Annotated in this window: 55 protein-coding genes and 2 pseudogenes (1 of these 57 cut by a window edge); 41 read left to right on the top strand and 16 right to left on the bottom strand. The window is 44.9% G+C overall.

What is annotated here, in order from left to right; genetic code table 11:
* Positions 1 to 672, top strand: partial view of a histidinol-phosphate transaminase gene (hisC, locus tag FTU90_RS04020; RefSeq protein WP_159138545.1) — the 3' portion only. Its footprint begins 420 nt before the window's first position; the window shows 672 of its 1,092 coding nt (coding positions 421-1,092); the start codon falls outside the window, past its left edge; it ends in the stop codon at positions 670 to 672.
* A 119-nt stretch (positions 673 to 791) separates the two neighbouring features.
* On the opposite strand, the gene FTU90_RS04015 is transcribed toward hisC, so the two are convergent.
* Positions 792 to 2,123 (bottom strand): anthranilate synthase component I family protein, encoded by a 1,332-nt coding sequence (locus FTU90_RS04015; RefSeq protein WP_159138546.1) that lies wholly within the window; start codon positions 2,121 to 2,123, stop codon positions 792 to 794.
* 259 nt (positions 2,124 to 2,382) lie between these two features.
* Here FTU90_RS04015 and FTU90_RS04010 point away from each other — a divergent pair, with 259 nt between their 5' ends.
* The 6 genes from FTU90_RS04010 (at position 2,383) to FTU90_RS03985 (ending at position 10,474) form a co-directional block, all read left to right on the top strand.
* Positions 2,383 to 3,423: a DUF6160 family protein gene (locus FTU90_RS04010; RefSeq protein ID WP_159138547.1), complete on the top strand. Its 1,041-nt coding sequence runs from the start codon at positions 2,383 to 2,385 to the stop codon at positions 3,421 to 3,423.
* 188 nt (positions 3,424 to 3,611) lie between these two features.
* On the top strand, positions 3,612 to 4,445 hold the full coding sequence (locus FTU90_RS04005; RefSeq protein WP_005095859.1) for a C39 family peptidase: 834 nt from the start codon (positions 3,612 to 3,614) through the stop codon (positions 4,443 to 4,445).
* Positions 4,446 to 4,479: 34 nt separating this feature from the next.
* Positions 4,480 to 5,685, top strand: coding sequence for a hypothetical protein (locus FTU90_RS04000; protein ID WP_159138548.1), 1,206 nt, complete (start codon positions 4,480 to 4,482; stop codon positions 5,683 to 5,685).
* Positions 5,686 to 5,697: 12 nt separating this feature from the next.
* Positions 5,698 to 7,362, top strand: a complete 1,665-nt coding sequence (locus FTU90_RS03995) for an OmpP1/FadL family transporter (protein ID WP_005095864.1) — start codon at positions 5,698 to 5,700, stop codon at positions 7,360 to 7,362.
* A gap of 7 nt (positions 7,363 to 7,369) precedes the next feature.
* A complete protein-coding gene (gene filE, locus FTU90_RS03990; RefSeq protein ID WP_180071964.1) occupies positions 7,370 to 8,521 on the top strand; it encodes a putative pilus assembly protein FilE in 1,152 nt (383 codons plus the stop codon).
* Between the two features lie 21 nt (positions 8,522 to 8,542).
* Positions 8,543 to 10,474 (top strand): hypothetical protein, encoded by a 1,932-nt coding sequence (locus FTU90_RS03985; RefSeq protein ID WP_159138550.1) that lies wholly within the window; start codon positions 8,543 to 8,545, stop codon positions 10,472 to 10,474.
* Between the two features lie 66 nt (positions 10,475 to 10,540).
* Here the strand turns inward: FTU90_RS03985 and FTU90_RS03980 are convergent, their stop codons facing one another.
* Positions 10,541 to 11,089, bottom strand: coding sequence for an NUDIX hydrolase (locus FTU90_RS03980; protein ID WP_167381261.1), 549 nt, complete (start codon positions 11,087 to 11,089; stop codon positions 10,541 to 10,543).
* A gap of 123 nt (positions 11,090 to 11,212) precedes the next feature.
* Between FTU90_RS03980 and FTU90_RS03975 the strand changes: the two genes are divergently transcribed.
* The 7 genes from FTU90_RS03975 to fghA all read left to right on the top strand — a co-directional run bounded on the left by FTU90_RS03975 (position 11,213) and on the right by fghA (position 17,216).
* Positions 11,213 to 11,821, top strand: a complete 609-nt coding sequence (locus FTU90_RS03975; RefSeq protein ID WP_005095870.1) for a CoA pyrophosphatase — start codon at positions 11,213 to 11,215, stop codon at positions 11,819 to 11,821.
* A 24-nt stretch (positions 11,822 to 11,845) separates the two neighbouring features.
* Positions 11,846 to 12,373, top strand: coding sequence for a gamma carbonic anhydrase family protein (locus tag FTU90_RS03970; protein WP_373683528.1), 528 nt, complete (start codon positions 11,846 to 11,848; stop codon positions 12,371 to 12,373).
* A 136-nt stretch (positions 12,374 to 12,509) separates the two neighbouring features.
* Complete coding sequence (gene tsaB, locus FTU90_RS03965; protein WP_005095873.1) at positions 12,510 to 13,175, top strand: tRNA (adenosine(37)-N6)-threonylcarbamoyltransferase complex dimerization subunit type 1 TsaB; 666 nt, start codon at positions 12,510 to 12,512, stop codon at positions 13,173 to 13,175.
* A 16-nt stretch (positions 13,176 to 13,191) separates the two neighbouring features.
* Positions 13,192 to 14,016 (top strand): undecaprenyl-diphosphate phosphatase, encoded by an 825-nt coding sequence (locus tag FTU90_RS03960; RefSeq protein ID WP_005095875.1) that lies wholly within the window; start codon positions 13,192 to 13,194, stop codon positions 14,014 to 14,016.
* Positions 14,010 to 14,831, top strand: a complete 822-nt coding sequence (locus tag FTU90_RS03955; protein ID WP_100328964.1) for a class I SAM-dependent methyltransferase — start codon at positions 14,010 to 14,012, stop codon at positions 14,829 to 14,831. Before FTU90_RS03960 ends, FTU90_RS03955 begins: the two co-directional genes overlap by 7 nt.
* 121 nt (positions 14,832 to 14,952) lie before the next feature.
* Entirely contained in the window at positions 14,953 to 16,335 is a 1,383-nt protein-coding gene (locus tag FTU90_RS03950) for a C13 family peptidase (RefSeq protein WP_159138551.1), read from the top strand.
* 44 nt (positions 16,336 to 16,379) lie between these two features.
* Entirely contained in the window at positions 16,380 to 17,216 is an 837-nt protein-coding gene (gene fghA, locus FTU90_RS03945; RefSeq protein ID WP_074384094.1) for an S-formylglutathione hydrolase, read from the top strand.
* Positions 17,217 to 17,278: 62 nt separating this feature from the next.
* Here fghA and FTU90_RS03940 read toward each other — a convergent pair whose 3' ends face one another.
* On the bottom strand, positions 17,279 to 17,557 hold the full coding sequence (locus tag FTU90_RS03940; protein ID WP_005095882.1) for a DUF2218 domain-containing protein: 279 nt from the start codon (positions 17,555 to 17,557) through the stop codon (positions 17,279 to 17,281).
* Between the two features lie 171 nt (positions 17,558 to 17,728).
* Between FTU90_RS03940 and rpe the strand changes: the two genes are divergently transcribed.
* From rpe to FTU90_RS03920, 4 genes are all read left to right on the top strand, one after another.
* Positions 17,729 to 18,415: a ribulose-phosphate 3-epimerase gene (gene rpe / locus FTU90_RS03935; RefSeq protein ID WP_005172476.1), complete on the top strand. Its 687-nt coding sequence runs from the start codon at positions 17,729 to 17,731 to the stop codon at positions 18,413 to 18,415.
* A gap of 629 nt (positions 18,416 to 19,044) precedes the next feature.
* The gene (gene sugE / locus FTU90_RS03930) at positions 19,045 to 19,362 is read left to right on the top strand and encodes a quaternary ammonium compound efflux SMR transporter SugE (protein ID WP_005095886.1); all 318 of its coding nucleotides are present in this window, start codon (positions 19,045 to 19,047) and stop codon (positions 19,360 to 19,362) included.
* 74 nt (positions 19,363 to 19,436) lie between these two features.
* Positions 19,437 to 19,919 carry a methylated-DNA--[protein]-cysteine S-methyltransferase gene (locus FTU90_RS03925; protein WP_005095887.1) on the top strand — a complete coding sequence of 161 codons (483 nt, stop codon included), beginning with the start codon at positions 19,437 to 19,439 and terminating at the stop codon, positions 19,917 to 19,919.
* 33 nt (positions 19,920 to 19,952) lie between these two features.
* Positions 19,953 to 20,615 carry a nuclease-related domain-containing protein gene (locus tag FTU90_RS03920; RefSeq protein ID WP_159138583.1) on the top strand — a complete coding sequence of 221 codons (663 nt, stop codon included), beginning with the start codon at positions 19,953 to 19,955 and terminating at the stop codon, positions 20,613 to 20,615.
* Positions 20,616 to 20,667: 52 nt separating this feature from the next.
* Here the strand turns inward: FTU90_RS03920 and FTU90_RS03915 are convergent, their stop codons facing one another.
* The 3 genes from FTU90_RS03915 to paaZ form a co-directional block, all read right to left on the bottom strand.
* Positions 20,668 to 21,603 (bottom strand): tRNA-dihydrouridine synthase, encoded by a 936-nt coding sequence (locus FTU90_RS03915; protein WP_005095890.1) that lies wholly within the window; start codon positions 21,601 to 21,603, stop codon positions 20,668 to 20,670.
* 185 nt (positions 21,604 to 21,788) lie between these two features.
* A complete protein-coding gene (locus FTU90_RS03910; RefSeq protein ID WP_180071963.1) occupies positions 21,789 to 23,228 on the bottom strand; it encodes an MFS transporter in 1,440 nt (479 codons plus the stop codon).
* A 194-nt stretch (positions 23,229 to 23,422) separates the two neighbouring features.
* Entirely contained in the window at positions 23,423 to 25,534 is a 2,112-nt protein-coding gene (gene paaZ / locus FTU90_RS03905) for a phenylacetic acid degradation bifunctional protein PaaZ (RefSeq protein WP_180071962.1), read from the bottom strand.
* A 262-nt stretch (positions 25,535 to 25,796) separates the two neighbouring features.
* On the opposite strand from paaZ, the gene paaA reads away from it, so the two are divergent.
* The 12 genes from paaA (at position 25,797) to FTU90_RS03845 (ending at position 36,867) form a co-directional block, all read left to right on the top strand.
* Positions 25,797 to 26,741 (top strand): 1,2-phenylacetyl-CoA epoxidase subunit PaaA, encoded by a 945-nt coding sequence (paaA, locus tag FTU90_RS03900; RefSeq protein WP_005095897.1) that lies wholly within the window; start codon positions 25,797 to 25,799, stop codon positions 26,739 to 26,741.
* Between the two features lie 31 nt (positions 26,742 to 26,772).
* Positions 26,773 to 27,063, top strand: a complete 291-nt coding sequence (paaB, locus tag FTU90_RS03895) for a 1,2-phenylacetyl-CoA epoxidase subunit PaaB (protein ID WP_004279183.1) — start codon at positions 26,773 to 26,775, stop codon at positions 27,061 to 27,063.
* Between the two features lie 17 nt (positions 27,064 to 27,080).
* Positions 27,081 to 27,836, top strand: coding sequence for a 1,2-phenylacetyl-CoA epoxidase subunit PaaC (gene paaC / locus FTU90_RS03890; protein WP_159138554.1), 756 nt, complete (start codon positions 27,081 to 27,083; stop codon positions 27,834 to 27,836).
* Positions 27,837 to 27,864: 28 nt separating this feature from the next.
* Complete coding sequence (gene paaD / locus FTU90_RS03885) at positions 27,865 to 28,365, top strand: 1,2-phenylacetyl-CoA epoxidase subunit PaaD (RefSeq protein WP_005172460.1); 501 nt, start codon at positions 27,865 to 27,867, stop codon at positions 28,363 to 28,365.
* A gap of 75 nt (positions 28,366 to 28,440) precedes the next feature.
* The gene (locus FTU90_RS03880) at positions 28,441 to 29,499 is read left to right on the top strand and encodes a 2Fe-2S iron-sulfur cluster-binding protein (RefSeq protein WP_159138555.1); all 1,059 of its coding nucleotides are present in this window, start codon (positions 28,441 to 28,443) and stop codon (positions 29,497 to 29,499) included.
* Positions 29,500 to 29,539: 40 nt separating this feature from the next.
* Positions 29,540 to 30,310 carry an enoyl-CoA hydratase-related protein gene (locus tag FTU90_RS03875; RefSeq protein WP_100355538.1) on the top strand — a complete coding sequence of 257 codons (771 nt, stop codon included), beginning with the start codon at positions 29,540 to 29,542 and terminating at the stop codon, positions 30,308 to 30,310.
* Positions 30,310 to 31,101, top strand: coding sequence for a 2-(1,2-epoxy-1,2-dihydrophenyl)acetyl-CoA isomerase PaaG (gene paaG / locus FTU90_RS03870; RefSeq protein ID WP_159138556.1), 792 nt, complete (start codon positions 30,310 to 30,312; stop codon positions 31,099 to 31,101). The genes FTU90_RS03875 and paaG overlap by 1 nt, the downstream gene beginning before the upstream one ends.
* A gap of 3 nt (positions 31,102 to 31,104) precedes the next feature.
* Positions 31,105 to 32,658 carry a 3-hydroxyacyl-CoA dehydrogenase gene (locus tag FTU90_RS03865; protein WP_159138557.1) on the top strand — a complete coding sequence of 518 codons (1,554 nt, stop codon included), beginning with the start codon at positions 31,105 to 31,107 and terminating at the stop codon, positions 32,656 to 32,658.
* Between the two features lie 11 nt (positions 32,659 to 32,669).
* Entirely contained in the window at positions 32,670 to 33,881 is a 1,212-nt protein-coding gene (gene pcaF / locus FTU90_RS03860; RefSeq protein WP_180071961.1) for a 3-oxoadipyl-CoA thiolase, read from the top strand.
* A gap of 60 nt (positions 33,882 to 33,941) precedes the next feature.
* Positions 33,942 to 35,234: a phenylacetate--CoA ligase PaaK gene (gene paaK / locus FTU90_RS03855; RefSeq protein ID WP_180071960.1), complete on the top strand. Its 1,293-nt coding sequence runs from the start codon at positions 33,942 to 33,944 to the stop codon at positions 35,232 to 35,234.
* Between the two features lie 63 nt (positions 35,235 to 35,297).
* Positions 35,298 to 36,236 carry a PaaX family transcriptional regulator C-terminal domain-containing protein gene (locus tag FTU90_RS03850; RefSeq protein ID WP_159138560.1) on the top strand — a complete coding sequence of 313 codons (939 nt, stop codon included), beginning with the start codon at positions 35,298 to 35,300 and terminating at the stop codon, positions 36,234 to 36,236.
* A gap of 31 nt (positions 36,237 to 36,267) precedes the next feature.
* Positions 36,268 to 36,867: a DapH/DapD/GlmU-related protein gene (locus FTU90_RS03845; RefSeq protein ID WP_159138561.1), complete on the top strand. Its 600-nt coding sequence runs from the start codon at positions 36,268 to 36,270 to the stop codon at positions 36,865 to 36,867.
* Positions 36,868 to 36,922: 55 nt separating this feature from the next.
* Here FTU90_RS03845 and FTU90_RS03840 read toward each other — a convergent pair whose 3' ends face one another.
* Complete coding sequence (locus FTU90_RS03840) at positions 36,923 to 37,399, bottom strand: hypothetical protein (RefSeq protein ID WP_005095921.1); 477 nt, start codon at positions 37,397 to 37,399, stop codon at positions 36,923 to 36,925.
* A 102-nt stretch (positions 37,400 to 37,501) separates the two neighbouring features.
* Positions 37,502 to 37,894, bottom strand: a pseudogene (locus FTU90_RS03835) (inner membrane protein YpjD); the annotation flags it as partial.
* On the opposite strand from FTU90_RS03835, the pseudogene FTU90_RS03830 reads away from it, so the two are divergent.
* Positions 37,883 to 38,149, top strand: a pseudogene (locus FTU90_RS03830) (class I SAM-dependent methyltransferase); the annotation flags it as partial. The pseudogenes FTU90_RS03835 and FTU90_RS03830 overlap by 12 nt on opposite strands.
* Positions 38,150 to 38,209: 60 nt before the next feature.
* On the opposite strand, the gene FTU90_RS03825 reads toward FTU90_RS03830, so the two are convergent.
* Positions 38,210 to 39,019, bottom strand: a complete 810-nt coding sequence (locus FTU90_RS03825) for an inner membrane protein YpjD (RefSeq protein WP_005095927.1) — start codon at positions 39,017 to 39,019, stop codon at positions 38,210 to 38,212.
* Positions 39,020 to 39,157: 138 nt separating this feature from the next.
* On the opposite strand from FTU90_RS03825, the gene ffh reads away from it, so the two are divergent.
* The 3 genes from ffh (at position 39,158) to FTU90_RS03810 (ending at position 42,030) form a co-directional block, all read left to right on the top strand.
* Complete coding sequence (gene ffh / locus FTU90_RS03820) at positions 39,158 to 40,564, top strand: signal recognition particle protein (protein ID WP_005095929.1); 1,407 nt, start codon at positions 39,158 to 39,160, stop codon at positions 40,562 to 40,564.
* 150 nt (positions 40,565 to 40,714) lie between these two features.
* On the top strand, positions 40,715 to 41,287 hold the full coding sequence (locus tag FTU90_RS03815) for an alpha/beta hydrolase (RefSeq protein WP_005095930.1): 573 nt from the start codon (positions 40,715 to 40,717) through the stop codon (positions 41,285 to 41,287).
* A gap of 137 nt (positions 41,288 to 41,424) precedes the next feature.
* Positions 41,425 to 42,030, top strand: coding sequence for an alpha/beta hydrolase (locus FTU90_RS03810; RefSeq protein ID WP_180071959.1), 606 nt, complete (start codon positions 41,425 to 41,427; stop codon positions 42,028 to 42,030).
* On the opposite strand, the gene FTU90_RS03805 is transcribed toward FTU90_RS03810, so the two are convergent.
* On the bottom strand, positions 41,981 to 42,724 hold the full coding sequence (locus tag FTU90_RS03805) for a type III pantothenate kinase (RefSeq protein ID WP_180040317.1): 744 nt from the start codon (positions 42,722 to 42,724) through the stop codon (positions 41,981 to 41,983). The two genes, FTU90_RS03810 and FTU90_RS03805, sit on opposite strands and share 50 nt — an antisense overlap.
* A 13-nt stretch (positions 42,725 to 42,737) precedes the next feature.
* A complete protein-coding gene (locus tag FTU90_RS03800) occupies positions 42,738 to 43,493 on the bottom strand; it encodes a biotin--[acetyl-CoA-carboxylase] ligase (protein WP_180050602.1) in 756 nt (251 codons plus the stop codon).
* A gap of 27 nt (positions 43,494 to 43,520) precedes the next feature.
* Here FTU90_RS03800 and FTU90_RS03795 point away from each other — a divergent pair, with 27 nt between their 5' ends.
* From FTU90_RS03795 to rlmF, 6 genes are all read left to right on the top strand, one after another.
* A complete protein-coding gene (locus FTU90_RS03795) occupies positions 43,521 to 44,324 on the top strand; it encodes a sulfite exporter TauE/SafE family protein (RefSeq protein ID WP_005172427.1) in 804 nt (267 codons plus the stop codon).
* Positions 44,325 to 44,523: 199 nt separating this feature from the next.
* Complete coding sequence (locus FTU90_RS03790) at positions 44,524 to 45,219, top strand: GntR family transcriptional regulator (RefSeq protein WP_005095938.1); 696 nt, start codon at positions 44,524 to 44,526, stop codon at positions 45,217 to 45,219.
* An 11-nt stretch (positions 45,220 to 45,230) separates the two neighbouring features.
* On the top strand, positions 45,231 to 48,683 hold the full coding sequence (gene smc / locus FTU90_RS03785; protein WP_180071965.1) for a chromosome segregation protein SMC: 3,453 nt from the start codon (positions 45,231 to 45,233) through the stop codon (positions 48,681 to 48,683).
* Position 48,684: 1 nt separating this feature from the next.
* The gene (locus FTU90_RS03780; protein WP_005172421.1) at positions 48,685 to 49,677 is read left to right on the top strand and encodes a cell division protein ZipA C-terminal FtsZ-binding domain-containing protein; all 993 of its coding nucleotides are present in this window, start codon (positions 48,685 to 48,687) and stop codon (positions 49,675 to 49,677) included.
* A 108-nt stretch (positions 49,678 to 49,785) separates the two neighbouring features.
* Positions 49,786 to 51,825 (top strand): NAD-dependent DNA ligase LigA, encoded by a 2,040-nt coding sequence (gene ligA / locus FTU90_RS03775; protein WP_180071958.1) that lies wholly within the window; start codon positions 49,786 to 49,788, stop codon positions 51,823 to 51,825.
* Positions 51,826 to 52,051: 226 nt separating this feature from the next.
* On the top strand, positions 52,052 to 53,026 hold the full coding sequence (gene rlmF / locus FTU90_RS03770) for a 23S rRNA (adenine(1618)-N(6))-methyltransferase RlmF (RefSeq protein ID WP_100357348.1): 975 nt from the start codon (positions 52,052 to 52,054) through the stop codon (positions 53,024 to 53,026).
* Between the two features lie 121 nt (positions 53,027 to 53,147).
* Here the strand turns inward: rlmF and FTU90_RS03765 are convergent, their stop codons facing one another.
* Positions 53,148 to 54,215, bottom strand: coding sequence for an aldehyde reductase (locus FTU90_RS03765; RefSeq protein ID WP_100355521.1), 1,068 nt, complete (start codon positions 54,213 to 54,215; stop codon positions 53,148 to 53,150).
* A 342-nt stretch (positions 54,216 to 54,557) separates the two neighbouring features.
* On the opposite strand from FTU90_RS03765, the gene bfr reads away from it, so the two are divergent.
* Positions 54,558 to 55,022, top strand: a complete 465-nt coding sequence (gene bfr / locus FTU90_RS03760) for a bacterioferritin (RefSeq protein WP_100328939.1) — start codon at positions 54,558 to 54,560, stop codon at positions 55,020 to 55,022.
* A gap of 55 nt (positions 55,023 to 55,077) precedes the next feature.
* Here the strand turns inward: bfr and FTU90_RS03755 are convergent, their stop codons facing one another.
* The 4 genes from FTU90_RS03755 to FTU90_RS03740 are packed head-to-tail and all read right to left on the bottom strand — an operon-like array spanning position 55,078 to position 57,592.
* Positions 55,078 to 55,497, bottom strand: coding sequence for a biopolymer transporter ExbD (locus FTU90_RS03755; protein ID WP_100328938.1), 420 nt, complete (start codon positions 55,495 to 55,497; stop codon positions 55,078 to 55,080).
* Between the two features lie 21 nt (positions 55,498 to 55,518).
* Complete coding sequence (locus tag FTU90_RS03750; RefSeq protein ID WP_180071957.1) at positions 55,519 to 55,947, bottom strand: biopolymer transporter ExbD; 429 nt, start codon at positions 55,945 to 55,947, stop codon at positions 55,519 to 55,521.
* A gap of 16 nt (positions 55,948 to 55,963) precedes the next feature.
* Positions 55,964 to 56,863, bottom strand: coding sequence for a MotA/TolQ/ExbB proton channel family protein (locus tag FTU90_RS03745; protein ID WP_180000445.1), 900 nt, complete (start codon positions 56,861 to 56,863; stop codon positions 55,964 to 55,966).
* Between the two features lie 36 nt (positions 56,864 to 56,899).
* Positions 56,900 to 57,592: an energy transducer TonB gene (locus FTU90_RS03740; protein WP_100328935.1), complete on the bottom strand. Its 693-nt coding sequence runs from the start codon at positions 57,590 to 57,592 to the stop codon at positions 56,900 to 56,902.
* Positions 57,593 to 57,671 lie beyond the last annotated feature (79 nt).

Genomic DNA, 57,671 nt, shown 5'->3' with positions numbered 1-57,671 from the left:
GATGACTTTGAAATTGTGGTAGATGATTATAAACAAGCCAATGGCGGCATTATCATCACTAATCCGAATGCGCCAACCAGTATTGATCTTGGTTTGGTTGCGATTGAAGAAATTCTGCAAGCCAATCCAGATTCAGTGGTGGTGATTGATGAAGCCTATGTCGACTTTGGCGCTGAATCGGCAGTCAAGCTGATTGAGAAATACGAAAACCTAGTGGTATGTCAAACTGCATCGAAGTCGCGTTCTCTTGCAGGATTACGTGTGGGTTTTGCCATTGCTCAGCCACATTTAATTGCAGCACTTGAAGCAGTCAAAAACAGTTTCAACTCTTATCCGATGGATCGTTTTGCGATTGCGGCAGCGGTGGCTTCTTTTGAAGATCAGGAATACTTTGAGGCACAAAATCAGAAAGTCATTGCCAGTCGTGAAAAGTTGGTAGCTCAGCTGAATGAGCTTGGTTTTAAGGTATTACCTTCGAGTGCAAACTTTATTTTTGCCACATTCGTATCTAAAGATGCAGGTGAACTCGCGAGTGAGTTACGTGAGCGTGGTATTATTGTGCGTTATTTCAACAAACCTCGTATTAATCAATTCTTGCGTATTACGATTGGTACAGATGAGCAAAATCAGCGTTTAGTAGATACGCTAAAAAATGAGATTTTGTGTAATTAAAATCCTTTCTAGCCTCCCGTTTTAAAGGGAGGCATTCTCATCTTTATTAAAGGTGAGAAGCATTGCTGCGCAAGGGGGAGATTTGTAGTAAAAAGCGCATCTTAAAATTCACTTTTTATTTATTCAAGCTGATACCAGGTATTTAACAGATCAAGCATCGCTGAAACCTTATCAAAGCATTCTTGATATTCCGCATCACAATCTGAAGAAATGGTAATACCACCACCGGCCCATAAAGAAATATCTTCCTGATACTTTTGAATCGAGCGAATCAGAATATTCCAGGAGCCAGTGCCATCGAAATTGAAATAGCCCATAGAACCACAGTAAGCACCACGTGGTGCACCCTCAAGTTCTTCAATAATCTGCATGGCCCGAATTTTGGGTGCGCCTGTAATCGAGCCACCTGGAAGAGCAGACATGAGTACTTCAAAAGGATTGATATCTGCTTTTAAAGTCGCTTCAACTTCACTGACCATATGATGAACTTGATTGAAACTTTCAATACTAAATAATTTCGGTGTTTTGACTGAGCCTGTTTCGGCATAAACACTTAAATCATTACGTAATAAATCCACAATCATGACATTTTCTGCCTGATCTTTTTCTGAGGCTTTTAGGGTCTGCCTGGATTGTTCATCGAGCACTGGATCAGTAAAACGGGGCATTGTGCCTTTAATCGGTTTGGTAATAATTTTTCGCTTCGTTTCAAAATCAATGAACAACTCGGGTGAGCAGCTTAATAATTCAAAATCACCAATACGCAAATAACCCGCATAAGGCGCTTCGGTTAATGTCCAGAAGGCTTGGGCGGTTGCTAAGAGGGAACCTTGGGCGCGACCATTAAATTCTTGTGTCAGATTAATCTGATAGCAGTCACCTGTAATAATATAATCCTGAATTTTCTGAAATGCCTTGCTGTAGACCGTTTTGGTCCAGCGTGAAGTACAAGGGCTTATTAACTGAAACGTCGGACGAATTTTATTTTGATTAAGTAAGTTCTGAATATAATCGAAGATCTGCTCTGCCTCTGGATCATCACTATAGAACATCCATCCCTCAGAGCTTGGTTTAATATAGGAAGAAAATTGACCAATAAATAAACCAGGTTGAGAGCGGTCCGGATACTGAATATATTGCTGAGCCGCATAATCATAGCCAACAAAACCGACATAACCTCCATGAAATCCAGTCTTGTGAGGATTTCTTAATGCATCAATTTCTAAACTAAACTCAGATGATCTGAGTTGATATTGTTCAATTTCCACTCTTTGAAACGACTGAATATGTGATTGCTGCACAATAAAATATTCTTGAGCACAGCAGGCAATAAAAGGCTGACCATTATTATTTAAATACACCAGATGCCCCAATGTCTTTAATGCGGATAATACATCTGCAACCAGAGGTGATTTAAATTTTAAGGGGCGATGATAGAGAGCTTCGGTCATTCAGTTAAGCAGAGTTCAATATGACTCGCTATTTTATATCAAGAAGACAGGAAAATATTTTTAAATCATCAAATACCGTTTATCGGTAAGCATTGGATTGCGACCAACAACAGTTGATCAAATGATTGCTCGGAGATAACTTAGTTCTGCAAGCAAATTACTCAAGGAAAGATGCTTTGCGTTGTCAGAAAATAAAAAATACAGCGTGAACATTGAGTGATTCACAACCAAAAAAATACTACTCTTGGGAGAGTAAACAATGAAAAAATTCACAAAATTAGTTCTGGCGACTTCAGTTGCATTTAGTGCCAATGCGATGGCGATGCAAGCTATGGATGATGCATCTCTAAGCGAAACAACGGGTCAAGACGGTATTAGTATTGGTATCGGTATTTCAAAAATTGAAATTGAAAAGTTATTCATTCATGATACAGATGGTTATACTTCGCCATCAACTGCAACAGGTCCGGTACCACCTTCAGCACAAAACCCATTAGGTACGCCAGCATCTGCAGGTTGGGGGGGTACAACAACTGCAGGTTCTATTGTTATTTATGGTAATGGTATAGCGGGTGACAAGAATGAAAACCATGGTGTTGTCATTGGGGCAAACTATGATGACAATGGGGCTTACTTACTAACTACTCGTAACCTAGCAGATTTAACGATTGATTCAGATGCGGGCGGTGGCGATCCGTTCATTAACATTGCAGCTGAAGTTTCGGGCTTAGACATCAATATCGGTAAAATTGGTGTGCAAGCCACTGGTGATGAACCCGCTGCTAATGCAAATACTATTCGCCGTGGTGGTCAAGGCAAAGTTAATGACATTTTGTCGGGCTTAACTCTTAAAACAGGTCCTATGTCTGCAAATATTCAATTGGGTGCAGCACCTCAAGGTGCGATGATCAAGTTGAATGCGACTATGATTGGTGGTTTGACAATCAATAACTTGGGTATTCTTGATAATTCAACAGCTGGTGGAACAGTTGCTGCAGGTGTAACAACGTCTGGTCCGGGTGAAATCTTTATCGAGAGTATCAAGCTTACAGATGCTAATTCTAAAGATTTAACTTTAAATCAAAGTATTAGTGTATTTGGTGAGTCAGCTGCAAATGATGGCTTCATTCGTATTGTCAGCACAAGTGGTGCGCATGATAACTATGTACAAGGTATTCACTTAGGTAGTCGTAACGCAGCATCAATTGGTGATATGGAAGTTCAAGGAATGCAGACTTATTATAGTCCAGCGCCACAAGTATATGTACCAGGTGCAATTATTACGATTTCTGGTCACTAGTCTTCATAAAAAAAAGCGCGTGTTTACACGCGCTTTTTTTTATGACTGAATCATTTATCCAAAAAATAAAAAAAATGCTGTATTTTTTTGAAAAAGAAGGTATCTTTCTAGTTACAAGGAAGTAGAGTGAATGCTCTATAAAAAGAAAAATAGGCACATCATGCCCATTATAAGAAAAGTTAATAATTATGTTAGAGATCGCGTTGGGCTCGGCATTGATGTATTATGCTGCCAAAGAAGCTCTGGATATCAAAAAACAGCCAAATGGCGCTGTTCACTATACTGAAGTTCTTGATTCAAGAAATGACTCTTTTGTGCGTATGCACCGTGAAGCTGTACAAGTAAAGCCTGCACTTCTGGATCAATTTCAGGGCATTGTACGTCAAGCCTATGACTATAGTTGTGGTTCAGCCGCCCTTACCACCCTACTTAATGGTTATATCGGTACACAGCTAGATGAACAGCAAGTCATGAATGGACTGATGAAATTCGGCGAAACCGATAAAATTATTGAACGCCGCAGTTTCTCTTTACTTGATATGAAGCGCTTTGTCTCGGCTTTAGGGCTAGAAAGCGGAGGCTATCGAGGAGAGTTCAAAGATTTAGTTAATCAAGATCAGCCTGCTATTGTTCCAATTTCTTATGCCGGATTCAAACATTTCGTAGTTTATAAAGGCTATAAAAATGGCCGGGTGTATGTTGCAGATCCAGCACTCGGTAATATCAGTTTTGACGAGCGGCGTTTTCAGGATGTTTGGGAAAATAATACATTATTCCTGATTAATGTCCCTGAACAATATCGTAAAAACTTTCTGGCATTGAAAGAAGCCGACATGCGCCATGTGGAAGATGCCACGATTAATCGTTATGCCTTGGTCGACATGCAGTATCCACAGTTCTATATGGATAAAATTGCCGATAAAGCCTCGACGATCCGTATGGACCGTAATCGTAATATAGAATCAGAAAAATTTGGAGAATATCAATATAATTTCCTGAGATTGTATTACAAGAATAAATAAAACGAAAAATAGTAATAAAAATTAAAATGGTGAAATGGATATGAACAGTAAATGGATGAACAAGACGTTCTTGGCACTGAGCATTCAAATGGTAATGGGCGTTGCATTTGCTGCAGAAGAGCCGACACTGGGTGAATACGAAACGGTTGATGAGGAAGTTATTGTTGAAACTGCTGTACCTGTACAGGCCCAGACTGAGCAAGTGGAAACACAGGCTGCACAAGAGCCGGAACTCGGTGGATATGAAACAGCTGAAGAAGCAGTGAGTGAAACTGCCGCACCGGTAGAGGCTCAGACTAAACAAGTAGCAGATGCATCCCAAGCTTTACAGAAACAGGAAGGTGATGCTACCCAGGCAGCTAATCTGGAAGAAGTATTTACTTCAAATGAACGTCAGTACTCACTCATTAAAAAAGGTGATATTTCATCATATTACGATATCGATTATACCTACTATCGTGACACTCAACTTGATATTGAAATGGCTCAGGGTCAACTATATCAACTTCGTGTACAAGAGAATGCCACGCATAGTTTGACCAATACTTTCACATTCCAATATGGGGTGAAAGATAACCTGACCTTAACTGCATCCTTGCCTTTAGTGGCCAAGACCGACTTGTTAAAAGACACTTCGACTGCCGGACTAGGTGATATTAGTGTTGGGGCACGCTGGGAACCATTTCCATTAAAAGCTGGCCGTTTACCTTTAATTTTATTTGGTAATTTATCAACAAAAACGGGCGACAGTCCTTATGAAATCAATGCAGCGACAGATCTGGCAGCAGGGAAGGGCTATTACTCAGCAGGAGTGGGTGCCAGTACACGTAAATACATCGATCCGGTCGTGCTGTTTGCCTCCGTTTCTGCAAACTATGGTTTTAAAGAATCAGGCCTGAACCAGCGTCGCGGTTATCGCATTATTGAAGAGTTTGAACCGGGGATTAGTGGGGGGGTTGCATTCGGTTTCGCATACTCATTTAACTATGACGTTTCGATGACCATGTCCTATCAGCAAAGCTTTAATACGGGAGCTGAGTTTAGCTATAACACAGGAGAAAGCTACTCTGCCGCGGATCAGACCAGTTCCACCTTGGCAATTTCATTAGGGGTGCGAGTCTCTCCAGAAACGATTGTAAATGGTACCGTCGGCTTAGGGCTGACCGAAGATGCGCCTGATGTTTCGTTGGGGTTGTCATTCCCGCTTGATATTTTAGGTTTTGGTAAAAAAATCAGTTAATAGGGGTGTCGTATGAAAAACATTCGACTTAGCCCGTTATTAACAGGAATTATTCTTGCGGGCTGTTCAAGTTATACCTTTGCACAATTGGGAACCAACCTTTCGGTTGATTTACGTGCATTGTCCATGGGGAATGCAGTTACGGCGGATCCCCCGGGAGTCAATGCCATTCACTTTAACCCGGCTGCTCTAACTAAAATTGATGGTTTGCAAACCGAACAGCAGATTATTGTGGCGAATTTTGATATCCAGCGGGAGTTTACAGTGCCGGCTGGATATAACGTATTTGGCTATTCTGATGACCCTATCGTCTGTAATGATGGACCGGAAGTTTCATCTGATTTATGTACTGATTTTAAAGGGCCGGTCAGTGGTGATGTGGAATATGTCAGCCTGTATGTCCCTTTTCTGAAAAAGATGGTGGATTTAGGCGAAGGTCTCCCTTTGGCTGCGCCCACCATGGGGATTGCTTATAACCCGCCTGGTTCTAAAGCGACCTATGCAACAGCGGTATATGCGCCTTTAGTCGCTGGTTTCGGTCATGAAGATGGTAATCCGGCAAACTTTATGGGCCAGCAAGTTGCTTTGGAGCGGATTACTTACCTGTCTCCATCGATTGGTTATGAGGTCAATGACCAACTGTCCATTGGTGCTTCTGTCGGAATGTCCTATCAAGCCATTGGGATGAAAACAGATTTACGTTTCCCGAATGAGCTGATCGGGATGTTGCGTATGATCGATGAAGTTGTCTGTACACCATTTAAAGAAAACTCCGACATTATTACCGATATTCTGTTGCTGGGGATCTGTAATGCGGATGAGGGAATGAACCCATTTGGCAAGTTTGGTCAGATGCAACTGGAGCTTGAGCAAAACTTAAGCCCAAGCTATAACCTCGGGATATTGTGGGAGCCACGCGAAGATTTCAGTTTTGGTATGGTCTACCAAAGTGCGGCAAAAATGCGCTTAAAAGGTAAATATCATATTGATAATGCTAAAGCACCACAGGAAATGATCAAGGGTTTAATGACTTCACCGACGGGTCAGATTCTGGCAGCAATTCTTGGGTTTCCTAATTATATTCCATCCAGTGAGTCTGGTTTGGTGTCGATGGATTTTGAATATCCGGCGCATTTTCAGGCAGGTATCAAATATAAAGTCATGCCAGATTTGCAGGTAAATTTTGATATTGGCTGGACAGACTACAAGGTTTGGGATGAGTTTAAGTTCGAGTTTGACCGTACCATTTCAGCCTTAAAAATTGCCAAAATCTTGTCTGCTAATGTCACTGATTCCACGTTGGCTTTGCCGATGGGATTCGAATCGCCGTGGAATTTCGGAATCGGGATGGAGTATTCCGCCACCGACCGTTTAAAACTTCGCGCAGGTTATGAGCCACGAACCAGCGCTATTCCAAAAAATAAGCGCAATACGATGGTTCCTATTAATGGTGCACAGCTATTTGGATTAGGTGTGGGTTATCGTTTTGATGCAGATACTGATTTGGATCTCTCGATTGGTTTCTTGCGCAGTAAAGATCAAATTCCAGCAAATACCAGTAGTTTAGCCAACCAGACCGGCGTGAATAACCTGTTATTAAACCCATATGCAGGTTTAAACGTGAAAACAGATACCAAGATTACCATTTTAGGTTTGAACTATCGCACTCGTTGGTAAGGAAGAAATGATCAAGACAGAAAAAATTGGATTGAAAGTGGTACTGGCATTAAGTCTGGTACCCTTATCTTTTTATACAAGCGCCAGAGAATTTATTACCATTATTGGTCCAGATGGGCGACCATTAGTCGTGCCACGTAATCATAACCCACAGAAAAAAACAGAAGAAAAATCTCTAGCATCGAAAAAAATAGCAGTTGCAGTGGTTCAGTCACCTCCTGTAAAGCAAAACTTAGAAACAGTATCAGCCCTAGAAAATAGACCAGCAGAACTTAAGTCAGACCATAATCTGGTTGTACAACCAGTACAACCAGTACAACCAGTACAACCAGTACAACCAGTACAACCGCAGATTGTGAAAGAACTGACAGAATCTAAGCCATTAATAAGATCTGAAACCCAATTGACTCAAATGCCTAAGGCCATGACACCCGCTTCAAGCCCGATGCTACAGAAAACCGGATTCAGTCAGATTGAAGGCGTGGACTATGTGGACAGTGAATATCTTGAGAATAAAGAATTTAATCTAGAAGGCAGGAAACGTTTCTACAGTATGCCCGAGGGCGTGGTAGATAAAAATATCGGCTCTACCCGAATCCAGACCATTGAGCGTGAAAAAGGGCTTGGCCAATCAGTATTAAAATCCTTATTTAAAACGCCTACACTGGATACAGGTCCAGTGGTGCTGGCACAAAGTTATTACCGTATTTCACAAGCTGAAACTAGAGAGAGTTTGGGAAAACAGTGCTTTAATGACAAAAAAATCAAAAAAGCCAAACAGATCAGCCTTAAAAAAGAAGTCAATTTATGGCCTCGTGCGCCTTTGAAAGCAGATGAGTTTGATTTTGAAGTCGTGCAATTACAGTCTGATATCAAGAATATTCAGATTAACTCTTATGCTTCACGCCAAAAAAATCCTACTTATTATTGGCCTTTTGTGGTCTTTTTAGACAATAGAGGCTGTGTTCTGGAAGGAGCGGGTGGTTTTAAAAACCAGGAAGGACAAGCAAATATTATTCAACATGAGCGTATTGAAGGCATTATTCAGATCCCTGCGCAAAGTGAGTATGTGTTATTGACGCCTTTAGCCTCAGCAATCGATGTTGAAGACAAGATGCTCACTAATTATGGACAACTAAAATTAGTCGCCATTCGATAAGGACTATTCGAGTATAACAAGATGAAAAATAAAATATTATATCCATTTGCTTTAACTACACTTTTGGCTGCACTCGCAGGATGTGGTGGGGAGAGTGCCAATGTGATTCCAGAAAAAAATAATGAAGCCACGACCAATGGAACCTGTACAGCAGGGACAGATAATTGTGTGGAATGGGGGCTTGAATATCCGCTGGATGGCTTGAATTTTAATTGTAGTGGCGATAAAGAAAATACCTTCATTACTCTATTTGATAGTAATGCTGGCGTGGCATCCGGAACCTGTCAAAAGACGGATGAGGTTGAATTTTATATTCAGAGTTTTAGTTCAAGCAAAATTACTCTCGGCAAACTTAAGCTGAGCGATTATGCCACCTTTAGTACCCAGACTCAGCTCCCACGTTTAAGTGTGGTCGATATTGCAAAAGGAATTACTGGACGTCAGGTAAATAACTTAGATCAGAATGATCCTACAGTTCAGGTTGCCATGCGTCTGGTGAAAATTCTGCAAGCTCTGGCGATACAAGAAGGCCGTATTGTGAATCCAACGGATGTGCAGCCTTTGTATATTACCGAAGAAATGCGTAAAGACTTGGCTAAAGTGAGTGGAAATATCAGTCTGACGGATGCTAACTTCGCCACAAAAATTAAGGATTTTATCGATGTTGACCAGATTTCTGATGAAGCTGCTTTTGCTACAGTGAAAAAACTGGTAACCATTGCCAATGCCGCGGTTTATCAGCCGGAATTTTCACTATTTTCAACCTCCGGTGTGATTGGTAGCATCCAGTCGGGTTCAGATGGACTGGTGGGATGCAATAAAACACCTTGTGATATTAAAGATCAGAATACCAAACATCTATTTGGTCATTTTATGCTAATCACAGACCGTCAGGGTTATACCTTTGGCAGTGGCCTGCAATGGCGTGATAGCCAGTTAAAACTGCCCGCAAAAAATCTATCTTCACTGGGTGGAATTAATGCTGAACTCATTCGTAATGTGAAACCTGCACAAATGACGGCCGATCCGCAAAGTTCATGGATTCATCCTACCAGCAAAACGATTACTGCACCTTATCGTTTAAATGTCGCAAATAACGCTACGCCACTTGAACTGTATCGGGGCAGTTTGCTGAATGATTATGTGATTGCGGGTAAAGAAGCTTTTTATAAGATGGTCACTGGGAAAACACAGCTGGATGCATCTGATCAAGCCAGTTTAGGGGCATGGCGTCTGGATGCGGATGGTGATCAATATAATGGAAGTGTTGATTTATATAAAATTTTTCCAATCAGCTATCTGGATCGTGCGGTATTTAAAACAGAGCAGAATGTAGCCAGTGGGGAGAAGTATATCTTCCCGATGTATGCCAATCTGGAGTTTAAGTTTAGTGATACGACGGTCAGTCCAGTCACTTTGGGGATTGTGATTGATAGTAATGGTGATGTGCGAACCAATATGCAATCTGAGAATAATCTTGCGACCGACCCAATAACAGGCTGTGAGGGCGATGTGCTTGATAACAATTTATTATTGAATGGCGTACAGCAATACCGGCTTGGAACTTTAGGCCGTGCATTTGTTCGTGATAAATCGGTTTCGATGCGTCTGATTTTGGCCAATGTAAAATTAGGGGATTTGAATGGTGCATTGGTTGGGGTCGATTCACGCATCCAGTCTTCACCAAATTCAAATGATTCGATTGTGATTGGCGGTGCTCTGCTGAATTTGTCCAATGTACTGGATACTGCTGCCGGTCAGAATGGGCGGGTCACCTTCCTGAATTCGGTCGGAGACGGCGTGCAATGGGCCAATACCTATGCCAGTTTCCAGAAAATTTATAACAATAATAATGAGGATGAAACGCCTGACGATATTGGTCTGGCCAAACGAAGCGGTGGGTCTGTTGAGTTTAAACTTGCAGATTGTTATCGCGTCAAAGCTAAAGCGTAATGTCCCATAAATAAAAAAATCCCATCTGCGTATGGGATTTTTTTATGCGCGCTCAATCTATTGGATTTAACCGGTATGATCCAGACGCGAACCTAAGGTTTCTAAATGCATCGGGAAAATATTATTTTTACGGTCTGCAAAATAATGTCTTAGTGTATGTTCTACACTTGGGAAAGCCAGCTCGGTCCACGGAATATCTGCTTCATCGAATAAACGTGCTTCGATGGTTTCCTCACCAGCACCAAATTTTCCATCAATCAGATTGGCTTTGAACAGCACATAAATCTGGCCAATACGCGGAATGTTATACATACAGTACAACTGCTCAATCTCCACTTCGGCTTCAGCTTCTTCACGGGTTTCCCGTGCAGCACCTTGCTCCATGGTTTCAAACAGTTCCATATAGCCGGCAGGTAAAGTCCATAAACCGTAACGCGGTTCAATGGCGCGGCGGCACAGCAGGACTTTATTGTCCCAGAGTACCAGCGCGCCACAAATGACTTTTGGATTAATATAATGAATAGAGCCACATGAATTACACACGCTGCGGATTTGTTGGTCGCCCAAAGGAATTTTTTCGGTCGTTTTATGTCCACAATTCACACAGAAGTTCATATTCATCATCAATGATAAAAGTAAGCTCAGGATAACTGAAAAATCAAAATTTGGCATCATTTCTATCCCGCTGAATCAAAAATCAGCTATGATGAAATTATGATCATGGCTAGGGCTGAAAGAATGGATGCGCGTGAGTTGACACAAAAGTTGCAGCAACGATTACGCTTTTCCAGGCGTATTCGATCTGCGCATGCTGCCGTGTTGATTGCGATCACCGATGAAGCTGATCCCAAAGTATTGCTGACCCGCCGTTCGGCCTATTTGAATAATCATGCCGGAGAGGTTTCGTTTCCGGGTGGCAAGCGCGATCCACAAGATACCAGCAATATTGTCGTGGCTTTAAGAGAAGCCTATGAGGAAACGGCATTAAATCCCTTTGATGTGCAGCTGATGGGGGACTTGCCCATGCAGAAAGCCCGTAATGGCATGCTGGTTAAGCCGATTGTCGGGCTGATTCCGCCGCAAGTGCAGCTGATTCCGCAACCAACGGAAATCGACCGGATTTTCTTTGCCTCATTGCAACATTTGCTTGAAGCCACGCCCACACCTTATGAAGTCCGCTTTGCCCAGCAATCTTTATATTTTCCAAGTATGCGGGTAGAAAATGAAGTGGTCTGGGGATTGACGGCACGTATGCTGATTTCTTTGTTCCAGTATGGATTGGATTATAAAAAAGACTGGCCATTCCTGCTCAATTCACCAAGTTTTAAACGCTCCAAATTTTTTTAACCATTGAACAGGATTTTATCAATGTTGTATAAATTTCAGGGACACACACCGACTGCTACACAGCAGCCATGGGATGGCTGGGTCGCACCAACGGCAACAGTAATTGGACAAGTCGAACTCGGGCAGCAGGTCAGCATCTGGTTTGGTGCTGTGGTACGGGCAGATAACAGTAAAATCAAACTGGGTGATTTCAGCAATGTGCAGGAAAATGCTGTGCTGCATACCGATGCCGGTATTGAGATGCAAATTGGAAATTATGTCACCATCGGACATCAGGCCATGCTACATGGCTGTACCATTGGTGATAACAGCCTGATCGGGATTCAGGCGGTGATTCTGAATCATGCGGTGATTGGCAAGAATTGTATTATTGGTGCCAATGCCCTGATTCCTGAAGGCAAGATCATTCCGGATAATTCGGTGGTGATGGGTTCACCGGGCAAAGTGGTGAAAACGCTGGATCAAGACAGTATTCAAAAGCTGAAAATGAGTGCCCTGCACTATGCCGGGCATTTTCAGAAATTTCAGGATCTGGAACAAATTCAGCTTTAATACGATGTTCTAGAGAATCATGATAAGCCTAGAATTTTCTAGGCATTTTTGTATCTGTTTCGGGAAAATCTCGCGTAGCGGATATGAGTGGAGTATTATATCCGCGTTTTTTATATTCTCTGAATTAAGGTTGTGCATGAAAGTGCTGGCATTGGAGACTGCCAATGAGCAGTGTTCCGTCTCTGTGATCGATGATACTCAAGAACTATTTTTTCAGCTTGATGCGCGCGCCAAGGCACAAACGCAAACGATTCTCCCAATGATTGAACAAGGTCTGCAAGATCTTGGATTGACGATTGGCGATTTAACCGCGATTGCTTTTAGTCGTGGTCCGGGTTCTTTTAGCGGCGTGCGGATTAATGCCGCAGTCACGCAGGCGCTGGCCTGGTCAAATGATGTGCCGGTGATTCCGGTGTCGACTTTACAGGCCTTGGCGCAGGCAGCTTACCGTGTACATGGTTTAAGCGAAGTTTCTGCCGTGTTAGATGCACGCATGAGCGAAGTTTATATCGCGAGCTATCAACTGGATGCAGAGGGGATCATGCAGCCGGTCGATGAAGAACAATTATTAAGTTATGCCGAAGGCAGTCAGGCTGTTCGGTTTACGCCGGTGGGCTCTGGTGCTGAGCTGGTACAAACTGAAACTTCAATGTATAAAAATGTGCATGCGACCGCACAGGATATTGCCAGCATCGCACGTGCAGCAGCACACACAGAAAACTGGGTCAGTGCAGAATTGGCGCTGCCGGTCTATTTACGTGATAACGCGTGGAAAAAAATTCCTGAACAAGGCAAAGCATAATTAATTAGGATAAAGCATGGATCTTTTACTGCTACTCAAAGCGGCAATCATGGGTATTATCGAAGGTATTACCGAATTTTTGCCGATTTCCAGTACTGGCCATTTAATTTTGGCATCAGAATTAATGAATTTCTGGACCAAGGAAAAGAGTGATGTATTCGTCATTGCTATTCAAATGGGTGCCATTGCAGCGGTAATTTATGAATATTGGGCCCGTCTTTGGGGAGCAGCAACCGGGATTGTCAGCGGTGAGCCACAGGGTCGTCGCTTAGGGATTGGCCTGATTTTGGCCTCGATTCCAATTATATTGATTGGACTGACCTTGGGGCAAACGGTCAAACAGTTTCTGTTTAATGATATTGCTATTGCCATTGGTTTGATTGTGGGTGGCCTGATCATTATCTGGATTGAAAAACATCCGCCTCAAGTTCGTGCACATGAAGTTGAAGATCTCAGTATTAAAGATGCCATCTGGATTGGTCTGATTCAGGTCTTGTCCTTGATTCCGGGAACCTCCCGTTCAGGTGCGACCATTATCGGTGCGATGTTTTTAGGTGTATCACGTAAGGCCGCGACTGAATTTTCATTCTTTCTGGGTATTCCGGTCATTATTGGTGCCGGCCTGCTGGATCTTTATCAAAGTTATGATGTGCTAAATACTACTGAAGACTGGGCCGTGATCGGGGTCGGGCTTCTGGTTTCTTTTATTTCGGCACTGTTACTCATCCGCGCGCTGGTGGCTTATGTCGCTAAACGCGACTTTATGATCTTTGCCTGGTATCGTATTGCTTCGGGTCTGCTGATTTTATTATTTGCCTATACAGGTTGGAAATTATGGTAAGCGCGATTCGCTTATATGCCGAATCTGACGATCAACAGAAAGCACAGCACTTCGGGGCTGTGCTTTCTTCTCGTGGGGTGCAGGTCGAAATTGAAACGGTTGAAAAACTCAATGCACGTTTCTTTCGTCTGAATCCTGAACTGGCCTTATGTGTGGATGAGAATGGACTTTGGCTTTGTGCCCATGGCATGAAAATGCAACCGGACTGGCAAGCCGAGACCGGACGTTTAAAACGTGCATCTTTAAAATCTGAAATGATTGCACGTGCCTGTCATTTAGCCGAGAAACCGAGCTTGATCGATGCCACCGCGGGTCTGGGACATGACAGTTTATTGATGGCGCATTTAGGTGCCCAAGTCACGCTGGTCGAACGACATCCCATATTATTTACTTTACTTGAAGATACCCATACCCGTGCACAATCTGATGCATTCCTGAGTCAAGTCGTATCACGGATTCAACTGGTCTTTTCTGATTCAGCCGATTATCTGAAGCAGCAAGCCGAGCAGCATCGAACTGTAGATGTGGTCTATCTGGATCCGATGTTCCCGCAGCGGGATCAGAACCAGCAGGCGGTCAAGAAACAGGCGCAAGTCAAAAAACAGATGCAGCTCTTGCACATGCTTTTGCCTGAAGATGGCGAAATGGATCTGGGTGATAACCTGTTGGAATTGGCGCAAAAAATTGCCAAACGTGTGGTGGTCAAACGTCCACGTCTGGCGGTGTTTTTGGCAGAAAAAGAACCTCATCATCAATGGCAAGGTGATGCCTGCCGTTTTGATGCATATTTTCAGCATGAACTTGTGGCTGAATAAGATAATTGTTTCAATATTAAGCAAGGATTTGTTGTATATTTAACAATTGGCATTGATAAAACCGTTATCAAGCATAAACTTATTCAGCACCTTAGCGAGCCACTGATCTCCTTGAAATTCTATGATCGACTTTAAACCCTCCATTAATTTTTGGCACGATTTTAAGAGCAACCAAATTGCCGGGATGTGGTTATTTCTGGGATCTCGGCGTTCATTGCAACTGGTTCGTCCATCGATCATGCAATTGGTGTTCTGGGGGATTCTGGGTGGTTGTGCCAACAGCCTATTTAGCTGGCTCAGTTCAGGCCGTATGGGAGATTTTAACTCTCAAGGTCTGATTAGTTATGCACTTTGGCCTTTTATTGCGCTGATTGTGGGTATCTTTCTGTCGCAACGGATCAATAACCTGCGTTTGATGCTGGTGCCGGCATTGTTATGGTTGGTTATAGATACCCATATCATGCTGTTCCAGTGCCTGATTCAATATCTGGGCGATCTGGACTATCTGCCTTATATCCTCTATGACTATATTCCGACCCTGTTTGTCATGTTATTTGTCTGGCAAAGTCTGGCTGTGGTCTGGGTAATTTCACGTGAATTAAAATGGCCTTGGTGGGAGCGTGCGCTGATTATGCTGGCGACCCTGTTTACGCTGGTGGTCTGGCAAATTTCAGTCAAAGATCAACCGATCTGGAAAGTCGAAGAAATTCCACCGAGCTTTGCCGAAGATGCATTTTATGCGCAGCCAATTTTGCTGAACAAAGCCCTGGAAAATATCGAATACGGTGAATTTGCCCAATCGCACTGGTATTTTATGGGCGTGGCTGGCGCAAGTTATCAGGATGTATTTCATTCTGAAATTGAGCGGATTAAAGAGCAGTTTGATACCCGTTTTGGCACTTATGGCCGTTCTATTGCTTTGGTCAATCATCCGGCGACACGTACCACCCTGCCGATTGCCTCCAAGACCAGTATGGAACTGGCATTGCGCCGTATGGGCCAGCAGATGAACCGTGAAAGTGATGTGTTATTTTTATATATGACCTCTCATGGTCTGCCAAATGTGTTTGAAATGGAAAATGCGCCGCTAGATTTGGCCCAGGTCGATCCAAAATGGTTACGTGAAACACTGGATGCAGCAGGCATTCGCTGGCGTGTGATTGTGATCTCGGCCTGTTTTTCCGGCAGCTTTGCTTCGGCCCTGCAGAATGACAATACCCTGGTGATTACGGCTTCGGCAGCCGACCGTCAGTCTTTTGGCTGCTCCAATGAAGCGGATTATACCTATTTTGGCCGTGCATTCTTTGATGAAGCGATGCGTGAAAATAGCAGTCTGCAAGCCGCGTTCGAACAGGCCAGAGATACCGTAGCAAAATGGGAATCAGCGCAAGGCTTCGAGCCTTCAGAACCGCAATGGGTGATTGGCAAGAATATGCAATTGATGTTGCCACAGCTGGAACAACGTTTATTTCCGCAAACCAGTACAATGACACAATCACCTTAGATCAATGTCATCAGCAGATATGCTGCAATCATAAGGAATATGCCATGGAACTCGTACAGAACAATAGAAGCTTTGAAGGTGAACAGCGGATTTATCGCTTTGATTCGAAAGTACTGAAAACATCCACCAAATTTGGTATTTATCTGCCGCCTCAAGCCCTAGAAGGTCATAGCTGTCCGGCATTGTTTTATCTGGCAGGCTTGACCTGTACCGAGGAAACCTTTGCGATTAAGGCACATGCGCAGCGTCTGGCAGCACAATTGGGCCTGATTTTAATCACACCGGATACATCGCCACGCGGTGAAGCTGTGGCAGAAGGCGATCACTGGGATATCGGTCAGGGAGCAGGTTTTTATATCAATGCCACCGAAGCGCCGTGGGCTGAACATTATCAGATGGAAAGCTTCATCGTCGATGAACTCTATGCGCTGGTCATTGAAGAGTTTGTGATTCAGTCGGGTAAGATTGGCATATTCGGTCACAGTATGGGAGGACATGGTGCATTAACTCTGGCTTTTAAATATCCAGAAAAATTTAGTTCAGTTTCGGCTTTTGCACCGATCTGTGCACCAAGCCAATGTCCTTGGGGAGACAAAGCTTTCTCGAATTATCTGGGTGAAAACCGTGAAGAATGGCTCAAGCATGATGCGACTGCACTGGTTAAAGAGAAAGGGGCCTTATTCGCTGACATCCTGATTGATCAGGGTTTTTCAGACCAGTTCTATAGCCAGCTGAATCCGGCGCTGTTCCAGCAGGCCTGTGATGTCGTGAACCAGTCGCTGACCTTGCGTGAACATCAGGGTTATGATCATGGCTATTACTTTATTCAAAGTTTTATGGATGACCATCTACAGTTTCATGCGGTACAGCTTCAGCCTTAAATTTAACATTATTCATATAAAAAAGCCCTACTAGATATAAGATCATCAGGGCTTTTTATCGCTTATCTTTGCCAGTCTGCTGTTAAATCTTCCTGTCCCATGCGAATGAGATGATCCAGAACCACATTTTCCAGTTTATCGAAATCGGTAGATTCATCGCTACTTTGGATGGTCACCAGCAAGTGCTCAGTCTGAGGAATTAACATCAGCTCTGCACTCGGAAAATGAATCAGGAACTGCTGGTCTGTTTCTTCGATGGTAAACTTATGCTTCCAGTGATTGGCCAGGCGTTTGGCAAGGCGCTGCGCCTGTTGAGTCTGGATCTGGGCGGTACTTTGCATTCTTACTCCTCTAAACTTTTTATCCTTGTCAGGACTTTAAACCAAATTGAAAGGCATTCATAAGCCTTAAAGCGTTACACAGCGTTTTATTCTTGCAACATCAAGGTCACAGTAGCCGGACTGGATTTGTTATAATGAGAAAAATCCAATTTTAGCTAGCCAGGTTCTCCCATGTCCAAGCCATATTTAATTGCACCTTCAATTTTATCTGCCGATTTCGCCCGATTAGGTGAAGAAGTCGAGAACGTCTTGGCAGCAGGGGCAGATGTTGTTCATTTTGATGTGATGGATAATCATTATGTACCGAATCTGACTTTTGGTGCAGGCGTTTGTAAGGCATTGAAAAACTATGGGATCAAAGCCCCGATTGATGTGCATTTGATGGTGAAACCGGTAGATCGTATGATCGGGGATTTCCTTGAAGCAGGTGCCGATATCATTACCTTCCACCCGGAAGCATCTGACCATATTGACCGTTCTTTACAGTTGATCAAATCGGGTGGTGCAAAAGCCGGTTTAGTCTTTAACCCGGCCACACCGCTGCATTATCTGGATTATGTATTAGATAAAGTAGATCAAATTCTGTTGATGAGTGTAAACCCGGGTTTTGGTGGACAGAAATTCATTCCGATGACTTTGGATAAACTGCGTCAGGCCCGTAAACTGATCGATGCTTCAGGGCGTGATATTCAGCTGGAAGTCGATGGCGGTGTTACCCCAAGCAATATTCGTGCAATTGCCGAAGCGGGGGCGGATATGTTTGTCGCTGGATCTGCTATTTTTGGCAAGCCGGATTATAAAGCTGTAATTGATGAAATGCGTGCAGAATTAGCCAAAGTCGGTCAGGTTCAACTCTAATCGCTAAAAAGTAGTATGCACATAAATATGTGGATAACTTTATGGATAAGTGTGTAGATATCCATGTGGGTAACCATATGGATATGTTGTGTAAAATGTAATCATTTGTAGCCAGATTGATTATGCCTTAGACGAAGTTTGTATAAAAAGAGCTCAAATCTGGTTCTTTTTATACCTTACAACCCCTCTTGTTTAGGGGTCGTTTATTCATCATAGGTTCATAATCATGTTAAATAAAAAGTGATCAATAGGTCTTAAAATTGTATTTCATTGTATAATCTCTTTGCTCGTTATTTAAATTTAATGGATGTGTATAACTTGATATGCTGCACTTATTTTTGTGAAATTGTTGTTGTTGAATTTGCCTGATCATAGGGGCTATTTCTGAATGATCATTTTGAATATCTACCATAATAACAGCAGCGACAAATGTCTTGAAGATTTGAGTAAGATCAGGTTAAGTTGCATCTCTAAGAGTCATGTTTTGTAAAAATAATCAGGTGTGCGTAATCTGGTTTTATAAATTTTTTTATAGGTAGGAGGAACGACCTCCCTTGTCTATTTCATGCTGAAATGCACAGGAAAAATCGTCAGGACGGCCTGATTCTTAGATAAAAGAGGAGGGCTGCATGGCCTGGATTGCACTTATATTCGCAGGTGTTTTTGAAATCGTTTGGGCATATTCCATGAAATTGTCCGAAGGATTTACCCGATTAACGCCAAGTATCATCACCATTTTCTTTATGATTCTCAGCTTTGCCTTACTGGCCTATGCCATGCGTACTTTGCCATTAGGCACAGCTTACGTGATCTGGACCGGAATCGGGGCTGTGGGTTCATTTCTGATCGGGATTTTAGTTCTGGGGGAGCCGACATCGGCCATGCGTATGCTGGCTGCAGTATTGATTATTTCCGGTCTGGTGCTGATGAAAGTATCTTCTTCATAATTTGTTTCAGCCTGTCTCGGTGAACTGAGTTAAAATAGAAAATAAACTCCGCTGATCCGGGACAGGGTGTAAGCATGAACTTAAGTTATCTCTATATGGATTCTCCAGTCGGTCAGTTACGACTGGTCGCGAATGACACCGCACTGGTAGCTGTGCTTTGGGATTGTGAACAGCCGAATCGGGTGAAACTGGCGACCTTGGTGGAAGATCCGCAGCATCCGGTATTGATTGAAACCAGACGCCAGCTTCAGGAGTATTTTGCTGGTCAGCGCAATGTTTTTGACTTGCCTTTGGACTTTGCCGGAACCGATTTTCAGAAAAAAGTCTGGCAGGCTCTGCTGAATATTCCTTATGGCCAGACCCGAAGCTATCGCGATATTGCCGAGCAGGTGGGTAATGTTAAAGCAGTGCGTGCCGTGGGTGCAGCCAACGGGAAAAACCCGATTTCGATTATTGCACCCTGTCATCGGGTGATTGGCAGCAGTGGTAAGCTGGTGGGCTTCGCCGGTGGTTTGGATAAAAAAGAAATTCTGTTAAATATTGAGCGAACGCATTAAGATCGAAGTCTTAAAATAAATGAAAATTAGAATATTGAACATTCCACATTACAGATATTAAGTTCGCTCTGGTCCAGTGTATGGTGGATTTTTCTGCTGTTCTTTGGCGTGATTGTTTTTAAATTATTTAAGCCATTTTTAAAAGGGAAATTAGGAGAATTTGCGGTTGCTGCCCATGTCAAACTGTATTTAAAAGACCCTGAATACATTCTGCTGAATGATTTGACCCTTCCAGATGGAGCAGGTGCCACCACACAAATCGATCATCTGCTATTAAGTCCTTATGGCATCTTTGTGATTGAAACCAAAAACTATAAGGACTGGATTTTTGCAAGCGCGCGTCAGAAACAATGGACCCAGAAAATTTATAAAAACAGTTATACATTTCAAAATCCGATTCATCAAAACTATAAACACATCAAAGTTCTGGAACAATTACTGACTGATATTGTGGAGCCAGATCTTTTGCATTCCGTGATTGTATTTATGCCGGATGCGGTATTTAAAACACCAATGCCGAATGAGGTATTTTGCGGTGCAGGCTGGACCGATTATGTGAAAAGTTTTGATCAACAGATGATTTCTGAAACAAAATTAAAACGGATACAACTGCGTTTAGAAAAAGAGCTTTTAGAAAAATCCTGGAAAACCAATCGGAAACATGTAGAAAGCTTAAAACAGCATAAGCAGCCTTAAAATGATTTATAGAATCAAAAAAAGCCTTTGAATCATTCAAAGGCTTTTGCATTTACATAGTTGAGGCTTTCAGTTTTTCGGTCATTTCAGTCAGAACTTTAATCCGCTTTACTTCATCCCATAAGGCTTTGGCTTCAGGATAATGTTTCGACATCATGCCGAGCCATTGCTTGTAACGACCGACCATCCCGATCTCAGTTTTGGCGGGGCCATTGATAAAACGAATTTGCAGTTCCAGCAGTTCATTCCAGTTCATCAAAGGTGCATCCGAATTTTGACGGATACATTGGGTCAGGTCGGGTGTGGTCACGGCACCACGGCCAATCATCAGGTCTTCGCAACCGGATTCCAGACGACACTGTTTGGCATCGGTATTGTTCCAGATTTCACCATTGGCAATCACATTAATTTTCAGTGCTTCACGAATCGGTTGTAGCTGGTCCCAAAAAGCAGGCGGGGTATAGCCATCGGCTTTGGTGCGCGCATGCACCGTCACCCAAGATGCTCCTGCATCTTCAATAGCATGGGCATTGTCCAGCATAAAGTTGCGGTCCATATAACCCAGACGCATTTTCGCAGACACCGGAATATGCGCCGGTACTGCATCCCGCACGGCTTTGACTAACTCATGTACCACTTCGGGTTCATCCAGTAAAACGGAACCGCCGCGATGACGGTTCACGGTTTTCGCAGGACAACCAAAATTCAGGTCGATTGCCGGTGCACCCATCGCGGCAACTTTGGCTGCATTTGCTGCCAGCATTTCCGGATTATTTCCCAGAAACTGCACATGTACCGGCGTACCCGCCGCCGTCTTGCCATCATTGAGCAATTCCGGGCAGTAACTGTGATAAACATGATCGGGCAGGATAGAGTCGGTGACACGGATAAACTCGGTCACGCACCAGTCAAAGCTACCTACGGATGTCAGCACATCACGCATAATCGGATCGGTTAAGCCTTCCATGGGAGCAAGCACAAGTTTCAACGGTGCACACCTGTAAATTTAAAACGGTGTTATACGTTTTTTTAGGCAGCCTGTCTAGGCTGGATGGGAATTGAAATCTGAGAACCTGAAAATTGAACTTTTTGGGCTGATATAAAAAGGCCCTTAATGTGGATTAAAGGCCTTTAAAAGTGAAGCTTAGGATGATTTAGCGATATCCAGCCATTTTAATCAGCCAGTTTCTCGACTTTCATACTCTCACGATAATACTGACAGCCCTTGTACAACAGGAAGCAACCAATCAATCCGGCAATGGCATTGACGATCGAGATCGAGTTACCAACCATTAAGGTATTCTGGAAATATTTATCCGTTATTAATGCCACAGCGGTGGTTCCGATGCCTAAGGCAATCAGGTTTGAAACCAGCAGGAACTTGGCAGATACCTGTGCGCGTAGCTGGTTTGGTGTCAGCATTTGCGTAGCAGCAGCCGATGCAGGAATCGGGAAAGTGGAGAAGAACATCGCCACAAAAATCAGCGCAAATGAAAGCTGCATATTATCGACCTGAGTAAACAGCACACTCGGAATAATCAGCGCCGCACAGCCAATGGCACCGGTACGAATTGCAGCATCGCTATAGCCACGCTTTGAAAAGAAGTCGATCAGCCAGCCACAGAACAGGGCTCCCGAAGTATTCGCGACCAGGATAATCGTACCGAGGATATAACCGGTTTGACTCGCATCCAGACCGAAATTACGCATGTAATAGGCGGGTGCCCAGCCCAGTAGCGAATACAGCATCATGGTGTAAAAAGAAAAGCCAATAAAATGACAGAAGAAGGTCTTTTTATGTGTCTTGATAAAACCGATCGAATTTTTGAAAGAGGCTTTAATGACCTGGCCATCCTGATCGACTTTCATACCCTTACGTGCAGGTTCACGCACCGTCAGCACCATGAGTAGGGCTAGTAATACGCCTGGAAGACCCACAATCATAAAGGTAAGTTGCCAGGTTTTCACTTCACCAATGAGGGGTAAGGCTACGAAGCTGACATCTTTTAGCAGGCCAATCACATAGCCGCCAATCAGGAAAGCTAGGCCCGAACCAATAAAGGCACCAATCGCATATACACCGAGTGCACGGCCTAATTTATCTTTCGGAAATAAATCGGCAACGATTGAATAAAAGGCAGGGGAAAGCGCAGCTTCACCGGCACCCACACTCAAACGTGCAATAAACATTTGAATAAAGTTTTTACTGAGACCACAGGCCGCTGTAGCGAGGCTCCAGAATGCAATCCCGGTCGCAATAATTTTAATCCGGGACTTTCGATCCGCCAGCGCGGCAATGGGCAGACCCATAATGGCATAAAACAGAGAGAAGGCCAGGCCTTGTAACAGGCTGAACTGGGTATCGCTTAACATGAGATCGGCTTTAATCGGTTCAATCATTAAGGATAAAATTTGACGGTCTACAAATGACAGAATGTAAGCCACCATACAAATGACGACCACATACCATTGGTAGGTGCTGCTTTCCGGTGGTGGTTCAATCTGTTCAGACAGCGGCACGGCCGTTTCTGTCGGTGTAGGCTCAAAACTTTGATTGGGCGGTTGAATCGTCCTTTCAACCATGTCTATGTCTAGCGATTTATCATTCATCATGCAACATCCTGTGCTGATCGTTTGAGATATTTATTTGATACTTTTAATTTATATATTATTTTTATTTTGTATCGCGTTTGATCAATCTAAAGTTTAATTGGATTGACGTCAATCTGTTTTTTAAGAATAGATACAAATATTATTTGAATTGAAAAAAAAGGAATCATAATGATTCCTTTTTTGAGTTTAAATGTTTAGCCGCGCTCAACCAGGGTCAAAATATCATAGGTTGCGACCAGTTCATTGCGCTGATTTTTGACTTTAATATCCCAGACCACGACACCATGTGGTTTCTGTGCCGGATCGCGCAGTGCTTTTGGAGTTTTCTGCTTACAGGTCAGTTCTACCTGAATGGTATCGCCAATTTTCACCGGCTCTACAAAGCGCAAGTTGTCCATGCCATAGTTGGCAATGACCGGGCCTGGAGCAGCCTCGACGAATAAACCGGCCGCGGCAGATACCACAAAGTAACCATGGGCCACGCGCTCACCAAACAGTGATTCTGCCGCAGCAATTTTGTCCATATGCGCATAAAAGTGATCACCGCTCAGGCAGCCGAAATTCACCAGATCGGCTTCGGTCACGCTACGTCGTGCAGTCAGTAAACGCTCACCGATACGCAATTCATCAAATGATTTTTTGAATGGATGCACACGGTCTTCAAAGACCTGAGCACCAGCCGTCCAGCTATGACCGACTTGGGTCATGGCATTCGGGGAACCTTGAATTGCAGTCCGTTGCATATAATGTTTCACTGCACGTAAGCCACCGAGCTCCTCACCGCCACCGGCACGTCCCGGTCCGCCATGCACCAGCAAAGGTAGTGGCGAGCCATGTCCGGTACTTTCTTTGGCACTTTCAGCATCCAGAATATGGACACGGCCATGCCATGGCGCAATTTTGCTGAGCAGTTGTTCAATATTTTCATCGGTATTGCGTACGATGGATGCTACCAGACTACCTTCGCCACGTGCCACCAGGTCAGCCAGCTGAGCCAGGTCAGTATATGGCATTAAAGTGACTACAGGTCCAAAGGCTTCAATTTTATGAATATTTTCTGCCTGAGCCGGTGCTTTGCAGACCAAGACTGTTGGTGGATAACATGCAGACTTCTCAGTATTTTGTACTTGAATCTTAAAGTCCTGACGCAAGTGACTACCGAATATAATCTCTGCATCTTGACTCAGCTGTTCAACTTTTGCCGCGACATCATGTTTCTGTTTGACGCTGGCCAAAGCACCCATTGTCACGCCTTCCTGAGCCGGATCACCGACAACCACTTTTTTCAGTTTTTCAATCAGACGACTTTGCACGGTATCCAGCAGCTCGGCTGGAACAAAAGCGCGACGAATGGCAGTACATTTTTGTCCGGCTTTGCTGGTCATTTCACGGAAAACTTCACGAACAAATAAATCAATCGTTTCATCATTGGCTTGCGCCGTCAAAATCGCACTATTGACCGAATCTGCTTCCATAGTGAATGGAATCGAGTAGGCATTTAAGTGTGGATGCGAACGCAGTTTTTGCCCGGTTGATGCAGAACCGGTAAAGGTGACCGTATCCTGAGGATTTAAATAATCAAACAAATCATAAACCTGTCCGCAAATGAGCTGCAGTGAACCTTCTGGCAAGAAACCGCTTTCGTGAATGGCTTTGACCACGGCATGGGTCAGCTCGGCACCTTCTGTTGCCGGTTTGACAATACAGGGTACGCCTGCCAGTAGCGTAGGAGCGATTTTCTCCAGCATGCCCCAGATTGGAAAGTTAAAGGCATTGATATGCACGGCAACACCGGCTTTAGGCGTCAGAATATGTTTCGCGCCAAAGCTACCTTGCTTAGAAAGAGGAATCCAGGCATCTTCGACCCATGCTGTTTCATCACTCAGTTCACGACGCACCAAACTCGAATAGGCATATAAGGTGCCAATCCCGCCTTCAATATCAATCCAGGCATCTTTACGGGTACAGCCGGTCGCCTTGGCAAGTTCATAAAAGTCTTCTTTGCGCTCCATCAAATACTGTGCCACTTGCTTCAGTGCATTGGCACGTTGATGGAAGGTCCATGTGGCGATAGTCGCGCCTTTTTGTTTGGCATACTTGACTACAGCTTGGGTATCGATGCCCTGACTGCCGACCTGATAAACCGCTTCACCGCTAATGGCATGATAAACCGTACGTAAATCGGCTTGCGCTGTGTATTCCTGGCCGTACACCAGTGAAGCTAAGCTTTTGATGGCAATAGGATTATGAGTTGATTCAGTATCTTGATAATCCATTGTGCTTGAGTTGCTGTCTAACTCTAACATGGTAAAAACTCCATTTATGATACGTTTTGAGATGTATTTTAATTTTGATGTTTCATAATTTGTGTTGAAAAAGTGAAAATGTCAATCATAAATCTGTGTTTAAAAATGATTAGGAATAAAATAAAAAATATTAAACTATATAAAACAATCATTTATTAAAAATAAGCAATAAAAATTAAATGATACCAATAAATAGATATTGATTTTAATTTTGTATCGTTTTAATTTGAGTGTATCAACACTTGGGATAAGTGAGGGAACAATGAATAATCAACAACAAATCTTTGATCAAAAGATTGAAAAGGATATTTCCATCGAGCCGAAGGACTGGATGCCGGAGGCTTATCGTAAAACTTTAATTCGTCAGATTGGTCAGCATGCACACTCTGAAGTGGTGGGCATGTTGCCGGAAGGCAACTGGATTACCCGTGCACCGACTTTAAAACGTAAAGCCGTGCTGATGGCAAAAGTTCAGGATGAAGCCGGTCATGCTTTGTATCTGTACAGTGCTGCAGAAACCCTGGGTGCCGATCGTGACGACATGATGGATAAACTGATTGCCGGTCGCATGAAATATTCCTCAATTTTTAACTATCCAACCCTGAGCTGGGCCGATGTTGCAGCGATTGGCTGGCTGGTGGATGGTGCGGCTATTGTCAATCAGGTTGCGCTGTGCCGTACGTCTTACGGTCCTTATGCCCGTGCCATGGTGCGCGTTTGTAAGGAAGAGAGTTTTCATCAGCGTCAGGGCTTTGAAGCCATGATGGAATTGGCCAATGGTACGCCGGAACAAAAGCAGATGGCACAGGATGCGGTGAACCGTTTCTGGTGGCCGGCACTGATGATGTTTGGTCCAAGTGATGATAATTCACCGAATAGTGCACAAAGCATGCAGTGGAAAATTAAATTATTCAGCAACGATGATTTACGTCAGAAATTTGTCGATAACACTGTATCGCAAGTCTTGCAGCTGGGTTTAACCGTTCCCGATCCAGACCTTAAATTCAATGAAGCAACCGGACATTATGAATTTGGTGAAATCAATTGGGATGAGTTCTTTGCGATTCTTGCAGGCAAGGGACCGTGTAACCATGAGCGTATTGAAGCACGCCGCAAAGCTTGGGAAGGCGGTAAGTGGGTACGTGATTCAGCAGCAGTCTATGCGCAAAAACAGCAGCAACAGTCAGCAGCACAAAAAGTTGCTTAAAACAGTTTGATCAATATAGGGAAATTTGCTCATGAATAACAAAAACAACTGGTCACTTTATGAAGTGTTTGTGCGTAGTAAACAGGGTCTGAGTCACCGTCATGTTGGCAGCCTGCGTGCGCCAGATGAGGAGGTCGCACTACAAAATGCCCGCGATGTGTATACCCGCCGCAATGAAGGGATCAGTATCTGGGTGGTGAAATCTGAATTGATTACCTCTTCCCAGCCAGATGAAAAAGCAGAATTTTTTGAACCGGCTTTGGACAAGGTCTATCGCCATCCAACCTTTTATAACATTCCAGCTGGCATCGAGCACATGTAAAGGGAAAGGTGAAGATTATGACAAATCAAGTATTGGCAGAATTTCTTTTACATGTGGGCGACAGTCAACTGGTGTTGTCGCATCGTTTGGCAGAATGGTGTGGCCATGCCCCTGAACTGGAACTAGATATTGCCTTGGCCAATATCGGACTGGATTTATTGGGTCAGGCACGTACTGCCCTCAGTCTGGCAGGTGAAGTGGAAGGACAGGGCCGTGATGAAGACAAGCTGGCTTATTTCCGAAACGAACGTGACTATCGTAATTTACTGCTGTGTGAACAGCCGAATGGTGACTTTGCCCAGACTCTGGTGCGTCAGTGGCTGATGGGTCACTATCATGCTTTATTGTTTAGTGCCTTAAGTCAAAGTCAGCATCCGGAGTTGGCTGCCTTTGCAGTAAAGTCACTCAAAGAAGTGAAATATCACCAGCGTTTTTCCACCACCTGGATGGAACGCCTAAGTCTAGGTACAGCTGAAGCGCATGAAAAAACTCAGCAAGGTTTAAACCAGTTATGGCGTTTTACTGAGGAACTTTTTGTATTGACTGCAGATGAAAAACAGCTGGTCAATAGTGGTGTCCTTCCAGATATTGAAAATTTAAAAGTCCAGTGGCTAGAAACAATTACAGCCGAATTAGCCCGATTTGAATTAAGCCTGCCAGAGCTGGGCGCTTATCGTAGTGGGGCTAAACAGGGTTTACATACAGAACATCTCGGTTTTATTTTGGCTGAACTGCAATATATGCAGCGCTCTTATCCAAACATGAACTGGTAATTCGGCACAATCACAGGGAGTGAGTCGCATGAATCTGATTCGACACGTAGAAGATCAATGTTGGGACGTTTTGCAACAGGTTTCTGATCCAGAGATTCCGGTATTGTCAGTGATTGATCTGGGCATGATTCGTGGCGTCGAGCTGAATCAGCAGGATGAAATTGTGGTGCGACTCACGCCGACCTACAGCGGCTGTCCGGCCACGGATGTATTAAAAGCAGAAATTACCCAGACTTTCGAGGCCAACGGTTTGACGCCGGTCAAAGTCATTGTCGATCTGTCTGAAGCCTGGACCACGGACTGGATGAGTGAATCGGGCAAACACAAATTACAGCAATATGGTATTGCCCCGCCGCAAGGCCAGTCACATAGCTGTGGTACGCATGTGGCATTGACCGATGGCATCACCTGTCCACAGTGCTTAAGTAACAACAGCAAACTATTAAGTGAATTCGGTTCGACCGCCTGTAAAGCTTTATATCAATGTCGGGACTGCTTAGAAACTTTTGACTATTTCAAATGTATTTGATTGTAACGATTGCGCGGTGGGCAGGGTAAACCAATAACAAGCCTGAACACCGCCACCTAAAAGAAGGATTTTGCCATGAGCCAATTTATCCCATTAACCATTAAATCGATTCAGCCACAAACCGAGCAGGCAATCTGTATTGCTTTTGATCTCGCGCCTGAGCAGATGGATGCTTTTCAATATCAGCCGGGTCAACACCTGACCATTCGCTATTTAAGTGATGATGGCGAGCTGCGCCGTTGCTATTCGATTTGTAGTGATACTCAGGAAGACATGAGTATTGCGATTAAAAAAATTGATCAAGGTCAGTTCTCGACCTGGGCCAATGCGCATCTCAAAGCGGGCGATGTACTGGAAGTCATGCCACCGCAAGGGGTGTTCTTTCAAAAAGCAGCCAAGGCCGGTGGCCAGAATTATCTAGGGTTTGCAGCAGGCAGTGGCATTACGCCAATTTTATCGATTGTAAAATCGGTGCTAAACCGTCAAGCAGAAGCCACATTTACCTTGGTATATGGCAACCGTTCCTGGAAACAGACCATGTTTTCTGAACAGATCATGGACTTGAAAGACCGTTTTAAGGAACGTCTGCAACTGGTAAATATTTTTTCACGTGAACTGAATGACAGCGAAATCTTTAACGGTCGTATCAATGCGGATAAATTGCAGCAGCTGTTTCAGGCCAATCTGATTTCAGCCGACACAGATCACTGTTTTGCCTGTGGTCCTGAAGAAATGATGGCGGCGGTCGAAACGGTATTACCGACTTGGGGCATTCAACGCAGCAAGATTCACACTGAACGCTTCAATACGGGTACTGCACCGAAAGCAACCGCCCAGCAGATTGAAAGTCGCAGCGAAGAACGCGTCAATATCATCCTCGATGGTCGCGAGCTGATTGTTGAAGTCTCCAAACAGGATGACAGTATTTTAGATGCTGCGCTACGTGCCGGAGCCGATCTGCCTTATGCCTGTAAGGGCGGTGTTTGTGCCACCTGTAAATGTAAGGTGTTAGAGGGCCAGGTTGAAATGGCGGTGAATTACAGTCTGGAAGAAGATGAAATCCAGAAAGGCTATGTGCTCAGTTGTCAGGCACGTCCAACCACGGCCAATGTACGTCTGAGTTTTGATGAATAACAGCTGAATTTACAGCACTGAGCACAGCAGGAGTTCAAGGATGACCTATATTAAAACCAGCTCACCAAAACCCGGCGTAGTCCTGATTGAGCTGAATCGCCCGGAAAAGCGCAATGCCCTAAATAATGCGACCTTGCAAGGTATTGCAGCTTGTTTACAGGACTTGGAAGCAGATGCTGCCGTGAAAGCCGTGGTCATTACCGGAAATACGCAATGCTTTGCTGCCGGTGCTGATTTAAATGAATTGGCGCAGTTAGATGTGGTCAGCATCCAGCAGGATCAGCGGCCACTGCTTTGGAAAAAAATTGATGAATTTTCCAAGCCTGTAATCATGGCGGTGAATGGTTATGCCTTTGGTGCAGGGTTTGAACTGGCTCTACATGGTGACATGATTTTAACTGGCGACAATGCCCAGTTTGCCTTGCCTGAAATTGGTTTAGGCATGTTGCCGGGCGCCGGTGGAACACAGCGCCTTGCCCGTCTGGTCGGTCAGCAATTAACGATGCGCTGGGCCATGACCGGTGAAATGATTTCGGCACAGACCGCATTGCAACATGGCATGAGCAGTCAGGTTTGTCCGACAGGACTGACCGTGCAATACGCACTGGAACTAGCGGAAAAAATTGCCAAGCAGGCACCGCTGGCCATTCGCGCCATCAAGCAATCTTTAAAGTCGATTCATGAAGTGACATTAAGTCAGGGACTGAAATTGGAACGTCAGCATTTTGTCTGGCTGGCGGCGACCCAAGATCGCCAAGAAGGCATCAATGCATTTTTACAAAAAAGAAAACCAGAATTTAGAGGTGTGTAATGGAATATCAAACAATTATTGTCGAAGAAAAAAATGCAGTGGGCTACCTGACCTTTAACCGTCCGAAACAGCTCAACAGCTTTAATGAAACCATGCATCAGGAAGTCTCCAAGGTCATCAAGGCCTGGGCCAAAGACAGCCAGATTCGTGCCGTGGTGATTTCAGCTGAAGGCCGTGGTTTCTGTGCCGGCCAGGATCTAAATGATCGTGTGGTCGATCCGAATGCTGATGCACCGGACTTAGGCCTGTCAATTGAAAAATACTACAACCCTTTAATCAAACTGATTACTGAAATGCCAAAACCGGTAATTTGTGCGGTGAATGGTGTGGCGGCAGGGGCCGGTGCCAATATTGCACTGGCCTGTGACATTGTAGTTGCTGCAAAATCGGCTTCCTTTATTCAGGCCTTTTGTCGTCTAGGTTTAGTACCAGATTCAGGCGGCACCTGGTTCTTGCCGCGTCTGGTCGGGCGTGCCCAGGCGATGGGCTTAGCGATGCTCGGCGATAAAATTCCGGCTGAGCGCGCAGCACAACTGGGCATGATCTGGCAGGTGGTTGAAGATGAGCAACTGCAAGTGGAAGCGAAAAAACTGGCCGAGCATTTGGCCAAGCAGCCGACTTATGGCCTGTCACTAATCAAAAAAGCCATTCATGCCGCAGCCGACAATAATCTGGATCAGCAGCTCATTCTGGAACGTGACCTGCAACGTCTGGCTGGACGTTCAAGTGATTATAAAGAAGGTGTACAAGCCTTTATGCAGAAGCGTACACCTGAATATAAAGGATGCTAAATCATGCAGCAGATCAATTTGGAACACGTCAAAGTTGCTGTGGTGGGTGCGGGAACCATGGGGATTGGCATTGCGCAACTGGCAGCCATGCACGGGCATCCGACCTATGTGTTTGACCTCGACAGCAGCAAAGTTCAGAGTGCCTTAACTGCTTTAAAGGCGCAGCTCAGCAAGCGGGTACAGAATGGCAAAATGACCCAGCAATTGCTGGAGAGTACCTTCGCCAATCTGATCGTGGCCGAAGATATTCAACAGTTGGTCGATGCGGGCTTGATTATTGAAGCCATTGTCGAAAAGAAAGAAGTGAAACAAAATCTGTTTCAACAGCTGGCTGCCATTTGCCCGGAACAGACGATTTTTGCTTCCAATACCTCATCGATTTCCATTACCGCGATTGCCTCGGCGATTCCGCATCCAGAGCGGGTAATTGGGCTGCATTTCTTTAATCCCGCGCCAATCATGAAGCTGGTCGAGATTATCCGTGGACTGAAAACCTCAGCCGCCATTGCCGATGCAGTATTTGCTCTGATGGCATCTTGGAACAAAGTTCCGGTACGGGCCAAATCGACTCCCGGTTTTATCGTCAATCGTGTTGCACGACCGTATTATGCCGAAGCCTTTCGCGCCTTACAGGAAGATGCCAGCACACCGGAACAGCTCGATTACATCATGCGCGAATGTGGCCGTTTTGCCATGGGACCGTGTGAACTCACAGACCTGATTGGACAGGATGTAAATTTCTCGGTCACGCAAAGTGTCTATCAGGAATTTTTCTATGAGCCACGCTACCGCCCATCCTTGATTCAAAAAGAGTTGGTCGATGCGGGCTGTTATGGCCGCAAGTCCGGTCAAGGTTTTTATAATTACACACAGTCCAAGCCTGCACCTGCGTACGAATTACCAGTGTGTTATGCCAAGTCGCTGAATAAGCTCAAAGTCACGGTAAAAGGTGAATGGCTGCATTCATCAGCACTGATTGCACGTTTAAAACAGGCCTCTCATCTGGAACTGAGTTTTCAGGCAGCAGAACAGAATGAAATCCTGATTGGAGATCTTTCCCTGCGATTATCGCTCGGCGAATCGGTTGAACTTACCTATCCGCATGAGCCTGTGGTGTTGATGGACTGGCATGCAGATTGGGCCAATGCTCAAGCGATTCCGGTAGTTGCATCACCCGCTTGTAGTGAAGAACAGCGCCAGGTAGTAGAGCTATTCCTCCTAGGTATGAATGTGATACCTATTTGGTCTAAAGATCATCCAGGTCTTTATGTTATACGTAGTATTGCCATGCTGGTGAATGAAGCCTGTGAAGCAGTATTGCATGATATTGCATCAGAGCAAGATATTGATTCTGCTATGAAATATGGAGTGAATTATCCTTGTGGTCCATTCGAATGGGCAGATAAAATTGGGTATTACACAATTTTACAAATTTTAGAAAATATGTATCGTATTTATGGTGAAGATCGCTATAGAACTAGTATATATTTAGCAAAGAAAGCGGTGCAGGGACAGGCACAGCAAACTCAGCAGCACCCATTACGCGTGGCTGGCTAAAAGGAAAAATCATGGAACAGGTTTATATTTTTGATGGAGTTCGTACCCCGATCGGACGCTATGCCGGTGGGCTGAGCAGTATCCGTGCTGATGATCTGGCAGCGCTACCGATTCAATATCTGAAAGAGCAGCATCCGGCATTGCCATGGGCAAAACTGGATGAAGTGATCTTGGGCTGTGCCAATCAGGCCGGTGAAGATAACCGTAACGTTGCGCGTATGGCGGCTTTACTTGCAGGACTGCCTGAATCTGTTCCCGCACTTACCGTGAACCGTTTATGCGCCTCAGGTCTGGATGCGATTGGACTTGCCGCACGTGCCATCAAATCGGGTGAAGCACAATTTATTTTGGCGGGTGGGGTAGAATCCATGAGCCGTGCGCCTTTTGTGCAGTCTAAACCGACCTCAGCATTTAGCCGTACTCCAGAAATTTATGACACGACTATTGGTTGGCGTTTTATCAACCCAAAATTTAAAGCCCAGTTTGGCGTTGACAGCATGCCGGAAACAGCCGAAAACGTTGCTGAAAAGTATCAGATCAGTCGCGCAGATCAGGACCTGTTTGCCTATCGCAGCCAGCAGAAAACCGCAGTAGCACAGCAAGAAGGTATTTTTGCCGAAGAAATTCTGCCGGTAGAGGTTAAAGGGCCAAAGAAAACCATCCTGACCATTTCCCAGGACGAGCACCCGCGCGCAGAGACGACACTGGACAATCTGGCCGCCTTAAAAACCCCATTTCGTAAAGAAGGCGGTTCGGTCACCGCCGGCAATGCTTCGGGTGTCAATGATGGTGCGGCTTGCGTATTGCTCGGCAATCAGCAATTTTCCGAGCAGTATGGTTTGCGCCCGAAAGCCAAAGTGATCGGGATGGCCAGTGCCGGTGTTGAAGCCAAATATATGGGCATTGGCCCAGTGCCAGCGGTACAGAAAGTCTTGAAACAAACCGGACTCAGCCTGGAACAGATGGACGTGATTGAGCTGAATGAAGCATTCGCAGCACAGTCACTGGCTGTGATTCGGGAATTGGGCCTGCAAGACGATGATGCAAGAATCAACCCGAATGGCGGTGCCATCGCTTTGGGTCATCCACTGGGTATGAGTGGCACCCGTCTGGTGATTACCGCTATGCATGAACTGAAACGCCGTCAAGGCAAATATGCACTGTGCACGATGTGTGTCGGTGTCGGTCAAGGTGTTGCACTGGTTTTAGAAAATATGGATTAAACACATCATTCAATCAATGAATTAAACCGTGGTCAGGAAGACTGCGTCAGGAGTAAGAATATGAATAACAATGCAATGGAAAAAATTGAAAAAGTATCGGTTGATGAGTTACGCAGTGTCCAGCTACAGCGGATGAAAAAGACCCTGCAGCATGCCTATCAGAATAGCCCTGTTTATAAAAAGAAATTTGATGATGCGGGTGTGCATCCGGATGATTTTAATTTTCTGGAAGACCTGGCCAAATTCCCGTTTACCACCAAACAGGATTTACGCGATAACTATCCGTTTGGCATGTTCGCTGTACCACAGGAACAGATTGTACGTGTGCACGCCTCTTCTGGCACCACCGGTCAGCCGACCGTGGTCGGTTATACCCAGAATGATATTAATGTCTGGTCAGACGTGGTGGCACGTTCATTACGCGCAGCCGGCTTGAGCAGTAAAGATATCATTCAGGTGTCTTATGGTTATGGCCTGTTTACTGGTGGTCTAGGTGCGCATTATGGCGTTGAACGCTTGGGTGCAACTGTGATCCCAATGTCTGGCGGACAAACCGATAAACAGGCGCAACTGATTCATGATTTTAAGCCGACGGCATTAATGGTTACGCCATCTTATTGCCTGAATATTATTGAAGCGCTTGAAAAGAAATTTGGTACAGCCAAAAACTGCTCGATTAAAACCGGCGTCTTTGGTGCAGAGCCATGGACCAATGAAATGCGCAAGGAAATTGAAGAGCGTCTCGGCATTGATGCCTTGGATATTTATGGCCTGTCAGAAGTGATGGGCCCGGGCGTCGCCATGGAGTGTCTGGAATCCAAAGATGGCCCAACCATTTGGGAAGATCATTTTTATCCGGAAATTATCCATCCTGAAACCGGTGAAGTCCTGCCGGATGGTGAATTGGGCGAGCTGGTCTTCACCACCATTACCAAAGAAGGTATGCCGGTGATCCGTTACCGTACCCGTGATCTGACCCGTTTATTGCCTGGCACGGCACGTACCATGCGCCGTATGGACAAGATTGTTGGCCGCAGTGATGACATGATGATTATCCGTGGAGTGAATGTGTTTCCGTCGCAGATTGAAGAGCAGATTTTACAGATCCAGCAACTGATTCCGAACTATCAGATCCAGATTTGTAAACAAGGCCATCTGGATACATTGCATATCCGTACCGAAATGCGTAAAGATAGCAGTGATATTATGGCGCACCAGCTGGCAACTCAGCTAAAAAGCCAGATTAAAACCATGGTTGGTATCAGTGTCAGTGTCGAAGTTTTGCCAGAAGGCAGTCTGCCACGTTCTGAAGGCAAGGCACAGCGCGTTTTCGATATCCGCAAGTCTGCATGAAGTCCTACTGGATGATGACTAAATGGTCTATCATCCAGTTTCTACAAGGTAAAGTTAAGCGTAATGAATCCGAAATTAAAACAAATCATTGATGACTTTATTCAAAATGAAGCACTCAGCGGAACCTCATTAATCATGACCATCTTCGGTGACTGTATTTTTCATCGCGGTGGCATTATCAGTCTGGCCAGCCTGATCCAGCTCATGGATGTCTTCGGCTTTAATGAACGTTCAGTAAGAACTGCTGTATTTCGTCTGGTACAAAATGGCTGGCTGTTCTCGGAGAAAATTGGCCGCACCAGTTATTACCGTGTCACCGAAAGCAGCCGCCAGCGTTTTATTATGGCTGACCAAAAGATTTACAGTTTTAGCCATCAGGAATGGGATCAGAAATGGGATCTGGTGCTGCTCAGTTCAGTGGAACTGGACAATAAACTGATTCTGAAAAAAGAACTGGAATGGCTGGGCTTTGCCAATATCGCCACCAATGTTATGGCCTATCCGGGCTGTGACCACCAGAAACTGCAAAACCTGCTGCTGAATTTGAAAATGACCGATCAGGTGGTGGTGTTTAAAGCCGAAACCTTACAGCTCTGGCAGGAATCTTATCCAACTGTGAAGCGCATGGTTGCTACCAACTGGCCGGTGCAGGAATTACATCAGCGTTATGAAAAATTTATCACCGATTTTCGGGAATTTTTTCATCTGGTGGAACAGGAAGATGAGCTAGATCCGCTACAGGCATTTCAGTTGCGTATTTTGCTGATTCATCAATTCCGCCGGATTTTATTAAAAGATCCGAATCTGCCTTTTGAGTTATTGCCATCTAACTGGCTTTCCCTGAATGCCCGTAATCTGAGCAGCAATTTATATCAAACTGTGGTTGCAGCAGGTGATGAATTCTTTATAGAAATCGCGCGGACTTCGGAAGGTTCGATGCCGCCGGTACATCCACAATTTTATAAACGTTTTGGCGGTTTGCGACTAGAAGCCGTCAGTTAATCTAATTCTGCATTTTTAAAGGAATAAAATAATGCCGTGTTATGCCATTGATGGTGTGATTCCTGTGGTCAGCCCTCGCGCTTATGTACATCCACAAGCCGTCTTGATTGGGGATGTGGTGATTGAAGAGGGCGTATATATCGGGCCTTTTGCCACCTTGAGAGCTGACTTTGGCGGGATTCACATCCAGAGAAATGCCAATGTTCAGGATTCCTGTACCATTCATGGCTTTCCCGGCAGTATTACGCTGGTTGAAGAATATGGCCATATCGGACATGGCGCGATTTTACATGGCTGTATCATTCGCAAAAATGTACTGGTGGGCATGAACAGCGTGATTCTGGATGAAGCCGAGATTGGTGAAAATACCATTATTGGTGCCAATAGTATGGTCAAGGCCAAATCCCAGATTCCAGAAAACTCATTAGTGCTGGGTAGTCCGGCGCGGGTCATCCGTCCTTTGGACGCCAAAGAAATTGCCTGGAAAAGCAAGGGAACGCAGGAATATATTCAGCTGACAGAACGCTGTCTTTCTTCGATGCAGGAAGTTGAACCATTGTCTGAAGATTCAGCAGATCGCCTGAACTATCAGGCCTTTGATGCGGAATATCAAATTAAAAAGAATCATTAATTTAGCACTTGGCTGATGATCGTATCAGCCAAGTTTTTTATTTCATTTATAAAAATTATAAACGGCGACATTGACCTTCTTTGTCACCATTGACCCGGTTATTGCCACCGATCGGTTGAATGCGGTTGGATTCGCATTGCAAATTACCGTCAACCACATTGTCATTTACAGTAATTTTTTGGGTATTCTTTTTCAGCTGGATGTCACCCTCTACCTGATTGGCAGTGAGCTGAATCGTCTGACCGCCTTCTAGCTGGATATTGCCGTCAATCCGATTATGTTGTGCCAGAACCGAGCTAAAACGTCCTTTCGATTCCAGATTGCCATCAATCGCAGTATTTGAAATTACTGCTTGAGCACCCTGATATAACATGACATTGCCTTTAATGGTGGCATTATCAATCTGACAGTTTTGGCTGATACTGACATTGTCATCAATCGTGCGATCTTTAATGCTACCGTGACAGTGATAATCTGCGAAACTTGCGCTGGATAAACAAAGTAGTGCTAAACCTGAAAGTAATTTTATCATCATGATCCTTGGTGTATTTTTAATGCACTTTAACCATAATTTTTGAATATGACATTTTGATGACGGCACTCAAACGTAGTGTGGGCTTTAGGTTAGCGTATGTTAACGTACCAAAATCATTTCCAGCACGAATTTAGAACCAATAAAACCCAGTGCCAGCAGACCAAAACCTAAAAGTGTAAAGCGCACGGCTTTCTGGCCACGCCAGCCAAACTTCCAGTGTCCGATTAATAGTGAACCGTAAACCAGCCAGGAAATAATACTGAACGCAGTTTTATGTGCCAGATGTTGGGCGAAGAAATTATCGATGGTGAAAAAGCCAAAGCTTAAAGCGAGCGTAAGTAAAACAAAACCGGTCATCAGCATATCAAAGAGCAATGATTCCATGTCCTGATAAGAAGGTAATAAACTGACCCAGACCCGGCGTTTTTGCTTCTTTTTGAGCTCACGATCCTGAAGCCGCAAGATCACGGCCTGAATGGTCGCCATGTAGATGAAGGATATAAAAATCTACCATTTCCATTTCAGGAAATTTCAATTTCACCACTTATGCTTGAGGTGGAGTGGAATTTTTATCAGCTGATTGTTTATATGAGTACCTGGTCAGCCGTGAAAGCAGCAACTCAAGCACTCGGACATAATCCACTGAATGTACTGGCAGATGCCTTATTGCCAGAATGGGAAGATCCAGAATTGCCTAGAGTGATTCGCTGGCCATTATCAGTGCGTGCGGGGCGTATAATCCTTTAAAGAATACTCAAGCTAAAGCCTTTTCATTGAACAATGAATTGAATATTTCAAGGCTCAGAATTATCGCCCCAAGATCATTTCCAGCACGAATTTAGAACCAATAAAACCCAGTGCCAGCAAACCAAAACCGAGTAGGGTAAAGCGCACGGCTTTCTGGCCACGCCAGCCAAACTTCCAGTGTCCGATTAATAGTGAACCATAAACCAGCCAGGAAATAATACTGAACGCTGTTTTATGTGCCAGATGCTGGGCAAAGAAATTGTCGATGGTAAAAAAGCCAAAGCCTAAAGCGAGGGTAAGTAAAACAAAACCGGTCATCAGCATATCAAACAGCAGTGATTCCATGTCCTGATAAGAAGGTAATAAACTGACCCAGACCCGGCGTTTCTGTTTCTTTTTGAGTTCACGATCCTGCAGTCGCAAAATCACGGCCTGAATGGTCGCCATGAGCAATACGGCATAAGCAGATAAAGACAGGATAATATGAATATCCAGACCCAAAGAGTTTTGTGCGATGATTTTTGCAGGCTGGGTAAAGACAAAGCCGAGAATTAAACCCGTGGCAGCCACTGGAATCCCGATCAGATTCAGGGCAATAATTGGACGATAAGTACTGTAAATAATGCTGAGTAACAGCATCAGACCAGAGGTAAAGGAAAACAGGGCAAAGACATCATAATTAATGCCAAGCGGGGTGTGCATATCGCCATATAAAACCAGCGCATGTAAGCCCAGTCCAAGCAGGGCAGTTAGCGAAACAAACCATTGATTAGGAGCACGTTTAGACATTAAATGAATGAACAGATACCAGAAGGAAGCGGTATAAGCGACTAATGCTAAGATCGTATAAACCAAGGGGAGGCTAACCATGTCAAACCTTTTTAAGGGTGATGAATATTCATTTATATAAATTCGCTGCGAACTACAGTATCCTATAGCATTCTATGCATAAATTTTCTATTTTAAGAAACAATTTTTTGCTCATGGCTATTTTAAGCGGATTTTGCAATGTTTGATACCTTAACAGAACGACTCACGCAGAGTTTAAGAAATGTTACTGGCTCAGGGCAGCTAACCGAAGACAATATTAAAGATACGTTACGTGAAGTGCGTATGGCGCTTCTTGAGGCCGATGTTGCGTTACCTGTAACTCGTGAATTCATCGCGAAAGTTAAGGAAGAGGCATTGGGCCAGGAAGTGATGACTCAGTTATCTCCTGGACAGGCTTTTGTCAAAATCGTTCATGACGAATTGACCAAAATGATGGGCGCGGCCAATGAAAGCCTTGACCTTGCCGCAAAACCACCGGTCGTTGTCCTGCTGGCAGGTCTGCAAGGTGCAGGTAAAACCACCACTGCAGCAAAATTGGCACGCTTTTTACAAGAACGTCAAAAGAAAAAAGTGGCAATGGTTTCTGCCGACGTCTATCGTCCCGCAGCGATCAAGCAACTACAAACGGTTGCAGGCGAAGTCGGTGCGATTTTCCTGGAATCTAGCGCAGACGAAAAACCGATTACGATTGTAAATCGTGCGATTGAACAGGCAAAAATCCAGTTTGCTGATGTGTTAATTGTCGATACTGCCGGTCGTTTACATGTCGATAATGACATGATGGACGAAATTAAAGAGCTGCATGCGGCGATTAACCCGACTGAAACCCTGTTCGTGGTCGATGCCATGACCGGTCAGGATGCGGCGAATACGGCCAAAGCCTTTAATGATGCCTTGCCTTTAACCGGTGTGATCCTGACCAAAACCGATGGTGATGCACGCGGTGGTGCAGCATTGTCTGTACGTGCCATTACCGGTAAGCCAATCAAATTCTTGGGTATGGGCGAAAAGCTTGATGCCTTGGAGCCATTCCATCCTGAACGTATCGCGCAGCGTATTTTGGGTATGGGTGACGTCCTTTCTTTGGTCGAAGAACTTGAGCGTAAGGTCGACAAAGAAAAAGCCGAAAAAATGGCGAAAAAACTGCAAAAAGGCGGCAGCTTCAACTTTGAAGATATGCTGATGCAGTTTGAGCAGATGAACAAGATGGGCGGCATGATGGGCTTCCTGGACAAACTTCCTGGCATGAGCAATGCCGGTCTGCAAGATGCGTTGGCCCAGGCCAATCCTGAAAAGCAGGTCAAGAAAATGGAAGCAATTATCCAGTCGATGACCATCAAAGAGCGCCGTAATCCAGACTTGATGAACCCAAGCCGTAAAAAACGTATCGCAGCAGGTTGTGGTATGGAAGTGGCGGAAGTCAACAAGTTGATTAAACAACATGCGCAAATGGCCAAGATGATGAAGAAATTTGCCAATCCGTCAGGTATGGCAAAAATGATGAAATCACTCGGTGGTTTGCAGAAACAGTTTGGCGGCGGCGGTGGCATGGGTCCACTGTTCGGCGGCAATGACAAGAAATAAGATTCTGATTTAAAAAAGGCGCGAAATGCGCCTTTTTTATTATGTATCAATCAGAAAACCGGTTTAAACAAAACAACATTTACTTACCCAAAATAAAAATCCAATCAGGCAGACTCAGGAACATCAGCACAAAACAAAGAGAAATTTAAAATGGCTCAAGTGATCATCGTCCATGGTTATACTGCAAGCCCGGAAGAAAACTGGTTTCCATGGATTCAGGAAAAAGCCCAACAGGAAAATGTCAGCTTAAAAGTACTGCGACTTGACCCATCGACCACACCCAAGCTAGAGGTGTGGGACCAGCAAATGCGTGAGCAGATTGAGGGGATTGATGAAGACAGTATTTTTATCGGGCATAGCCTAGGAACTGTGGCTGTATTGCATTACTTATCCAGAGAGTTAAAACAGCAAAAGATTCAGCAATTGGTATTGATCGCAGGATTTAATGGCCGCTTGGGTCGTTTAGATGAAGTCAATCCGTTTATTGATGCTGCTGAGATCGATTTTGATCTGCTTAAACAGCAGGTGGCAGAACGGGTGGTGATTTATTCTGAAGGCGATGATCGGGTGGAGCCTGAATTTAGCCTGGAACAGGCAGACAGTCTGGATGCGATTGTGGTGAGTGCCAAGCATCAGGGACATTTTATCGATTCAGAAGGCTGTACCGATCTGCCAGAACTCTGGAAAGTGATTGAGCCTTATCTGATTAAAGCTGAATCTTAAGCAGGTTGTTGGATTCGTTCAATTTGTAAATTGAGTCTGAGATGGGATGCAAAAAGTTACTTGAATTTCATCTTCAGACTGTTTAATAGTAGTTTTTGCCAAAGCACTTTGTGCTCAATTATAATAAGTAAAACACGATGAAAAATATAATCAATAAAGTCTATATCGTGCCTGATTATCAGGCCACCTCAAATGACCATTGGTATCCGTGGCTGAGTCGCCAACTCAAAAATGTCGGTGTTGATTCAAAACGGATTATGCTGGCCAATCCTTTTCAGCCTGATCTAGAAGAATGGCAGCAGAATCTGAAACTGCATATTCCACACCTGGATGAGCATACTTTTTTAGTTGCCCATGGCCTGAGTGGACTCAGTGTTTTAAGTTTTTTACAGCAACATTATCTCCAGCAGCACCGCAAGACCGGCGGGGTTATTCTGGTTTCAGCTTTCGATACACCGCTGGTGGCCTGGTCGGAACTGAATAAAATGCTGCAGGCGACACGACTGGATCTGAACAACCTGCCGTATAGCTATAAACGCGCGGTCATACTGATCTCCAGTAATGATCCTTTTGTACCTGCACCGGTTTCCTTGCGCCTGGCCCACAGCTTAAATGCTCAAATTTTTGAGATTAAAAAAGCCGGACATTTTAACAAATGTGATGGATTTACCGAATTTCCTCAATTGCTCGAAATCATGAAACTGTGTCTGGCAAATGAGCCGCAAAATGCTGCAAACCTTTAAGCAGAAGATCAGGTTCAATCCTCGGCTGATACGGCTCAAGATGCTGGGCAAACACTGGAGCATCTCCACCGGTTAGTACCAGCTGTGCCGGAAAATCATGCAGCACTTTTTCAATGGTGCTGAGCAGACCGAGCAGAATGCCATGATGTACTGCATCGATGGTATTGCGTCCGGGATTGAGCTCAGAAAATGCGGCATCCGGAATTTTAATGCCTTTGGTATTCTGAATTAGTGCATCACGTTGCAAATATAAATTTGGCAGAATAAAACCGCCTAAATGTTGTTGTCCTTGAATCAGGTCAATGGTCAGCGCTGTACCACAACTAATCACACAATAATTCTCATGAGGCTGGGTCGCGACAGCAAGTACCTGTAGCCAGCGGTCAATCCCCAGTTGTGCGGGTTCATCATAGCCACAAATCAGGCCAGCATATTGGGCCTGCACCTGAGCAAAAATCACTGGAATATGCAGACCATCTAATATACTAAGAATGCGCTCATTATTGGTTTTGTCCTGAACCGAAGACAATCCGACCTGATCCAGATCCAGCGTTTTAAAGTGCTGGATCAGGCCAAGTAACAAATCGGCAGGGGATTGTAAATGTAATTCCGCTGCATGTTCAATGATCTGATCTTGTTCGGTAATCCAGTATTTGAGTCGGGTATTGCCAATATCTAGCCATAGTTTCTTCATGGATTATGCCTGTTCAAGGATTATTTTTGAGCCGTAATTGACCTTGGTAAAAGATGTGGACACCTGTTTCAGTTGCGATTTTAACAGCGCCATCATCCTGAATACCCAGAAATTTTCCTGAATATTGCCCTTGCAGATCGGTAAATTCAACCCTCTCTTGGATAAAAGCGGCATGTCGATTGAAACGACCAGACAGATTCTGGCTGCCATAACTAAACCATTGTCCGGCTTGCTGAATCGCCAGATACAGTTCTGCAATCAGCTGAATGCGTGAACCCTGATGCAGGCCCAACTCATTCAATGAGGTCACTTGCTGCTCGGGAACCTCAGCAGACATTGGACTGAGGTTGATCCCGACCCCGACCACCACTTGCGTAGGTGAAATCGGTTCTACCAGAATGCCGCCCCATTTGCCTTTGACGCTATACAGGTCATTCGGCCATTTTACTTGCAAGTCCAGCCCTTGTAGACTGCGCATTTGCAGGATATTTAACGCAATTTCCAGAGCCAAACGGCCATCGATGGGTTTTTGTGTATGCAGCAATGTGCTTAAATAGATATTCCCTTCAGGTGAAATCCATTGACGCTGGCGCTGCCCACGGCCTTGGGTCTGCACATGGCTACAGACCAGAACCTGCTGTACCCCCTTGGTTGCCAATTCCCGCACATCGTCATTGGTCGATGTGGTAATCGGTTTGATGAGCAATACTTCCGGAAGCTGGCCTGCATCGCTTAATCGTTGTTGCAGTTCACGAGTTTCTACATCCATTTGAATCTAAACGTGGTAAATATCGTTATGGAGTTAATCATATATTTATTGATTGGTGCAATTGCAGGATTTACCGCTGGCCTGTTTGGGGTCGGTGGTGGTTTGATTATTGTGCCGATTCTGTACATTGTTTTTACCCAGCTCCAGTACGATCCCAGCGTGATTATGCACATGGCGGTGGGGACTTCTCTGGCTACCATTATTGTCACCTCGATCAGTTCGGTCATGGCGCATCATCAAAGAGGTGCCGTGTTGTGGTCGGTATTTCGTAATCTGGCACCCGGCTTGATTATTGGTTCCTTCCTGGGCGCAGGGATTGCTGACTATTTATCTGGTCAAGGCTTGCAGCTGTTGATCGGGTTCTTTGCAGTCTGGGTGGCGTTTAGAATGTTTAAAGGCGCCAATGTTCAGGTCGATCCGAATAAAAAATTGCCTTCAACCCCGGTACAACTCGCTGCGGGCGGTGGGATTGGTGTGGCATCGGCGATCTTTGGGATTGGTGGCGGTAGTCTGACAGTCCCGTTTTTGAATCGCTGTGGCATCGTGATGCAAAAAGCCGTGGCGACCTCTGCGGCTTGTGGATTGCCGATTGCCGTGGCAGGCGCACTAGGCTTTATCTGGTTTGGTCAACAGGCCCAGGTCACAGTACCAAATACGATTGGCTATATCCATATTTATGCCTTTATTGGCATCAGTATGATGAGTTTTTTTACCGCCAAACTCGGTGCAAAAGTGGCACATTTACTTTCACCTGCGGTACTGAAAAAATGTTTTGCGGCTTTACTGACCACCGTCGGTCTGTATTTTATTTATCAAGGTTTTATGGCCTGATTTAATTTTTTAGGTTGAACTGATGTATCACCTAAGGAGAATGGTTCACTATTCTCCTTTTTTATGAACTTGAGTTGGCTGTAGAGACACAAGATTGTCTGACAATGTCACAGTATTCATCGAAAAAATTCTGTCTAATAGCAATATAGCCCAAATCATGGGCTGAACCAGTATCCATAAAAATAAAGACAGGAACGGTATGCCATTAGAACAAGCACACAGTTTGTCTGAGCAGATTGCCAAACACATTAGCGAACAGATTATTCGCGGCGAATTGGTCGAAGGCGAACGTATACAGGAACTCAGGATTGCCTCGGAGCTGGATGTCAGTCGAGGGTCGGTTCGTGAAGCCCTGCTGTTGCTGGAACGCACCCAGCTGATTGAAATTTATCCGCGTCGCGGTGCCATTGTCTCGGAAATGTCGGCCTTGCAGGTGCGGGCCTTATTTGATATTACCTCTTTATTGCTGGGGCAGATGGTGCATCGTATGGCTGAAACCTGGCGGAGTCATGAAGCCGAGCGCATTCAGCTATTATTAGAACAATTAGAAGCAGAAACTCGCCAAGGACATACAGAAAAGTTTTATGATCTGATCTTTCAGGGCATGGCCCAGCAACATGAGATGGTCGGAAATCCCTATCTGATGCGCTACTATCAGGAACTGTTACCTTGCTTGCGGCGTAGCTATTTCCTGACCCTGAATATTTCCAGACGCGAGTTACAGGAATCTTTCGACTTATTTAAACTGGTCACTGAAGCAATTTTGATACGAAAAACCCATCAGGCCGCTTTATTTATGGAAGATTTTTGTCGACACTTACGCAACCTTGTGTTGGAATCTCTGACACGGATGAAACAAATTGAACTCGCGTGGGCCAGACGCTCACGACGTTAAATCAGGACATTATGCGTTTAAGCAGTTTAAAACTTTCAGGCTTTAAATCTTTTGCCGACAGTACCACTTTACATTTTAAAGATAACCGTACTGCAGTCGTGGGACCGAACGGGTGTGGTAAATCTAACGTCATTGATGCCATACGCTGGGTCATGGGCGAGTCCAGTGCGCGCCAGCTGCGTGGTGGCAGCATGCAGGACGTGATTTTTACCGGAACTGCCAAGCGTAAACCGGTGGGCATGGCCAGTGTAGAACTGCGCTTTGACAATACCTATGGCAAACTGGGCGGTGCTTATAATGCCTATAATGAACTGGCAGTCCGCCGTCAGGTCAACCGCGATGGCAAGTCTGAGTATTTCCTGAATGGCAGCAAATGCCGGCGTCGTGACATTACCGATATTTTTCTGGGCACCGGTCTGGGGCCACGTTCTTACGCGATTATTGAACAGGGCATGATCAACCGTCTGGTCGATGCCAAGCCGGATGAAATGCGGGTCTATATTGAAGAAGCTGCCGGGGTTTCGCGTTATCAGGCACGGCGCCGTGAAACCATGCTGCATCTGGATCACACCACGCAAAACCTGTCGCGTCTGGAAGATATTGCCTCTGAGCTGAAATCTCAGCTAAAAACTCTGAAACGTCAGGCTGAAAGCGCGATTCAATATAAGCAACTGGAAACACAGATCCGCAGCATCAAGATTGAAATCCTGTCTTTTCAATGTGAACAAAGCCAGCGCTTGCAACAAGAATATACCGTGGAGATGAATACGCTCGGGGAAAACTTTAAGCTGGTGCGTTCCGAACTGACCACGGTTGAACATGATTTGGGAACTACCAGTGAACTGTTTCAGCGTCTGATTCAGCAATCCACACCTTTGCAAAGTGAATGGCAACAGGCCGAGAAGAAACTGGCCGAACTGGACATGACCTTGCAGCAAAAGCAGTCTCTGCTCGAGCAGAATTCCAGCAGTCTGATCGAACTGGAACAGCAAAAAGCCCAGACCAAAGAACGTTTACAGTTAATCGAGCTGCAACTTGAGACTTTGCAGCAACAAGCTGAAGATCAGCAGGCACAATTGCAGCAGCAAGATGGCCGGAATCAGGCACAGAGTCAAAATCTGGCCGATCTGAAATCACAACATACAACAGTCGCAGCACAATTCGCTCAGATCAAAACCCAGGTCGAACAGCAACAGCAGCGTAAAATGCAGATGCTGGCGCAAAGTGAACAACTGGCCAAGAATATCGAGCGGATTGAGCAGCAAAAACACACCGTACAGCAGCAGAGTGTTCAGATTCAGCATCAAGCGCAGCAGGATGAGCTGGAGCAGTATCAGACAGATAAAGCACAGGCTGAACAGCAAATTGCTGGCTTTGAAACTCAACTCAAAGAACTGAAAACTCAACTTGAGCAGATGCAGGCAGAACAGGCAAGTCGTCAACAACAGCTGATGCAGCTCAAATCTGAAATTCAGGTGCTTCATTCAGAACAAAAAAATCTGAGTCAGTTGCTGACCAAAGCCAACCCTCATGCCAAAGCCGATGCAGTACAGCTGATGCAGGTGCTTAAGCTTAATCAGGCAGGCAAAGTACATGCCAGCCTGATCGAAAAGTTTTTAGCAAAATGGCTGACTGCGCAAATTCTGGCACAAGGCGAGAACTTCCTTGAAGATCGTGCGCGTCAGTTAAAGCAATATGTTGTGCAGGATAAAATTCAACTTGCCAATACGCTGTCTCTGGCCGACTGGATTGAATCTCCGCACTATTCGCTCTGGCAGCAAGTTGCGGTGGCCGAGAATCTAAGCGAAGCCTTAAAACTTCAATCTCAGTTATCACGAGGCCAGACATTACTGAGTTTAGATGGCTACCATGTGGGTGCGGATTGGGTGATTGCCCTGGACTATGATGAAGCCAGTCAGGCAGGACAAGGGGCACTCAGCCACCGGATTCGTCTGGAGGAAATCGAGCTTCAGTTATCAGCACTGAATACCCAACTTAGTCAGGCTGAAGAGCAACTGCCTGAACTGAATCTTCGGATGAAGGAGTTAAAAACCCAGATTCAAACGATCAGTGAGCAGTACAAGCACACACAAAAGCAACTGCAACAACTCGATGTCAATATTGCCAAAGTTCAAAGTAGTGCTCAGGCTTTCGCATTACATAAGCAGCAATTACAGCATCAGCTGCAACAACTCGATGAGCAGCTAGAAGAAGATGCCATGCAGAAAGACGATCTGGAAATTGATCTGCATGCTCTGAATATTAAGCTGGAACAAGCGCTACCAAATTATAAAACCCTGCAATTCCAGCTGGAAGCATTGAGCACTCAGTTAGATGACTCGCAGCAGCTTAGCCAGCAAGCGCAGCAGGAACTGGAACTGCTGCGCCGTCAAAGCGTACAGAGTCAGCAGCAGATTGAATTGCTGGAAAAAGATCAGGTATTTTTAATAGAACAGTATCAACAAATTAATCTACAAATCGAGCAAGCCAAGAAATTTGTCGATCCGGTACAGCTAGAATTGCCTGCTTTACAGAGCCAGTTTAATGAACAGGCGCAGATCACTGAAAAGCTGCAAAAAACCTGGGCCGACTGGCAGATCGAATTAAATCAGGTGCAGAGCAAACAGCAGCATTTAACTGAACAGCGTCACAGTTTCCAGCAGCAGGATGAAAAACTGCGTACAGAACTGGAAGCCAAACGTCTGGCCTGGCAAGCGGCTAGATCCGACTTGCAGCATTATTCGGAACAGTTAAAAGAACTGAATCATGAAGTCATCAGTGGCTTGAATATTGATGTCAAAAACCATCAGGCCAAACTGGAAAAAGCTCAGGCGCAATTTGATAAACTTGGTGCCGTGAATCTGGCGGCTTCTGAAGAATATGAAGAAGTCTCGAAACGCTATGATGAGCTGAGCCATCAGATGCAGGATCTGGAAAATACTGTAGAACAGTTGCAGGCTGCGATGAAGAGTATTGACCAGGAAACCCGCAAACTGTTTATGCACACCTTTAATCAGGTCAATGCAGAACTGCAACAGCTGTTTCCTAAAGTGTTTGAAGGTGGCGAAGCGAGTTTAAGCCTTGAAGATGGCTGGCAATCGGGTGTAAAACTGATGGCCCGACCACCGGGTAAACGTAACAGCTCGTTGGCTTTACTCTCTGGTGGGGAAAAGGCTTTAACGGCATTGGCATTGGTATTCGCGATTTTTCGCCTAAATCCGGCTCCTTTTTGTGTACTGGATGAAGTCGATGCACCGCTGGATGATGCCAACGTAGGACGTTTTTGTAATTTAGTGAAAGAACTTTCTGAACACGTACAATTTATTTATATTACCCATAACAAACTTGCAATGATGATGGCGACTGATCTTCTAGGTGTAACCATGCCTGAACCGGGAACCTCAAAATTAGTGACTGTAAATTTGGAACAGGCAAAAGAATACGGCTTAGCTGCGGAGGTATAATATGGAAATCACCACCATTATCGGGATTGTGATAGCAATTGTCATCATGCTATTCGGCATCAGAATGCTGTTCAAAAAACCTGTAGAGGCTGTACCGTCACTGGATGCCAACCTGCATATCGATCCTGACAGCCAGACCCCTGTCATTCCAAGGCATGTGCGTTCGCAACTGGCGAAACAGGAAGCAGAACCGGCACAGCGTGTAGAGCCAAGCCTGCGTGTAGAAGAACCGGCCCCTGAAAAGCCCTCAGCATTTCGCAAGCCTGAACCGACTGTGGCCGAGCCAGCAGTGCTTGAGACAGCTGCAGCGGACGAGCCGAGTCCAGTGACCGAAGCTGAAGTCGTGGCAAGCTCTGCAAGCACAGAAGCAGCCGAAACATCAGTGGAGCAAAAGCCGGCCGAAGTAGAAGCGGAAAATAACCAGACGGAAGATAAAGATACCGCTGTCGAATTCAGTCTCAACAGCAGTATCGAAAAAGCGGAAATTTTTGAATTTAATGATGAAAGCAGTATTCTGGATGCCCATCTGCATGAACAGAAAATAGTAGATGAAGAAAGTGCATTATCCAATGCTGAAACGATTATTTCTTTGCATATCTATCCGCAAGGCCGTGTACTTTCAGGTGATAAAACACTGAAAGTCTTGTTGAAATATGGTCTGCGTTATGGCGAACTGGCCTGTTTCCACCGCTATAGTGAAGATGATTCAAAACTGCTGTTTTCGGTACTGCAAATGACGGATACCGGCATGGAAGGTTTTGATCTGGAAACTCTCTCGACTCAGGAAGTCAAAGGTCTGGCCTTCTTCCTGGCTTTGCCGCATAGCGATGTACAAAATGCCTTTGATACCATGGACAGTATTTCACGGTTAATTGCCCGTGAAGTCGATGGTCTGGTCTACGATCAGAACCAGCAGGAATTTACACCACAATTACGTGAATTCTGGCGCCATCAGGCGATTGATTATCGCGCGGGTCAACCTACAGAAGTTTAAGTGGTTTTGTTCGATCTGCAAGTTGAATCTGTAGACTGCAATTTTTATAATAGCCAAAAGCTGAATATTCTACAGGGCGGATTTTCCGCCCTTTTTTATGGTGAAATTATGACCCAAGATGCCACTGTCATTGCGCAAATGCGTCAACTGATTCAACTGCTTGCCAAGCATAATCATGCTTATTATGTGATGGATCAACCGAGCATTGAAGACAGTGAATATGATCAGCTCTTTCATCAGCTCAAAGCTTTAGAACAACAATATCCCGATCTGATCCAGCCGGATAGCCCGACCGATAAAGTCGGCGGGCAGGCACTTTCAAAATTTGTGAGCATTACTCACGCCATTCCGATGCTGTCCTTGGGCAATGTCTTTAATCAGGACGATCTTTTTACTTTTGCCCGCCGTATTGAAGAGCGTTTGCCGAATCAAAAAATCGAATATGATGTGGAACTGAAATTTGACGGTCTGGCCATTTCCCTGTGGTATGAGCATGGTGTATTGACCCGTGGTGTGACCCGCGGTGACGGGGAAACCGGTGAAGATATTACCCAGAATGTCAGGACCATTCGTAACCTGCCGAAGCTGTTATCAGCAGTAAATGGCGTTATTCCCGATTTGCTGGAAGTACGCGGCGAAGTATTGATGCCGAAATCGGGCTTTGAAAAACTGAATGCCGCCAATGCAGCAAAAGGTGAAAAGACCTTTGCCAACCCGCGTAATGCCGCGGCAGGAAGTTTGCGCCAGCTCGATCCGAATATTGCCGCATCACGGCCACTGGCTTTTTATGCTTATGGAATTGCGCAGTGTGTACCGCATCATGGTCAACGCAGCATGTCGGACAGTCTGGAATGGCTGAGTCAGTTTGGTTTTGCTGTAGGTGAGCGCCACTTTATCTGTGACAGTATTCAGGACGTGCAAAAAGTCTATGAACAGATTATTGAGGAACGTGCCAGTCTCAGTGTAGAAATCGATGGCATGGTGGTTAAAGTCAATGACCTGAAACAGCAGCAGCAACTCGGTTTTCTGAGCCGGGAGCCGCGTTGGGCCACGGCCTATAAATTTCCGGCAGTTGCAGCCTTGACCACGGTCGAAAATATTAACTGGCAGGTGGGTCGTACCGGAACTCTGACACCGGTGGCACGTTTGAATCCGGTGGCGGTGGGCGGCGTCACGGTATCCAATGTGACCCTGCATAATATTGGTGAAATTCACCGTCTGGATGTACGCATTGGCGATACGGTCAGTGTTTACCGCAGTGGTGATGTGATTCCTAAAGTCGAAAAAGTCTGGCCGGAATTCCGTCCGGTGGACGCCATTGAAGTGCATTTACCAGAAAAATGTCCAGTCTGTGATTCACCGGTGGTGATGCCTGAAGGGGAAGCTTTGGCACGTTGTTCGGGTGGACTGTATTGTGCTGCACAGCGTATTGAGGCGATTCGTCATTTTGTTTCGCGCAAGGCCATGGACATTGAAGGTCTGGGCGATCGCTGGGCAGAATCTTTGCTGCATCTGAACCTGCTCAAGGATGTCTCGGATATTTACCACCTGCATGAACATCGTGAGACCTTGCTCGGTATTGAAAAGATGGGAGCCAAATCGGTTCAGAATTTAATAGATTCTATTGAGAACAGTAAGAAAACCACATTGGCCGCATTTATTTATGCGCTCGGTATTCGTGGCGTCGGTGAAACCACAGCACGTATGCTGGCCAATACCTTCCAGACACTGGAGGCACTGCATCAGGCAGATCTGGAGGCATTAAAGAAAACTCCGGATGTGGGCGCTATTACTGCTGAATGGATTCTGGATTTCTTTCAGGCACCGCATAATCTGGAAGTTCTAGACCGTTTACTGGCCGCGGGCATTCACTGGGATGCGCCAGTTGCACCGACCCGTCAGCCACTCAATGGCGAAAGTTGGGTCGTGACCGGAACCTTAAGCAGTATGGGGCGCGATGAAGCGACTCAATTACTTCAGGCACTGGGTGCGCGAGTCAGCGGCAGTGTATCGAGCAAAACCAAATGCGTGGTAGCTGGTGAAAAAGCCGGTTCTAAACTGGACAAGGCAGAAAAGCTGGGTGTAACGGTCATCAATGAGGAACAGTTCATTGCCCTGATGAAAGAGCATGGGCAAATCGAAGACTAATCAGTTCTAAACAATGACTTAAATAAAAAAGACACTAAGGATGATGAGTCTTGAGGTGTCTTTTTTATTGCTAGTTCAAAACTATAGGTGAATGAGAGGGGGGAGGATAGACAAATACAAGGACGGGTTCGGCAATGTGAGTTGAATTCACGTACAATATCGATTCATTCGCAGGTATAGATCCTGCCTTATTGATTCTGTTCTCCCGTTGATGATTGACATACACATGGCTCAAGCAAAGAAATCTTTTCTGCAACAAAAATCGCAATTACATGCACGAAATCTGCATCGCAGTCGTTACGATTTTCCTCAGTTAATCAAGAGTTGTCCGGAACTTGCGCCTTTTGTCAGCCCGAATCAATATAACGATCTTTCAGTCAACTTTTCTGATCCTCAAGCTGTGAAAATGCTCAATAAAGCATTGCTCAAGCATTTTTATAGTATTCAATATTGGGATATTCCTCAAGATTATCTTTGTCCACCTATTCCGGGTAGAGCCGACTATATTCACTATTTGGCGGACTTGTTGAGTGATAGCAATAAAGGTCAGATTCCAATAGGACACGCCGTTCACGTATTAGATATTGGGGTGGGCGCGAACTGTATTTATCCGATTATTGGTCATCGTAGTTATGGTTGGAAATTTGTTGGCTCAGACATTCATCCTGCATCGGTTAAAAGTGCTCAATTTATTGTGGAGGCAAATCCAAATCTCAAAAAGGGGATTCAGATTCGATTGCAAAAGACACCGAGCAATATTTTCAAAGGCGTGATTAAACCTTCAGATCGTTTTGATTTGACCCTGTGTAACCCACCATTTCATGCTTCGCAAGATGAAGCAAATGCCACAGCAACGCAAAAATTACGCAAACTTGGCAAACCGGTTGATCGGTCTAAAGTGGTGTTAAACTTTGGCGGACAAAAGAACGAGCTGTGGTGTGACGGTGGAGAAGAACGCTTTGTTTGCCAGATGGTACAAGAGAGCACACAATTTGCTGAGCAATGTCTTTGGTTTAGTACACTGGTTTCTAAGAAAACCACATTGCCTATGCTGTTAAATACCTTGCGTAAGTGCGGTGCAGTGGATTTAAAAACCATTAAAATGACGCAGGGGCAAAAAGAGAGTCGTTTTGTGGCTTGGACTTTCCTAGATGCAAAGCAACAGCAAGCGTGGAAAAATGCGCGTTGGACTTCTGCTTAGCTTGTTTTTAGGCAGGAATAGTGAGCTTGTGGGCGCATAAGTCGGTGTAGTCGCTCAAATTTAATCTGACAGATACAATAAAAAAATCGGTAACTGTCAGATCAGGTTTGAGCTAGTACGATTAAGGAATATATTTTTTGACTACGCCATCATCGAGTAATTGCTGGAAATGCTCGACCAGACTTTCTCGTACCGGACGATACTGAATGCTCAGTTCATCCTGACTCTTTTGCGCATTGAAGTAGATCGGATAACCCATGTTCAGTTCCACAAACTTGGGACTAAAACCTGCCAATGGTCCAAACAGTTTAAAGGCCGCCTTTGGTAACTGATTGCGCGGGAAGGGGAACTTATTGCCAAAATGTGCTCGTAAAATCTGCCCCATTTCCAGCAGGCTCAGGCTTTCACTGCAAATGATATAACGTCCTTGCGCCTCCGGCTTAAACGCGGCACGAAGATGCGCTTCGGCCACATCCTGCACATCGACCACGCCATTCCACATCGGTGGAACACCGAGTAAAGTCATGCCATTGGCAAACTGTTGCAGTACTTCGACACTGCCAGACTGGGTATTTGGTGTGAGGGATTTACCAAAAACCAGCGCTGGATTGATACAGACCAGCTGCCAGCGATCCTGTGCTTCTGCCATTTCCCAGGCCTTACGCTCTGCCATGACTTTGGAATAAGGATAAGGCTGATGAGTTTCCGAACTGGTGCTATTCCAGTGTGATTCATCAAAACTGTTATTTTCAGTTTGCAGAATATCAATGGCATCGCCATAAGTAGAGGCAATACTCGAGGTAACAATCACACGTTTCACGGATTCGGTGTGGTTGACGCTTTTCAGGACATTTTCAGTACCTAAAATCGCAGGTTCAATAATATCTTTGACCGCATCCTTATAATTGGTGACCACAAAGGGCGACGCCATATGAAACACAATTTCACAGCCTTGCATGGCGGCATCAAAAGAACCCGGACTCAGTAAATTGGCCTGAAATAATTTGAGGGTGCCTGGACTGTTCTCGGCAATTTTTTCTAAATGGGCGAAGCTTTTGCTTTTGTTCAGGTCACGTACCGTGGCATGTACAGTATAGCCTTGCGTGAGTAATTTCTGGATAACCCAGCTGGCAATATAACCCGATGCACCGGTGACCAGAACAGGTGCTGTTGTATGTGGATGTGTCATATTTAAACCGTTGTTGTTTTAAATTTGTCTGAATGATAAGCGAAATTTATGCATTAAGTACGCCAAATCGGTGATGTTTATACAAAAATAAGCAATCTTGCGGGTTTTAATGAATACTTACAAATCTTAACTGATGGATTTGTCCGGCAGATTGTGCTTAAAGTGAATAGTCGTGACAGTGCAAAGTATTGTTTTATAAATGGGATTTGATTCAGAACGAAGTGTAAATGCAAGTACTTCTCATTTTAATTATATAAAAATCATATATTTAACCAATGTTAGGCTTTGCAAAATCCTTTGAGTTTCTCCATAATAGCCAGATAAAGGCAGGGAGTAATTCAAATGCGCGGTAATCCAGAAGTCGTAGATTATTTAAATATGTTGATCGGTGGCGAACTGGCTGCTCGTGACCAATACTTGATTCACTCTCGGATGTATGAAGATTGGGGTTTAACCAAAATCTTTGAACGTATCGACCATGAAATGCAGGAAGAAGCCCAGCATGCGGATGCGATTATCCGTCGTGTCTTGTTCCTGGAAGGTACACCAAACATGCAACGCGATGACATTGAGATTGGTGAAGATGTGGTGAGCTGTCTGAAAGCCGACCTGAAACTTGAATATCATGTGCGAGAAAAACTGGCACAGGGCATCAAGCTGTGCGAAGAAAAAGGGGACTATATCACCCGTGATATGCTGCGCCAGCAAATGTCAGATACCGAAGAAGATCACACCTACTGGCTGGAAAAACAATTGCGTCTGATCGAACTGATTGGCCTGCAAAATTATATTCAATCGCAGATGTAAGATCAGATCAATCAAAAAACCCAGCATATGCTGGGTTTTTTTTCTGGGGTGAAAATTACGGCGTGTTATTGCTCATAATGCCAATTTTTTTGACATCTAGACGTTGTGCTGAAGCCATGACCATCGCGATATATTTATATTCGGTAGCACGATCGGCCTTGATTTTAATCTGATCCTGATCTGCCTTTCTGGCTACTGTCTGAAACAGCACTTCCAAAGCCTGAGGGCTTGCTACGGGCTGTTCATTCCAGAAAATATTGCCTTGTGCATCCAGACGTAATTCCACTGGCTCAGGCGGTTTTTCATCAGTGACAGGGGGTGTTCCATTCGGCAGATCGATATTAATCGAGTTATTTGGTAATGGAATCGTGATAATAAACATGATCAACAGGACCAGCATCACATCAATCAGTGGTGTCATGTTGACATCCAGCATCACATCATCATCTTGATTCGAACCCACATTCATACCCATAAACTTAATCCTTCTTCGCTTTTAAGGTGTAGCGGGCGGTGTCGTGACAAAAGCAATTTTGCCAATACCGGCTTGTTGGGTGGTACTAATCACCTGATCAATCGCTTCATAAGGAGTTAACTGATCGCCACGAATATGTACTTCAGGCTGCGGTGTTTTTTGCGCTTCGGCCTGTAAGTGACTCAGTAAAACCGATTTATCTGCGATATAAATTTCATTCCAGAAAATATCTCCAGTTTTATTGACGGCCAGCTGCACATTGTCTGGCTTGGTTTCATAAGGTACATTTCTTTCTTCAGGTAGATCGACAGGGACGGTATGGATTGCAACCGGTACTGTAATCAGGAAGATAATGAGCAGAACCAGCATAATATCAACCAGAGGTGTGGTATTAATGGTTCCAATTACCTCATCATCATCGCTGTCATTTGAATTGACCATCATTCCCATGGCTGATGCCTCACTCTTACTTCACGTCACGATTTACAGGAGTATTGGTGGTGATTTCACCGCTGAGTAATACTGCGTGCAAATCAGAACCAAAAGTACGCACTTCTTCCATGACCGCTTTATTACGGCGAGTCAACCAGTTGTAGCCAAGTACGGCTGGTACTGCGACTGCCAGACCGATTGCAGTCATGATCAGTGCTTCACCCACTGGGCCTGCCACTTTATCAATCGAAGCCTGACCAGAAACACCAATTGCAGTCAGTGCATGGTAGATCCCCCAAACTGTACCAAACAGGCCGACAAAAGGAGCGGTAGAACCTACCGTTGCCAGGAAAGCCAGACCGCCGCTTAAATGGTTATGGATCTTGTCGATTGCACGGGAAATCGAAATGGTGACCCAGGTATTAAAATCAATACGTTCAAGTAAATTGCCACCATGATTTTTGGTTGACTTGATACCTTTTTCCGCAATAAAACGGTAGACGCTGGCTTCATCCAGATTCTCGGCAGCATTGTCCAGAGAAGAAGATTCCCAGAAGGTATTTTCAGCTTGTTTGGCCTGTTTGCGTATTTTTCCTTGTTGCAGGCACTTGCTGATCATGATGTACCAGGTACCGATCGACATGATTAATAGAATAAACAGGGTAATCTTTGAAACGATATCACCTTCTTTCCACATGGCTTCTAAACCATAAGGATTATACGCAGGCTCTTCGGCTACCGGTTCAGCCGGAAGTGGGGGCGGAGTAGGTGTAGCCGTTGTTGCTGGCGTTACAGTGGCAGTTTCAGTGACTGCACTCGTATTTGATGTAGCAGACTGTTCTGCAAAAACGGCTTGTAAAGGCATTAAGGTACTGATGGCAATCACACCGGCAGCGGTCATGTTTTTAAAAGGTTGTAGTGATTTTTTCATCATGGATCTCCTGATTTTTTTCTTTATCTGTTGTATCTGTTAGTCAAGGACAAATTCATAGGGAATGTCATACCAAGATTCTTGCGGCTCGCCATCTTTCATTGCTGGCTTGAAGGTACATAAACTGAATGCTTTGGAGGCTGCCCGGTCCAGTGAACGGCTACCGCTCGACTTTTTCACTTTGGCATCCTGAACCTTTCCAGCAGTATTTACATAGACAGAGATCAGAACTTCACCTTGCTCATCATTCATGAGGGCATCACGTGGATAGTCAGGACGTTTACAGCCGGCTTCACCTTGCGCTACCCCACGAGTAACGCCAGCAGGTGGTGGCGTAGGCGCTGGAGCGGCTGCAACCACTGGGGCCGGTGCTGCTACCGGACTTGGTGAAGGACTGGCTGCAACCGGAGTAGGTACTGCAACAGTCGTTGGCTGACTCGGTGTTGGAAGGGTTTTTTGTACAGGAACCACTTTTTCAACCGGTTTTAGCTCAGGCACTTGTTCCACTATTTTCGGTGGTTCTGGCGGGGTTTCTTTTGGTGGTTCAGGTTCAGGTGGCTTGATATCCTGGATAATCATCAGCTCAACCGGCTGTTCGGCCGGTTTAATAATGTCTTTTGCCATACCCGCCATGAGTACCAGGCCAACCAGGATATGCAAGAAAACCACCACCCCAATACCCGTCAGTTTTTTGGCGGAGTTTTTTTCTAAGTCTTCAAACTTTGTGCCCATCATGACTCCTAGAATTTAAGACAAACAGGAAATAGTGCACTGATGAGAAAATTGTTTTTGGTTACAGGCAGCATTATTT

Source organism: Acinetobacter sp. YH12200 (assembly GCF_013418175.1).
In the GTDB taxonomy this organism is placed as follows: domain Bacteria; phylum Pseudomonadota; class Gammaproteobacteria; order Pseudomonadales; family Moraxellaceae; genus Acinetobacter; species Acinetobacter pseudolwoffii.
This window is presented reverse-complemented; position numbering and strand designations above follow the sequence as displayed.

Excerpts from the sequence above, each read along its gene's own strand:
- FTU90_RS03940 (WP_005095882.1), bottom strand. The coding sequence starts at position 17,557 with ATGCAAAGTACCGCCCAGATCCAGACTCAACAGGCGCAGCGCCTTGCC.
- FTU90_RS03780 (WP_005172421.1), top strand. The coding sequence starts at position 48,685 with ATGGAAATCACCACCATTATCGGGATTGTGATAGCAATTGTCATCATG.
- paaG (WP_159138556.1), top strand. The coding sequence starts at position 30,310 with ATGGAATATCAAACAATTATTGTCGAAGAAAAAAATGCAGTGGGCTAC.
- FTU90_RS03810 (WP_180071959.1), top strand. The coding sequence starts at position 41,425 with ATGAAAAATATAATCAATAAAGTCTATATCGTGCCTGATTATCAGGCC.
- FTU90_RS03815 (WP_005095930.1), top strand. The coding sequence starts at position 40,715 with ATGGCTCAAGTGATCATCGTCCATGGTTATACTGCAAGCCCGGAAGAA.
- rlmF (WP_100357348.1), top strand. The coding sequence starts at position 52,052 with ATGGCTCAAGCAAAGAAATCTTTTCTGCAACAAAAATCGCAATTACAT.
- FTU90_RS03925 (WP_005095887.1), top strand. The coding sequence starts at position 19,437 with ATGAACTTAAGTTATCTCTATATGGATTCTCCAGTCGGTCAGTTACGA.
- FTU90_RS03910 (WP_180071963.1), bottom strand. The coding sequence starts at position 23,228 with ATGATGAATGATAAATCGCTAGACATAGACATGGTTGAAAGGACGATT.
- paaK (WP_180071960.1), top strand. The coding sequence starts at position 33,942 with ATGAATAACAATGCAATGGAAAAAATTGAAAAAGTATCGGTTGATGAG.
- smc (WP_180071965.1), top strand. The coding sequence starts at position 45,231 with ATGCGTTTAAGCAGTTTAAAACTTTCAGGCTTTAAATCTTTTGCCGAC.
- ffh (WP_005095929.1), top strand. The coding sequence starts at position 39,158 with ATGTTTGATACCTTAACAGAACGACTCACGCAGAGTTTAAGAAATGTT.
- FTU90_RS03800 (WP_180050602.1), bottom strand. The coding sequence starts at position 43,493 with ATGGATGTAGAAACTCGTGAACTGCAACAACGATTAAGCGATGCAGGC.
- paaD (WP_005172460.1), top strand. The coding sequence starts at position 27,865 with ATGAATCTGATTCGACACGTAGAAGATCAATGTTGGGACGTTTTGCAA.
- FTU90_RS03955 (WP_100328964.1), top strand. The coding sequence starts at position 14,010 with ATGGTAAGCGCGATTCGCTTATATGCCGAATCTGACGATCAACAGAAA.
- sugE (WP_005095886.1), top strand. The coding sequence starts at position 19,045 with ATGGCCTGGATTGCACTTATATTCGCAGGTGTTTTTGAAATCGTTTGG.
- FTU90_RS03825 (WP_005095927.1), bottom strand. The coding sequence starts at position 39,019 with ATGGTTAGCCTCCCCTTGGTTTATACGATCTTAGCATTAGTCGCTTAT.
- tsaB (WP_005095873.1), top strand. The coding sequence starts at position 12,510 with ATGAAAGTGCTGGCATTGGAGACTGCCAATGAGCAGTGTTCCGTCTCT.
- paaB (WP_004279183.1), top strand. The coding sequence starts at position 26,773 with ATGAATAACAAAAACAACTGGTCACTTTATGAAGTGTTTGTGCGTAGT.
- FTU90_RS04010 (WP_159138547.1), top strand. The coding sequence starts at position 2,383 with ATGAAAAAATTCACAAAATTAGTTCTGGCGACTTCAGTTGCATTTAGT.
- FTU90_RS03980 (WP_167381261.1), bottom strand. The coding sequence starts at position 11,089 with ATGAACTTCTGTGTGAATTGTGGACATAAAACGACCGAAAAAATTCCT.
- FTU90_RS03755 (WP_100328938.1), bottom strand. The coding sequence starts at position 55,497 with ATGGGTATGAATGTGGGTTCGAATCAAGATGATGATGTGATGCTGGAT.
- FTU90_RS03850 (WP_159138560.1), top strand. The coding sequence starts at position 35,298 with ATGAATCCGAAATTAAAACAAATCATTGATGACTTTATTCAAAATGAA.
- FTU90_RS04015 (WP_159138546.1), bottom strand. The coding sequence starts at position 2,123 with ATGACCGAAGCTCTCTATCATCGCCCCTTAAAATTTAAATCACCTCTG.
- FTU90_RS03795 (WP_005172427.1), top strand. The coding sequence starts at position 43,521 with ATGGAGTTAATCATATATTTATTGATTGGTGCAATTGCAGGATTTACC.
- FTU90_RS03790 (WP_005095938.1), top strand. The coding sequence starts at position 44,524 with ATGCCATTAGAACAAGCACACAGTTTGTCTGAGCAGATTGCCAAACAC.
- fghA (WP_074384094.1), top strand. The coding sequence starts at position 16,380 with ATGGAACTCGTACAGAACAATAGAAGCTTTGAAGGTGAACAGCGGATT.
- FTU90_RS03765 (WP_100355521.1), bottom strand. The coding sequence starts at position 54,215 with ATGACACATCCACATACAACAGCACCTGTTCTGGTCACCGGTGCATCG.
- filE (WP_180071964.1), top strand. The coding sequence starts at position 7,370 with ATGATCAAGACAGAAAAAATTGGATTGAAAGTGGTACTGGCATTAAGT.
- FTU90_RS04000 (WP_159138548.1), top strand. The coding sequence starts at position 4,480 with ATGGATATGAACAGTAAATGGATGAACAAGACGTTCTTGGCACTGAGC.
- FTU90_RS03880 (WP_159138555.1), top strand. The coding sequence starts at position 28,441 with ATGAGCCAATTTATCCCATTAACCATTAAATCGATTCAGCCACAAACC.
- paaA (WP_005095897.1), top strand. The coding sequence starts at position 25,797 with ATGAATAATCAACAACAAATCTTTGATCAAAAGATTGAAAAGGATATT.
- FTU90_RS03950 (WP_159138551.1), top strand. The coding sequence starts at position 14,953 with ATGATCGACTTTAAACCCTCCATTAATTTTTGGCACGATTTTAAGAGC.
- FTU90_RS03745 (WP_180000445.1), bottom strand. The coding sequence starts at position 56,863 with ATGATGAAAAAATCACTACAACCTTTTAAAAACATGACCGCTGCCGGT.
- bfr (WP_100328939.1), top strand. The coding sequence starts at position 54,558 with ATGCGCGGTAATCCAGAAGTCGTAGATTATTTAAATATGTTGATCGGT.
- ligA (WP_180071958.1), top strand. The coding sequence starts at position 49,786 with ATGACCCAAGATGCCACTGTCATTGCGCAAATGCGTCAACTGATTCAA.
- FTU90_RS03805 (WP_180040317.1), bottom strand. The coding sequence starts at position 42,724 with ATGAAGAAACTATGGCTAGATATTGGCAATACCCGACTCAAATACTGG.
- FTU90_RS03840 (WP_005095921.1), bottom strand. The coding sequence starts at position 37,399 with ATGATAAAATTACTTTCAGGTTTAGCACTACTTTGTTTATCCAGCGCA.
- FTU90_RS03975 (WP_005095870.1), top strand. The coding sequence starts at position 11,213 with ATGGATGCGCGTGAGTTGACACAAAAGTTGCAGCAACGATTACGCTTT.
- FTU90_RS04005 (WP_005095859.1), top strand. The coding sequence starts at position 3,612 with ATGTTAGAGATCGCGTTGGGCTCGGCATTGATGTATTATGCTGCCAAA.
- FTU90_RS03875 (WP_100355538.1), top strand. The coding sequence starts at position 29,540 with ATGACCTATATTAAAACCAGCTCACCAAAACCCGGCGTAGTCCTGATT.
- FTU90_RS03995 (WP_005095864.1), top strand. The coding sequence starts at position 5,698 with ATGAAAAACATTCGACTTAGCCCGTTATTAACAGGAATTATTCTTGCG.
- rpe (WP_005172476.1), top strand. The coding sequence starts at position 17,729 with ATGTCCAAGCCATATTTAATTGCACCTTCAATTTTATCTGCCGATTTC.
- FTU90_RS03865 (WP_159138557.1), top strand. The coding sequence starts at position 31,105 with ATGCAGCAGATCAATTTGGAACACGTCAAAGTTGCTGTGGTGGGTGCG.
- paaZ (WP_180071962.1), bottom strand. The coding sequence starts at position 25,534 with ATGTTAGAGTTAGACAGCAACTCAAGCACAATGGATTATCAAGATACT.
- FTU90_RS03960 (WP_005095875.1), top strand. The coding sequence starts at position 13,192 with ATGGATCTTTTACTGCTACTCAAAGCGGCAATCATGGGTATTATCGAA.
- pcaF (WP_180071961.1), top strand. The coding sequence starts at position 32,670 with ATGGAACAGGTTTATATTTTTGATGGAGTTCGTACCCCGATCGGACGC.
- FTU90_RS03750 (WP_180071957.1), bottom strand. The coding sequence starts at position 55,947 with ATGGGAATGATGGTCAATTCAAATGACAGCGATGATGATGAGGTAATT.
- FTU90_RS03740 (WP_100328935.1), bottom strand. The coding sequence starts at position 57,592 with ATGGGCACAAAGTTTGAAGACTTAGAAAAAAACTCCGCCAAAAAACTG.
- FTU90_RS03985 (WP_159138550.1), top strand. The coding sequence starts at position 8,543 with ATGAAAAATAAAATATTATATCCATTTGCTTTAACTACACTTTTGGCT.
- FTU90_RS03845 (WP_159138561.1), top strand. The coding sequence starts at position 36,268 with ATGCCGTGTTATGCCATTGATGGTGTGATTCCTGTGGTCAGCCCTCGC.
- paaC (WP_159138554.1), top strand. The coding sequence starts at position 27,081 with ATGACAAATCAAGTATTGGCAGAATTTCTTTTACATGTGGGCGACAGT.